The following is a 57,671-nucleotide window of genomic DNA, read 5'->3' as shown; positions in this document are numbered from 1 at the left end:
CATCGGCGCCCCCGAGGGCCTGACCGACGCCTACCTCGACGCCCTTGAGCGGCAGGCCGACGCCGTGCGCAAGGCACTCGGCGACAGTGAACCGGCGCGGTTCGCGACAGCCGCCTTCGGCGGAGGCACCCCCACCTTCCTCACCGCGTCCGAGCTGGAACGCCTGTGCGACATCGCCGAGCAGGGCACGGGCGCCGACCTTCGTGCGATCCCGCTGTCCGTCGAGGCCTCCCCGGCCACGGCCACCCCGGACCGGCTCGCGGTCCTGGCCGAGCGCGGCACCACCCGGCTGAGCCTCGGCATCCAGAGCTTCATCGACTCCGAAGCGAGGGCAGCCGTACGCCCGCAGCGTCGCTCCGATGTCGAGGCCGCGCTCGGCCGGATCCGCGACACGGCCATCCCGGTCCTCAACATCGACCTCATCTACGGCATCGACGGTCAGACCGAGCGGACCTGGCTGCGTTCCCTGGACGCGGCACTCGCCTGGCAGCCGGAGGAGCTGTATCTCTACCCGCTCTACGTGCGGCCCCTGACCGGGCTCGACCGCCACCGCGCGTCCGCTCAGGGCCCCGATCCGGCCTGGGACGCGCAGCGGCTGAGCCTGTACCGCGCGGGCCGGGACCACCTCCTCGCCCGCGGCTACACCCAGCAGTCGATGCGGATGTTCCGCCGCACCGACGCCCCGCCGCAGGGCGCCGACGACTACGCCTGCCAGAGCGACGGAATGATCGGCCTGGGCTGCGGCGCCCGCTCGTACACGGCCGACGTGCACTATTCCTTCGACTACGCCGTCGGCATGCACGAGATCCGCGGGATCATCGACGACTACGTCGCCACCACCGATTTCGCCCACGCCGAGGTCGGCTACCGCATGGACCCGCACGAGGCGCGCCGCCGGCACCTGCTGCAGTCGCTCCTCCAGACCGAGGGCCTGCCCGTCGACGACTACCGGGCCCGCTTCGGCACCACCCCCCTCGACGACTTCGGGCCCGAACTGCATCGCCTGGCCGACCGGGGCTGGCTGGCCGAGGCCGAGGCCGCGCACCTGCGGCTCACCCCGGAGGGGCTCGCCCACTCGGACGCCGTAGGACCCGACCTGTTCTCCCCCGCCGTCCGCGCCGCCATGGCCGCCTACGAGAGGAAGTGACCGGCCCGCCATGGATCTGACCGTCCTCTACCGGGGCCCGCTCGCCTCCTGTGACTACGACTGCCCTTACTGCCCGTTCGCCAAGCGACGCGACTCCACCGCTCAACTGCGCGCCGACCGGGCCGCCCTGGAACGCTTCGCCGGCTGGGCAGCCGACAGCGACGACGAGTTGTCCCTGCTGTTCACCCCGTGGGGCGAGGGTCTGGTCCGCTCCTGGTACCGGCGCACCCTCGCCGAGTTGTCGCGCCTGCCGCACATCCGCCGCGTCGCCATCCAGACCAACCTCAGCTGCCGCACCGACTGGCTAGCCGACGCCGACCCGGAAACGCTGGCCCTGTGGTGCACGTACCACCCCGGCCAAACCCCGTACGACCGCTTCCTGGCCAAGTGCCGTGACCTGGCCGAGCGCGGGATCCGTTTCAGCGTCGGCGTAGTCGGACTGCCGGAACACCTGGAGGCGGCCCGCCGCCTGCGCGCCGAGCTGCCTCAACACGTGTATCTGTGGATCAACGCCGCCGAGGGCCACAGCTACCTGGACGCCGAGGCCGACGTCTGGACCGCGCTCGATCCCCTCTTCCCCTACAGCCGCCACCCGCACGCCAGCGCCGGCCTGCCCTGCCGCACCGGCGAGTCCGTGATCTCGGTCGACGGGGACGGCACCGTCCGACGCTGCCACTTCGTCCGAGCCGAACTCGGCAACCTCTACGACGACTCCTACCGCGCCGCCCTTCGCCCCCGTCCCTGCCCGCTGGCGGTCTGCGACTGCCACATCGGCTACGTCCACCTCGAAACCCTCCCGCTCTACGACGTCTTCGCCGGCGGAGTCCTGGAACGCATCCCGGCTCACCCGGGCAAGGCACAGGCCGTCCAGGCCGTGACCATCGCGCCCCGGAGCAGCCGGCCCACTACGTAAGATCACCGCATGCCTGCTGCCGAACGCATAACCCGGTCCATGCTCTCTCGTCGCCTCAAGCCGATATCCGCCCCCGAGCCGATGCCGCAACTGCCCCAGCGGATCTGGTCGGATGAGGACTGGGAGCGGATCCGGCGTGGCTACGCGGCGCAGGACATGGACGAGAAGTGGAACGTGTTCGTGGAGGGCGAGGTTGTCTTCCTGCACCGGAGCTGGACCGGTCGCGGAGTCTTCGAGGCGACCTTCGCGCCGGTGGCCGAAGGTGGCCGGCGGATCGCTGGTGCGGTCGTGGAACGCGATCCCAAGCACTACCGGAACTCGGACGACGACTACGACTGCCTCATGCTCGAGTTGGTGATCAGCGCCATCGTGCTGGGCGAACCGGCGCAAGAACTCCGCGCGAGAATGGTCGCGTTGACGCGCCGGGAGCCAGGGGCGGCCGATGCGCCCGCCGGGGTGATTCAGCACAGCGCGCTGGGACTGCGCTCGGATTCCTAGCCGGCCATTCACGACGGTCGGGCAGTCGCCCGGCAGCCCGTTCCCGACTACAACCTCTCTCCCGCCTGCATCCGTTCAGTGCGAACGCCCGCGGGCGGTTCACCACCGCATCCTTCGGTGCGCGCCCCCTGGACAGGTCCTTGTGGGCGTGCTGTCATGCCAGCGACGGGGAATTTATAACGTTGTATAGCCGGGCACCGCTCGTGCGTCCGAAGCCGGGACAACGTTGGCTGAGACAACGATGTCCCCTCCCTCACCGGCTCTCTTCCGGAAAGGCAGGTCATCCACATGTCCATCAGCAGACGGGCGTTGCTGGGCGCGGGCTCGTTCTCGCTGGGAGCCGTGGCTCTCGGCACCCCGTTCGCCGCAGTCGCGGCCGCGGCGGCCGCTCCCCCGGCCGAGACGCTCGTGCCCGACAAGTTCCACCGACTTCGGCCGGGCAGTGTCACCGCCCGTGGCTGGCTCGCCGGGCAGCTCCGGCTTCAACTCGACGGCCTGTGCGGCCGCTTCGAGACCGGCTCCCACTTCCTCGACTTCTCGGCGACCGGCTGGGTCCACCCCGAGCGCAATGCCTGGGAAGAGGTCCCCTACTGGCTGCGGGGCTACATTCCGCTGGCCATCGCCACGCGCGACCCGGGTGCGCTGGCCAGGTCGCGCGAATGGGTGGACGCCATCCTCGCCACGCAGCAGAGCGACGGGTTCTTCGGGCCGCGCGCCCTGCGCACCTCCCTCAACGGCGGCCCCGACTTCTGGCCCTTCCTGCCCCTGCTGCAGGCACTGCGCAGCCACGAGGAGTACACCGGCGACCAGCGCGTGGTGCCCTTCCTGGTCCGCTTCCTCCGCTTCATGAACGCCCAGGGACCGGGCGCCTTCAACACCAGCTGGGTGTCCTATCGCTGGGGCGACGGCCTCGACATCGCCGTGTGGCTCTACCGCCGTACGGGTGAAGCGTTTTTGCTCGACCTCGCGGCAAAGATGCACACCCACGGAGCCGACTGGACCGGCGCCACGCCGAGCCGGCACAACGTGAACATCGCCCAGGGCTTCCGTGAGCCCGCCCAGTACGCGCAGCTGACCGAGTCCGCCGACCTCACCCGGGCGACGTACCGGGCCTACGACGCCGTCATGGCCGAGTACGGCAGGTTCCCCGGCGGCGGGATGGCCGGGGACGAGAACTACCGGCCGGGTTTCACGGACCCCCGCCAGGGCTTCGAGACCTGCGGCATCGTCGAATTCATGGCCAGCCACGAACTGCTGACGCGGATAACCGGCGATCCCGTGTGGGCGGACCGCTGCGAGGACCTGGCGTTCAACATGCTCCCCGCGTCCCTCGACCCGCGCGGCGCATCCATCCACTACATCACCAGCGCCAACAGCATCGACCTCGACAACCGGACCAAGACGCAGGGACAGTTCCAGAACGGGTTCGCCATGCAGGCCTTCCAGGCCGGCGTCGACCAGTACCGCTGCTGCCCCCACAACTACGGCATGGGCTGGCCGTACTTCACCGAGGAGCTCTGGCTGGGCACCCCCGACGGCGGACTCGCCGCCGCGCTCTACGCGCCCAACACGGTCCGTACCCAGGTCGCCGACGGCACGACCGTGACCGTCACCGAGACCACCGACTACCCCTTCGGGGACACGGTCACCCTCACCGTCTCCACGCCCCGCCCGGTGCGATTCCCCCTGCACCTGCGTATCCCCGGCTGGTGCCGCGGCCCCGAGCTCCGCGTGAACGGCGCCACGGTCGCCGCCTCGGACGGTCCTTCGTGGGGACGCGTGGAACGCGCCTGGCGTGAGGGCGACGTCGTCCGCGTCCGCTTCCCGCAGCAGACCCGGCTGCGCACCTGGCCCGGCCAGCACGGTGCCGTGAGCGTCGAAAGAGGGCCGCTCACGTACTCCCTGGACATCGGGGAGCGCTACGACCGCATCGGCGGCACCGACACCTTCCCCGCCTACGAGGTCCACGCCACGACCCCGTGGAACTACGGCCTGGCCCCGGACACTCGGCTCGACTTCACCCGGACCGGTTCCGCGGTACCGGACCAGCCCTTCACTCCTCAGGCCTCGCCCGTACGGATCTCGGCGCAGGCCCGGCGCATACCGGAGTGGATCGCGGACGACGAACACGTCGTCGCCCCGCTCCAGGACAGCCCGGCCCGCAGCTCCGCAGCCGTGGAGACCGTCACCCTCATCCCCTCGGGGGCGGCCCGGCTCCGTATCACCTCCTTCCCCACGGCAGCCCCCGAGGGCAGGCAGTGGACCCCGGAACCGCCCTTCCGCCGTCTCGCGAACCAGAACAGCGGCAAAGTCCTCGCCGTGGACGGGATGTCGACGGACAACAGCGCCCGTGTCGTGCAGTTCGCCGACACCGGTACCGGCGACCACGCCTGGCAGCTCATCGACAAGGGCGACGGCTGGTGCCTGATCCGCAACGGTCACAGCGGAAAGGTCCTCGGCGTCGACCGCATGTCCACGGAGAACAGCGCCATCGTCGTGCAGTTCGAGGACAACGGAACCGCCGATCACCTCTGGAAGCTGGTCGACAACGGCGACGGCTGGTACCGCGTCCTCAACAAGAACAGCAACAAAGTGCTGGGCGTGGACCGCATGTCGACCGCCGACAGCGCACAAGTGGTCCAGTTCGACGACAACGGCACGGCCGATCACCTGTGGCGTTTCCTGTGAGAACGGGAGCGGCCGTCACCTGCCGCGGACATCACCTGCCGCAGTCGCCCCAGGCTTCGGACAGGGCTTCGGGGATTTGCGGGATGTCGCCGCAGCCGTGCGCCCCGCGGGGGAATCCGTCGCTGGCGAGGTACCTCCAGCCGCCCCCGGACGTACTGCTGAAGTACTTGGTGACACTGCCCTCGTCCTGCATGCCGACCAGTTCCTCCTGGGTGGCAGCGGAGGTTGCCTCGAAGCGGGTGGCGGCATAGCGGACGCCGCCGCACTCTCCGTAGAAGAACTGGCCCGGGACAGGACGAACATGGACGAAACGGGGAAAGGCCCGCTGATACGCCCCCGTGACGGCAGCCTTCACCTCGCCGCCTGCGGCCAGGTTGCGGCAGCCGGGTCGTTCCGGGGTCCCGCGAAGGGTCGCCGCGGAGGTGGAGGCTGCAGCGGCCCCGGCCGGGGCAGCAGAGGTGAGCGCCGGGGTGGGTGTGGTGCTGGTCGGCCGCGAGGGAGTTGCCGTGGGTGTGGCGGTGGCAGCTCCCTGCGACGGTGTGCCGGCGGGCACGGAGGCGCTCCCTGAAGGGCTGGAGGACGAAGGAGCGCCCGAGCCGACACGGGAACCCGATGAATCCTGGCACCCGGTCACCAACAGGATGCCGCCCATCACCACTGCCACCGACGTACCTCTGAGACCGGGCACGGCATGTCCTCTCTACTGATCACGATTCGTTCCTAGACACGTGCGCCGACTCCGAGGTTGTGGGCGATGCCGTGCGGAACGGTCTCAATTCCATAACCACACGATCGCGCTGCACGAACGGACCGGAGGGAAGGGTGTGTATCCCTCGGTCGGTGCAGGACGGCTTTAGCCTTGGCTCATCCACGGCCCCTGCCGAGATGGCCGGTCCGGGTTTCCGGATCGCGAGGTGAACGAGGAGTCCCATGGGTCTGCCCGGTATTCAGTCCTCGTCGCTGCAGACGATCGGCGGGACACCGCTGGTACGCCTGAGTCGTGTCGTACCCGACGGGGCGGCTGACGTCCTGGTCAAGGTGGAGGGGGGCAACCCCACCGGCAGCTACAAGGACCGGATGGCACTGGCCATGATCGAGGGTGCGGAACGCCGTGGTGCCCTGCGCCCCGGGCAGCGCGTCGTGGAGTTCACCGGTGGCAGTACGGGGTCCTCGTTGGCCTTCGTCTGTGCCGTGAAGGAGTACCCGCTGTCGATCGTCACCTCGGACGCGTTCGCACCGGAGAAGCTGCGCACGATGCGGGCATTCGGTGCGGAGGTGACCGTGGTGCCCAGCGACGGGGGCCAGATCACGCCCGACCTCTTCGTGCGGATGCGCGAGGAGGTCGACCGGGTCGTCGAGCGCGAGGGCGCCTTCTGGACCGACCAGTTCCACAATGTCGATGCCCTCACCGGCTATGCGGTCCTCGGTCGCGAGATCCTTCAGCAGACCGGTGGCGATGGTGGGGCAGTGGACGTCTTCTGCGCCGGCGTCGGCACGGCCGGAATGTTCGCGGGCGTCTCGGCAGCGTTGCGCGAGGGTGGTCGTCCGGTACGCGCCGTCGCCCTTGAGCCGACCTCTTCACCGATGCTGACCGCCGGCAAGGCCGGACCGCACCGGGTGGAGGGGATCGCCACCGGGATCGTCCCACCGCTCCTCACGCCGGGCTCGTACGACGAAGCCCGCGCCATCGACGAGGCGGAGGCCCGCCGGCTGGCCTTGCCGCTCGCTCGGCAGGAAGGCATCTTCACCGGAACCTCCGGCGCGCTCAACGTCACCGGCGCGCTTCACCTGGCCCGCGAGCTCGGAGAAGGACACGTCGTGGTGACGGTCGCCCCGGACACCGGGCTCAAGTACCTCACCGGCGATCTGTTCGTCGACTGACGTCTCGCCCCGGCGCGGCACGATTGCGCGGCTGTCCCCAATGGAGGGCGCAATCGCACGGCAGATCAGTCGGTGCCGGACTCGGTCAGCCATGCGACGAAGGGTGCGCCAGCGACGGGCTGATGGGTGTCGCGCGGGCCGACGAGACAGACCTCCTCGAAGATGCTCTGGGCGCGCGGTCCGTTACGGCGGCGAAGGAGCCCGCTGCGCCGCAGGTGAGGTCGAGGTCGGCGGGCGTCCCGGTGTGGGTGGCGACGACGGCGTTCCGTCGCGGCAGTCGCAGTCCGTGCACGGTGGCCGGTGCTCCCGTCGGCAGTGGTGCGTCCCCAGGGTTTGGCCCGCCCCGTCGAGCGCGGCCTCTCGGGTGATGCCGCCCTCCTGCATCCGTCAGGCCAGGAGGCGCTCGGCACCGTCGGAACGGATGAAGCCGGGGGCAACCGAATTGACCCGGACACCCTGCGCCTGCGGGGCGACCTCGTTCGCCGACCCTTTGCTGTAGGGGGCCGGCGCACCGTTGGCGGCGGCGTACGCCAGGGTCGACTCGTGCGGGGCCATCCGCTGGATCAGATCGGCCTGCACGAAGAGCCGATCGGCCGTCTCGGGTGGCGGGCAGGCGATGGTGACGACCCGCGCTCCGGTCGCGCGCAGCCGGTGGGCCGTCGCCAGCCCGGTTCCCTGGCTCCCGCCCGCCACCACGGCGAGACGTCCGTCGAGATCATTGCTGTTCACGCACGCCACCGTGGACCCTCTCCCGGGAGAGAGACTCAAGTCCGGACGCGACCGTGTCCTGACCCGGGCAGCCGGGCCAGGACACGGGGTACTCAGCCGCGCAGTGTCGTCGCCTTGCTGTTGTACGCCTGCGCGGTCAGCACAGGGTGCCGTGACGAGCATGCCTCCGCCGGCCAGGACAGCGTGACCTGGCGGGACTCGCCGGGCAGCAGCCACAGGTAGTTGTCGCTGTACAGCGTCGGCAGCACCCGGCGGCCGTGCGCCCCCTCCAGCAGGGACAGCCTGACCATGGCCGCCACCGCCGATCCGCGGTTGTGGATCGTCGCCGTCAGTTCGTGACGGTCACCGGAGCGCGACACCTTGGTGATGTCGCCGGTCAGCTTCACCCGCCTGGCCTTGTTCAGGGTCCGCAGGGCCGAGGTGTCGCGGTAGCGCCAGTAGGTGTTCCGTGACACCTCCCTGCCCCTGTCGTCCGTCAGCGTGAGCCGCAGCAGGTGCAGGTCCGGCAGGTCGTTCGTCCACTCCGCGGTGAAGGCCTTCGCGGTGGCCGCCCGGTCGACATCCAGCCGGGCCTTCCTGGTCGTGCCGAGCTGCCGGCCGGTCAGGTCGAACAGGCGGGCGGTGACGGTGGCTCCGCGCAGGTCGGTCGAGGTGTGGTTGACCGCGAGCACCTGCCACTTCACCGGATCGGCCTGCACGTGCAGGGGCTCACAGGCCGAACGGGCGCCGTAGTAGGTGCCGTTGACGTCGAAGTCGTAGTCGTACGTCTGCCAGACCGTGCTGTGCCAGGCCGGGTGGGACATCCACAGCAGGAGGCCGGAGGCGTTGTCCCACAGGTTCTGGTTCCACGCCTCGAACATGGCCCGGGTGTTCTCGTAGTTGACGAACTGCGCCTTGCGGGCGAAGTCGTCGAGGTCTCCGGAATCGCCGAGGCGCGCTGCGATGGCCGCCTTGTAGTTCTGCGGCGCCTGGTTCCCGCGCTCGCTCCAGTCGTGGTGGTACCAGGCGCCCCCGATCGGCCACGCCGGCTCGTCACCCGTCATGTTGCGGACGCTCGCCGCGGTGGAGACCACGGGCATGCCGATCTCGGTGTGGAAGCCGAAGTCCTTGCTGCCGTACGTCATGGGGTCGAAGTACTTCTCCGGCTCCACCCACCCGTAGGGGCCGCCGCCCGTGACGATCCCTCCGGCCGAGTTGTTCTGGTAGAGCAGGCCGGGTACCTGGTCCTGCACCGCCTCGCGCATGCCCTTGTCGATGGCGGCCGGGGGGTTGCCCTCGTTGGCGCCGCACCAGACGGCCACGCTCGGGTGGATGCGGTAGCGCAGCACGGTGTCACGGGCGAGCGAGATGAACGCCTCGCGCTCCGGCGGGTCCATGCCCCACGCGTTGGGGAAGTCGTTCCACACCAGGATGCCGTGCCGGTCGCAGGCGGCGAAGAACTCCTCCCGGTCGCTGCTGCCGACCCAGTTGCGGATCATGGTGAAGTTCATGTCGCGGTGCATGCGCACGGCCGCGTCCATCCGTTCCGCCGGCATGCGGCGCAGCAGTTCGTCCCAGCCCCAGTTGCCGCCGCGGGCCAGCACGCGCACTCCGTTGACACTGATCTTCAGCGGGTCGGGGGTGTTGGACACGGACTTGACGTCGGTCCAGTTCTCGCCGTCTTCGGACACCTGGATGACGTACGTCTTCGGGTACGCGCTCTCCCAGACGACGGCGACGCGGTCGAACGTCCGCGAGGAGCCGAGGTCGACCTGGATCCACTGGTGGTCCTCGTAGGCCGAGGACCAGCGGGTGCCGCGGTCGCCGTCGGTGGCGTGGGACGCGGGGTGCTCGGATTCCTCGGTGGAGGCGGTGGCCTTCTGACGCAGGGCGAGATCGGTGCCCGGGTCACTCTGGTCGATGACGCTGAAGGACCACAGGGAGTTGCCCCAACTGGTGTTGCGCAGACCGCAGTTGAGGCGGACATGGCGTCCGGTGCGCCGGTCGAAGTCCTCGACCTGGAGGCTGGCGTTGCCGTCGCTGAACGGCAACGGCACCGCGCCGTTGTCCACGGACTCCACGTCCGTCCAGTCGGAGCCGTTCGCCGAGACCTGGACCACGAAGGTCTTCGCGTAGGCCTGCTCCCAGGTGAGGTCGACGCGGTCGAAGGACTGAGGGGAGCCCAGGTCCACGCGTATCCACTGGTCGTCCTCGAAGGCGGAGGACCAGCGGGTGCCGGCGTCGCCGTCGGTGACGTTGGCCGCGCCGTGGTCGTCCTGGTCGGTGCTGGATGCCTCGGCGGCGGCGTGCAGCGCGAGGTCGACGCCCGGCCTGGCACTGTCGCCGACGGCGAGGGTCCACAGGGAGCTGCCCCAGGAGGTCGCGCGGGTCATGCAGCGGATGCGGACGTGCTGGGCCTGCTGCCGGTCGAAGGTCACGGTCTGCGTGTAGGCGTCGCCGGACGCGGTGAACGGCAGTGGTGTGTCGTACTCGTAGCCGAACTGGCGGATGCCGAAGCGGGTGGTGCGCCGGTCGCTCTCCTGTCCGTCGACCGACGCCGTGAGCGTGAGGCCGTGCAGATGGGGTTCGCCCAGCCCGTTGGGCCACCACAGCTTCGGGTTGCGCAGCCTCAGCTGCCGGAAGGTGTCGGGGGCGAGGACGACGTCGACGCTCTCGCCCGCCTTCACCGTGACCGTCTTGGACACCCGTACGCCGTCGAAGGCCGCGGTGACCGTCGCTCGGCGGTCGGTGTCGTCGGCGTTGCGGACCGGTACGACGACGGTGACCTCGGCGACCGACACGTCGGGCAGCTTCGGCAGGACCGTGTCCACGCGCGGGTCGCCGATGACGACGTGCCCCGTCGATCGCAGCCGCACGTGGTTCCAGATGCCGGCCGCACGGTCTCGTACGGCGGGCATCCAGTCCCAGCCCGAGGAGGCCAGGTACGTCGGTGAGTTGAGGTTCATCTGCTGCGCGCCGGCGTCGACCCATGCCTCGCCCTCGGGGCCCTTGTCCCCCGGGCTGCCGGGAATCGGCATCGGCGTGATCCGCACGGCGAGCGCGTTCTCGTCGTGTGCGTCGAGGTGGCGGGTGACGTCGAAGGCGGAGCGGGCGAACGGATAGGTCAGGTCGCCGACCTGCTTGCCGTTGAGCCACACGTCGGCCTTGTGGTTGATGCCGTCGAACTCCAGCCAGACGTGCCGGCCGGCGCCGGTGCGCAACCCCTTCGGCAGCGCGAAGTCCCGCTTGTACCACCACGAGTGGCGTGACAGGGCCTCCGGGATGTGGAGGTTGTTCAGGCCGGACACCGGGTCGGGCAGTTTGCCCTGTTCCACGAGCGAGCCGAGCACCGTGCCGGGAACCGTCGCGGGCAGCCAGTCACTGGTGTCCACGGAGGTCTTCGACAGAGCGGCGCCGTCCGCGCCGGCCCAGTCGTCCAGGGTCAGCCGCCAGCCCGACTCCACAGGGACGGTCCCGTCGTCCGCGACCCTGAGTTTCGGCGCCTTGCCGGGGCGGGGGCCCCAGTCGGTCCAGCCGGTGGCCGAGGGACGCTGTCCCTTGGCGGTGCCGTACACCTCGAAGCCGTTGAGGCCGAGGGGCAGCGGGCTGGATCGCTTCTGCGAGGTCATGCGCACCCAGCGGGCCCGAGTGGGACGCGGAAGCTGGACGTTCACCACGCCGCCGGTGCCTGCCGTGGTGCGGTACACCGTGGTCCACGACTTGTTGTCGACAGAGGTCTCCACCGCGAAGACCAGCGAGTAGCTCGACTGGATCTCCTTTCCGGTGGTGCCGCTGTGCACATTGCCGGAGGTGGGGGGCGTGTACACCGGGTCGGAGGCATCGGCCTCGAAGGTCAGACGGATGTGGGTGACCTCGCAGGTCTCCTGGAGGTCGACGGCGATCCACTGCGGGTCGCCTCCCCCGGCGCGCCAGCCGCTGCCTTTGACGCCCGGCGAGGCGAGGCGGTCGACGACGAACGAGCCGGGCGTGGCGGCGTAGGCGGTGGAGGAGACCGAGACGGGTCGGTAGAGGGCCAACTCGCCGGGTGTGGCGGGTGCGGCCGGTGCGCCGGTGGGGGCGGCAGCAGCATTCGGCCCGGGAAGCACGGAGCTGAGGCCGAACCCGGCCAGCAACGTGGTCCCCGAGGTGACTACGGTCCGCCGCGACGGAAGGCGCGACGGGCCCGACAGATCTGTCATGAGTGTGACGTCCCATCAAAAAGCGCAAGCCGAACCGGCTCCGCACGCCCCGCGCCGAACCGGATGACAACGTTGCCAAAGGCTGTGTCGCTCAGGGATTTCTGTCAACCCCTGGGGCGGGGTCGGTTCGCAGGCAGATGGGTGGCGGTTCGCAGGGCATGGCTGAAGCGAACGGCCGGATTCGAGGGCGTGTTTGTTCACCGGGGCTCGGCGAAGCCGACGATCGCTTGGGGATGCTTCCCGGATTAGGCCTCCTGGCCATGGCGTGGCCCCAGCGCCGCCCGCGCCACCTCTGGCTGCACGCAAGGGGTCACCGGCTCATTGCCCCCAGGCGGGCGAAAGACCTCCGCCGGCCGCCGCTCGTGCCGCCACGCACACTGCGGGGCGGGCCTGAGCGCATAGCCATCCACGCTCGACATCTTGCAAATGCAATGATGAAAGAAGCCCTCGAACAGCGACCGCGCAGGGCGGCGTTCAGACCGGCGATCTTGCGCGTACCGGTCGCGTCTCCGGCACCGCGATGACAGTGCCGGAGATCGCTTCTCGCCGTGTGCCCGACTCCGATGCGCTCAGCGTGCGGCTACGGCCTCGGTTCCTTCCGACTCGTCCGCGCCCCCGGGGACGGTGTTCCTGGGTCCACGGAAGGCGACGTAGACGAACAAGGCGCCCATCACGGCGACGCCTGCCCACATGGCCTGCCGCCAGCCGTCGACGAAGGACTGCTGGGCGGCGTGGAGCAGGTCCTGCGTGTGCGGGCCGGCACTGCCCGCTGCTTCGACGGCGTTGGCTATGCCCTCCCGGGCAGTGTCCGCGGTTCCCCGGGGTATGCCGTTCAGCCGGCCGTCGATGGCGCTGCGGTAGCCGCCGGCCAGCAGTGCGCCGAGCAGGGCGACGCCGAGGGCCGTGCCGAACTCGCGGGTGACGTCGTTGAGGGCGGAGGCGACACCCTGCTTCTCACGCGGCAGCGAGGCGGTGATGGCTTCCGTGGACGGCGTCATCGACAGGCCCATGCCGAGACCCATGGCCAGCATGCCGGGCAGGATGGTCGGGTAGCCGCCGTCGACGGACACGGACACGGCCATGAGCGCCAGGCCGGCACCGGCCAGCGCGATGCCCACGGCCATGGTCGAACGGGAGCCGGCACGTGCGGCGAGCTTGGGGGCAAGGCCGGAGGCCATCATCATCATGACGGCCATGGGCATCAGCGCCACCGTGGACAGCAGTCCCGACCAGCCGAGCACGGCCTGGAAAAACGGGAAGAGGACCACGGCGATGCCCGCTTGGACGCCGAAGACCACCAGAAGAGTGATCGAGCCGCCGGCCAGGCCGCGCTCCCGGAACAGGCGCACGTCCAGCAGCGCGGCGTCGCGGCGGTGCAACTCCCAGGCCACGAACCCGATGGCGGCGATGAGGCCGCCGGCGAGGCTGGACAGTGTCGCGGGGGCGGTCCAGCCGCGTTCGGGTCCCTCCTGAAGGACGAAGATCAAGCCGATCACGGCGACGGTGGAGACCAGCGCGCCGGTGGTGTCGAAGGGATGAGCCGAGTCCTCGCGGGAGTTGGGCACCGACCTCAGCGTCATGACCAGGGCCACGAGGACCAGGACCACCGGCAGGACGAACATCCACCGCCAGTCGGCGACGTCGACGAGGAGCGCGGAGAGGAACATGCCCAGGATGCCGCCGCCTCCGGCGACGCCGGTCCACACGCCGATCGCCCTGCCACGCTGTTCTTCCGGGAAGGTGGAGGTGATGACGGCGAGGGTGATTGGCATGATCATCGCGGCGCCGATCCCACCGGCCACGCGCGCGGCGAGCATGACCTCGGCCGACGGGGCCAGGCCCGCGGCAATGCTTGCGACGCCGAAGACACTCAGCCCGGCGATGAGCATGGGCTTGCGGCCCAGGCGGTCGCCGACGGCGCCGAGCGGCAGCAGTAGCGCGGCCAGGGCGAGGGTGTAGATGTTGATGATCCACAGCACCGTGTTCTGCGAGGCGCCGAACTCCACGGCCATGTGAGTCTGCGCGACGTTCAGCCCGGACACCGAGGCGATGACGGCCATCAGCGCAACAGAGACGGCGATCAGGATCGTGCGCAGTTGACGCGCGTCGGGTACGCCGCCGCTGTCGGCTTCGGCGGCCTGTACGGGCTGGTTCGTACTCATGGATTCCTCTCGAAGGGCGTGCTGAGTCAGCGCCGGAGCACGGCCGGTCGCTGGGGGAAGGGGGTGGTGGGGTGAAGGGGTGGTGGGGTGAAGGGGTGGTCGGGTGGCGGGGTGACGGGTGATCGGGTGATCGGGTGATCGGGTGGTGGGGTGGCCGGCAGGACGCTGATGTCGTCGCCGACCGAGGCGCCTACATAGGCGCTGAGGTGGGTGTCGTCAGCCGGTCACCCACACGCCGGGCACCTCGGCGGTGTCGGTCCTGCCGGAAGCGAAACGGCGGCCCGTGCGGACGGGGAGACGGGCGATCGGGCAGTCGGTCAGTCGGTCAGTCGGTCAGTCGGGCGATCGCGTACGCAGAGGTAGTCACACCACGACCTCCCGTCCTTGCCTCATGCGTGGCCCCGAACGCTCCGGCCCCTCTCCACAGGACGCTAAGCGCGGCTTGCCGTGAAGGCATACAATCTTGCTCATGGCGCAAGAAGACGGTGAGCTGGACAGCCTCGTACGCAAACGCATCCGCGCGCTGCGAGTGGCGCAGGGCTGGTCCCTTGAGGAACTGGCCACTCGCGCCCACCTCAGCCAGTCCTCGCTGAGCCGCATCGAGAACGGCCGGCGCCGTCTCGCACTGGATCAGCTGGTCACTCTCGCCCGTGCTCTGGACACCACGCTGGATCAGCTCGTGGAGACGGCGACCGACGACGTCGTCACCAGTCCGATGATCGACAGCACCCACAGCCTGATGCGCTGGCCCGTGAAGGGTGACCCCGGGATGAGTGTGGTGCGCCAGCGTATGACCGAACCACCACCCGACAACCCGGCGCGCATGCGCGCCCACCCGGGGCGCGAATGGCTGGTGGTCCTGTCCGGCACCGCGGTGCTCATGCTCGGCCACCGCCGGTTCCGCGTCGAGACCAACCAGGCCGCCGAGTTCCCCACGATGATGCCGCACGCGATCGGCGCCGAAGGGGGCCCGTGCGAGATCCTGGGCATTTTCGACCGCGACGCACGCCGCGGCCACCAGCGCGAGGCCGGCGACATCGAGGCTCAGGGCACCGGTGGGTGAATACGCGGGCGCGTGACGGCGGCTTCTGGCGCGTCGGGCAACACATCCGGTCGTCGCCTTGCGTAAACCGGAAGCATTCGTGCCGCTGACGCATGGCCGCCCTACGGTGAAGGCATGAATCAAGCACACCCGCAGCCCCTCCACGGCAGCCACCACAGGCACCCTCAGAAGCACGACACCGATGGTCAGGCGGAGATCCTCGACCTGGACGCGGAGGTCCTCGCCGAGCACACGGCGTCCATCACCGCATGGCTGCCGCTCAAGACCGCCCCGCGCCGGATAGTGGACCTGGGCTGCGGCACCGGCGCGGGCACCTTCGCCCTCCTCGACCGCTTCCCGGCCGCACAAGTCACCGCTGTCGACGCGTCGACCGGATATCTCCAGCACCTGCACGCGAAGGCGCGCGCCCGCGGACTGGAGGAGCGCGTACGCACCGTGCGGGCCGACCTGGACGACTCCGCGTGGCCCGACCTCGACTCACCGGACCTGGTGTGGGCGTCGGCCTCGATGCACCACATCGGTGACCCCGATCGCGCACTGCGCAACGTCCATGACGCGCTCGCGCCCGGCGGTCTGTTCGCCGTCGTGGAGCTGGCCGGCTTCCCGCGCTTCCTGCCCGAGGGTGCCCCGGAGGACCGGCCCGGCCTGGAAGAGCGCTGCCATGCCGCGACCGACCGTTTCCAGGCCGAGCACATGCCCCACCGCGGAGCCGACTGGGGCCCGATGCTGACCGCCGCCGGCTTCACGGTCGAGGGCAAACGCACCATCGCCGTGAACATCGAGGGCTCCCGCAACGGAGCGATCGGCCGCTACGCCCTCAGCGGCCTGCAACGCGTACGCAGCGCCGCCGCCACCGAGCTCTCCCCCGAGGACCTCACCGCGCTGGACGGACTCCTCGACACGGGAAGCCCACACAGCGTCCTGCGCCGCGACGACCTTGCACTGCGCACGGAACGCATCATCTGGGCCGCACGCCGCACCTGATCACCGGGCGCCCCGGCCGCCTGCCGGCGTGCCACAACCTGGCCGCTTCCAGGCTCATCAGGGTGCCGAAGGCTGAGCTCGTCGGACGGCGCAGGCGAGGAATTCGAGGGCGAAGGGCACCGCGGGGCTCAGGATGGCGAGCCCTGGCCTGGTCCACGCTGCCGGCCAGGTGAGATGGGTCGACAGGGTGGGCGCGGCGATGAGCATGCCGAGTACGCCGGCGACCGGCATGGAGACGGCCAGGCCTTTGAGGCCGGCGAGCTGGTCGCCGACGCGCTGGGTCAGCAGGATGTAGGCGGCCCAACAGGCAGCTGCGGCAGGGCGTATCCGACGCCTGCCGGGTCAAGGTTCCCGTGCCCAGGGTTGGGTCAGCGGCACAACATCGATGGCAGCCGCGACAGTCCGTGTCTCGCGGAGTGCCAACCTGTTCCCGCAGCCCGAGCAGCCCTGGATCTCCCGTTCCATCAGGGTCCGTCCCTCCGCCGGTCCTGCCCAGGGCGGCGGCGCGGTCAATAGGTTAGTGCGTCCTCGGCGGTGCCGAAGAAGCTGGTCACCTGGCCGTCGTTGACCGTGACGGGGCCATCGTTGATCGGCACCGTCGCAGGGCTCTCGGAGGGTGTCAACGCGATCTCCACCTTGTCGGCGGTCCTGCCGCCCTCGGTGTCGGCGCGCGAGAACAAGATCCCGGCGTACGCAGACCCGCCGGACTTCAGGATCCAGTCCTTGCCCTCGGGTCCCGCGTGCTCCGCGGCCCCGTCGAGCCCCGGAATCGTGATCACCAGTTCGTTCGCCGGCAGCAGACAGGAGTCGCTTCCCTTGTTCGTCGCCTTCAGCAAGGCATGGTTGACGGGCTTGGAGGCGACGGTGACGTTGTAACTCAAGTCGCTCGTCTCGCACATGCCCACGCCTCCGTCCTGGCCGTCGTCGGCCGCGGGCGCCGATGCCTGCGGGGTGCTGCCGCCGGTGTCGGCGGAGTCGCCGTCAGCCTTGCCGCCCTCGCTCGGGGCGGACGTGGAGGGCCTGGCGGGTTCCTTGCCGGCGCCGCCGGCGGACGGGCTCGATGCCGCACTCGGAGCGGCCGAGTCCTTCTCCCCGTCACCGTTGCATGCCGTCAGTGCCATGGCGCCGAGCGAGAGAGCGGCCAGGACCATGGTGGAACGGCGTGAACGAGCTGTATAAGCCATGAGAAATCCCCCGAGAGTCGGAATGTTCCGGTGATCATGCCGCATGAGGGCGTTGCTTCCGCCTGATCACATCGAGCGGGAGCCGTTTGCGAACACGCTTGTGACACTGCGACAGCGCACTCAGCTCAGGGACACCGAAAGCAGGCGTTCCCACTCCCTCGCCGCCCGCCCCGGGCCGGGGGCGTGCGGGCTCAGCCGGCCATTCCCACCCGGGCCGAACCCTCCCTACGCGTCAGGGACCCCCGTGCGAAATCCGGGTTCGCAATATCGAGAACCCACCCCGGAAGCGGCGCAGCCGCCCGGGGCGAGCAGGCACGGAGAGAACAGCCTCGCGGACCAGCGCCACCGAGGCGCCGCGCCGCAGCTCGGCCTCCCCCGCGCCCCGCTCCACCGCCGCATTCGCACGCCCCCGCGACAAAACCATGTCCAAAGGGTTGCCCAGAGATTGCACCGCCACTTAAATCAAAGCGTGAACTAAGCAGCCGTACTGCTGTGTTGCCCTCCGGCATGCCTTGGCACACAAGCGATGCGGATCGCCGCGGCACCATCGCGGCGGTCCGCTCGCGCTGCAGGAAGCAGGCTCGTCCGAATCCCGCACCGCTCCCGCAGAAAGCTGACGCATGAGACTCATGAATGTCGCCGGACGCCTCAGACGCAGAGCGCTGGGTGTCTCGCTGATCGCCACCGCGGCGCTCATCACCCTCCCCGCCCAACTACCCGCCGCGGCAGCCGAAACGCCACTGTCGCAGGGCAAGAACGTCACGTCCTCCTCGAACGAGAACGCCGCGACGCCGGCTGCCGATGCCGTCGACGGCGACCGGGGCACCCGGTGGTCCTCGGCCGCGAGCGACAACCAGTGGCTGCAGGTGGACCTCGGCGCCACGGTGTCCGTCACCCGGGTCGAACTCGACTGGGAGGCCGCCTACGGCAAGGACTACAAGATCCAGTTCTCGCAGGACGGCACCGGCTGGAACGACGCCAAGACCGTGACGGGCGGCGACGGCGCCGTCGACAGCGTCGACGTGTCGGGGCATGCCCGCTATGTACGGATGCAAGGGCTCAGCCGGGCCACGCCATGGGGCTACTCCTTGTGGGAGTTCCAGGTCTTCGGCACCACCGGCGGTACCCAGCCCGCGTCCTGCGACACGGCCGATGCCTCCCGCGGCAAGCCCTCCTCCGCCTCCTCGGTCGAGAACGCGGGCACACCTGCCTCGGCCGCGTTCGACGGTGACACCGGCACCCGCTGGTCGAGCCAGGCCTCGGACCCGCAGTGGCTCCAGGTCGACCTCGGATCGGTGCGCGAGGTGTGCAAGGTCGACCTGAACTGGGAGGCCGCGTACGCCAAGGACTTCCGGATCCAGACCTCCGGCAACGGGCAGGACTGGAGCACCCTCAAGGAGGTCACCGGCGCGACCGGCGGCCGGGCGTCCTACGAGGTCGACGGCTCGGGCCGCTATGTGCGCATCCTGGGCACGGCCCGCGCGACCGGCTACGGCTACTCCCTCTGGGAGGTCGCCGTGCACACCGAGTCCGGCGGCAGCGGCCCCGTCCAGGGCGGTGGTGACCTGGGCCCGAACGTCATCGTCGTGGACCCCTCCACACCGAACCTCCAGCAGAAGTTCGACGAAGTCTTCGCGCAGCAGGAGACGAGCCAGTTCGGCAGCGGCCGCTACCAGTTCCTGATGAAGCCGGGCACCTACAACAACATCAACGCCCAACTGGGCTTCTACACCTCGGTGTCGGGGCTCGGCCTGAATCCCGACGATGTCCAGGTCAACGGTGACATCACCGTCGACGCGGGCTGGTTCAACGGAAACGCCACCCAGAACTTCTGGCGGTCGGCGGAGAACCTGGCCATCACCCCGGCCAACGGCACCGACCGCTGGGCGGTCGCCCAGGCGGCGCCGTTCAGGCGGGTCCACGTCAAGGGCGGGCTCAACCTCGCCCCCAACGGCTACGGCTGGGCCTCCGGCGGATACATCGCCGATTCTAAGATCGACGGCACCGTCGGCCCGTACAGCCAGCAGCAGTGGTACACCCGCGACAGCTCCGTCGGCGGCTGGACCAACGGCGTGTGGAACATGACGTTCACCGGTGTCGAGGGGGCGCCCGCGACCAACTTCGCCACGGGGCCGTACACCACGTTCGACACCACCCCGATCTCCCGGGAGAAGCCGTTCCTCTACCTGGACGGCAGCACGTACAAGGTCTTCGTGCCGGCCAAGCGCACCAACTCGCGCGGCGTGTCCTGGCCGGCGAACACCGGAGGCACGTCCCTGCCGCTGGACCAGTTCTACGTGGTCAAGCCCGGTGCGACGGCCGCCACCATCAACGCGGCGCTGGACCAGGGCCTCAACCTGCTGTTCACGCCCGGTATCCACCACATCGACCAGACCATCGAGGTGGACCGCGCCGACACCGTCGTCCTCGGGCTGGGCCTGGCCACGATCATCCCCGACGGGGGCGTCGACGCGATGCACGTGGCGGACGTCGACGGCGTACGGCTCGCCGGTTTCCTGATCGACGCCGGACCGGCCAACTCGGACACGCTGCTGCGGATCGGTGAGCCGGGCTCGTCCGCCGACCACTCCGCCAACCCCACCACCATGCAGGACGTGTTCGTCCGCATCGGCGGCGCGGGTCCGGGGCTCGCCACCAACTCGGTCGTCGTCAACAGCGACGACGTGCTCATCGACCACACCTGGATCTGGCGTGCCGACCATGGTGAGGGAGTCGGCTGGGACACCAACCGGGCCGACTACGGGCTGCGCGTCAACGGCGACGACGTCCTCACCACCGGTCTGTTCGTGGAGCACTTCAACAAGTACGACGTGTTCTGGAGCGGCGAGCGCGGCCGCACCATCTTCTTCCAGAACGAGAAGGCCTACGACGCCCCGAACGAGGCCGCCATCACCCATGACGGCATCGTCGGATACGCGGCCTACAAGGTCGCCGACACGGTGAACGAGCACGAGGCGTGGGCGCTGGGAAGCTACTGCAACTACACCTCGGACGACACCATCGTCCAGCACCACGGCTTCCAGGTGCCGGTCAAACCCGGCATCAGGATGCGCCACCTGATGGTGATCTCCCTCGGCGGCAAGGGTCAGTACCGCCACGTCATCAATGACACGGGAGCGCCGACGTCAGGGACGGACACCGTTCCGTCCAAGGTCACGCAGTTCCCCTGATCCAGGTCTGATCCCGCGGCGGCGGGAGGCCCCGGGGGCGTTTCCATCGCCCCCGGGGCCAGCCCATGGGTTGCTCGGCACCGCACCGTCATCTGCCGTCCGGGTGGGTCTTCAGGGGTAAACAGCGGCGGTGGCAAGCTGTCCGCGGGCCGCCCCGGCGTCGGTGGCGATAATTGGCCGCGTGAGCGGCCAAGACCCCAGCGAGACAAGTGAGACGCTGTCCAGCCAGACCCGGGCGCGCTGGCGGACGTTCGTGCAGACCGAGACGGGCAGCGCTGCTCTGTTGCTGGCAGCCGTGGCCGCGGCCCTGGTGTGGGTCAACGTCGATGCTCATTCCTACGAAGCGGTGTGGGGAGCGCACTTCACCATCGGCTTCGACACCCACCATCTCTCACTCGACCTGCATGAGTGGATCAACGCCGGGCTGATGAGTCTGTTCTTCTTCGTGGTCGGCCTGGAGGCGCGTCGCGAGTTCGACATGGGTGAACTGCGGGACCGCCGGTGGGTGCTGCTCAGCGCCGCGGCCGGCCTCGGCAGCATGGTCGTACCCGCGGCGATCTACATCGCGATCAACGCCGGTCGTGATTCGGTGCACGGCTGGGGTACGGCGATGTCGACCGACACCGCCTTCGCTCTGGGCATTCTGGCCGTGCTCGGCTCTCGGCTGCCGGCCTCCCTGCGGGCCTTCATGCTCTCGATCTCCGTGGTCGACGATCTGCTCGCGCTGCTGGTGATCGCGGTCTTCTACAGCGAGGGCATCCACCTGCCGGCCTTGCTGGTGGCTCTGGGCGTGCTGCTGCTCATCGCCGTCCTGCGGCTGGTGGGGATCCGTCGGAGCGCCCCGTGCGCCGTGCTGTCCGTGGTGGTGTGGGTCGCGCTGTACGAGGCCGGGATCGATCCCGTGGTGACGGGTCTGGCTGTCGGAGCCCTGGTCGTCGCCTACCCGGCGCCGCGGGGCGACCTCGAACGGGCCAGCCAGCTGTTCCGTCTCTTCCGCGAGCAGCCCACCCCGGAGTTGCAGCGCTCCGCGGTACAGGGCCTGGCCGCGGCCATCTCGCCCAATGAGCGGCTGGAGCAGAAGTTCCTGCCCTGGGTCAGCTACGGCATCGTGCCCCTGTTCGCGCTGGCCAACGCGGGCATCGAGCTGAGTGGCGACAAGCTGGAGAAAGCGTTCACCTCGCCCATCACGCTGGGCATCCTGTGCGGCTGCGCGGCGGGAAAGGTGATCGGGATCGTTGGCTCGATGGCGGGCGCACAGGTGCTGACGGGCGGTCGCCTGCGTCCCAACGTGGGCTGGGGTTCGGTCACCGCGGGCGGTGCCGTCGCCGGTGCGGCTTTCACCGTCTCCTTGTTGATCGCCTCCCACGCCTTCGAGGGCGAGGAACTGGATCAGGCGCGCATCGGTGTCCTCACCACTCTGGTCGCCGCGTTCGTCCTCAGCTGGGTGGTCTCGGGTGTCATCGGACTCCTGCCGCAGGCCCGCCGGGCACGGGCCCTGTTGGGTACGACCGACACGCTGACGGATCTCGCGGTGGCCGTCGACGTCCGCCACGACCGGATCCGCGGGCCCGAGGAGGGGGCGGTCACGGTCGTGGAGTACGGCGACTTCGAGTGCCCGTACTGCGGGCAGGCCGAGCCGGTCGTACGGGAACTCCTCGGTCACGAGCACGACGTCCGCTACGTGTGGCGGCACCTGCCGCTGTCGGATGTGCACCCCGACGCGGAGCTGGCGGCGGAGGCGTCGGAAGCGGCCGCGCGGCAGGGGAAGTTCTGGGAGATGCACGATCTGCTGCTCGAACGGCAGGACGCCCTCGGCATCGAGGACCTGCTGCGGTACGCGCGGGAACTCGGTCTGGACATGGTCCGGTTCCGAGACGACCTGGAGCAGCGCCGGGGCGCGCGGCGCGTCGCTGAGGACGTCGATTCAGCGGACCTGAGCAAAGTGTCGGGCACACCGACGTTCTTCATCAACGGTCGCCGCCACCAGGGTGCCTACGACATCGCGGCCCTGACGCGGGCGGTCGAGCAGGCCCGGCAGCGAGTGCTCGCCGCGCAGGCGGGACTGTCGAAGCCGACGAGTTGAGCAGGTCCGCCGGTTCGCTCGCCTCCCTCGCCCTTCGCGAACGCCCTAGCTGCCGGGGCATCGCGCCAGTCGTCGTCGAGGGTCAGTCCGACCAGGCTCCCTCCCCTCGGGCAAGTCCGCTCCTTGTGACAAGGCGGGAAGCCCGCCCGTCCGCGCGTGCGGTCGGCGGGGCCCGCTGAGGCATCGCGCTGGGAGCGGCATCCCGGTCCTGGCACTCACTCTCGGCGGACTGGTCGCACTGCCCGCACGCTGATGTACAACGTCTCACCCGGCCGGTCACCGGCGCGGCTGGATCCGGGCCTGCGGTGACGCCGGCGCGGTCAACCGCACCGACTGGGTGTACCCGCGGGTCTGCGACGGAACGTCCTGTGACGGTGCCGACCCCGCCACCGCGTCCGGCGACGACACCCCGGTCCCCTCCACCACCATCTTCGGCCGCGCTCCAGCGGATCACGTGACCCAGAACCGGTTGGTGCGCCAGGCCGCCCTTCAGCCCTCACGGATGGCGAGGACCTGGGCAACGAGTCTCCGAGGCAGCTTCGGCCCCGCACATGCACAGTCGATCAGCAGGTTCCGGTAGGTAGTGTTCGCGAGCTCCGGCGCCAGCGCGATCAGGGCCCTGAGGTCGTCCGACGAACCGGAAAGGCGTGCCCGGTACGCGGCGCCCGCCGCGCGCAGGGTGACTTCGTGAGGTTCGTGTCCCAGGCCCTGTTCGACGAGGCTCGCGGCCGCGGCGAAGTCTCCCTGCTCGGCACGCAAGTCCGCCAGGTCCAGGTGGAGGGACCAGTTGGCGGGGTCCAGGAGCAAGGCGCACTCATAGGCCTCAGCAGCCTGGTCCAGGTCGCCCATCGCGCGCCAGGTGGCCGCCCGTGCGACCGCGGTCCACATGACCCGCTCGACGCCGTCGGCGCGGTCGCACAGAGCGAAGGACAACTCGTATCGGCCGCAGGCCCGGGGCAGCCGGGCCATGGCCGCCAGCGACTCCGGTACGGGACTGCGTTCGGACACCACGTCGAGGGCACGGAACCAGGGCTCGAACCGGTGCCGCATCTCGTCGGAGTCCAGGTCGTGCCCGTGGTCCAACGTCCGCAGACACCCCTCGGCCAGCGCCTCGGCGCTCACCTCACCGAGAAAACGCGCGTCGCCGAACCAGGGTGCAGCGCCCCAGGCCACGTCGGGCCGCACACCCGTGACCGAGCCGAGGGTCATCACCGCGTTGTCCATGTCCCCTTCAAGGAACATGAAGTACGCCTGCGCCAGCACGGCGCTCAAGGACCCTTCCGCTTCGAGGCTCCCCTGCAGTTCCGGGCCTCGGTCCTGCCACAGCTCGGCTAGGACCGCATAGGGTTCCGGCGCGGCCGGCGCCGAGGCTATTGCCCCCACCAGTAGCTCCACGGCGCCCACCGGGCTTCCGCCGCAGTGCGCCATCACACGAGCGAGACTGACACCCGCCGCCGTTGACTGATTCGACATTGCCAGAGAATACCCGTGGCCAAAGGCTCCGCGATCACTTCCGCTTGGCCGACGGGGTCCATGGCAGCGTGACCGCTGCGGCGGTGAATCGTCTTCCTGACGGCATCGGGTCTTCCCGAAGTCGAGTACGGCGATGGACTCAGCGCCAGTCGTCGATCACGTAGGCGTCTGGGTGGTCGTAGCCACCCGCTCCGCAGTGGCAGACGGCCAGCCCGTCGAGGTCGGACTCGGCGCCATTGAGGGGGATGGTTTCACCGAGCCCCTGCGTCTGGATGGCCATGATCTCGCGCTCCAGGTTCAGGCCCTCGTATACGACCCCCGTCAATGCGCGACGGAGGCTCGGTGCGTCGGGCCGCTCAGCGGCGGTCAGCTCGCCGTACAGCACTCGGCCGGAGACGGCGGCACTGACGGCGGCACTGACCGCGACCTGCTTTCTTCCTGGCTGCCCAGGCGCCGAACGCGTCTGCGCGGACACCGATCCGGGAAAGCGGACACTGCAGACACCACGGACACCGATCCGGGAAACCAGCCGATGGCCCAGGCATTCGAGCTTGCCGGGGACGTCAGTAGGACAACCTCGCTGGGCCATCGGCGTCCAATGCGACTGATCGGCTCAGCAGCCACCGCAGTTGTAGTAGAGGACGTCCCAGTGGTTGCCCTCGTCGGCGTAGATGTTGCCCGAGCCGGAGCGCCACTGGGGAGCGCCGTCGCCGCGCAGGCCGATGTAGGTGAAGTTGTTCTTGATGTAGTTCCCGACACAGGTGTACTTGGCGAAGTCGAGCTTGTAGCCGTTCCAGTGCGAGTACGTGCCGGAGGCGTGTCCGGTCTCGGTGCCGCCCGTGATGTTCAGGGCACAGCCGCTGGCGCGCTTGAGTGTCTGTGCGCCTTGGGCGGTGGCCAGGTTGAGCTGCTCGAAGGACGTACAGGTGGAGTTGTTCCGGTTGGAGCAGTTCCCGGACGACGACCAGGTGATGCCGACCTGCTGGAACATGGAAGTCGCGGTGGCGTGACTGATCTTGGTGACGGCGAACGCTTCGCTGGCGGTGCCGACGACGACGGCGCCGGGGGCGATGATCAGGGCGAGAGCGGTCAGCACCGAGCGGAGCTTCAAGGTCTGGGTGACCATCATGGGGGACCTTCCTGCGGTGGGCCACGGATCCTGTGGGGCGGCTGTGCAGGTGGTGCAGGTGGTGCAGGTGGTGCAGGTGGTGCAGGAAGCATGGTGCCCGCGGTCTACGCGCGTTGGCCAGAGGACAAGGCGGAACGCGCCACCTCGCCCCAGGCCCCAGACCCCAGGCCCCAGGCCCCAGGTGGAACGCCTCGGCCGTCGACTGTCACGTACATGAACTTCTGCTGTGAATGTCCCGGTGAGTGTGGATGAAGACGAGCCTCTTGTGGCCCTGGAAGTGCTCTGCTTTCCTCCATTAGGAAACTTTCCTATCAATCACTCATGCGAACGAGGTTCATATGAGGGCATCACTTCTGAGGCTACGGAAGAGCGCGGTGGCCACCGCGCTCGGGAGCGCCCTGCTGCTCCTCCCAGGCGTCGCCCCCACGGGATCGGCGCACGCGGCCACCACCGATCAGCGGGCCGCGGCGGCTGCCAGCCCGGTCTCCGTCAACGGCCGGCTCAAGGTCTGCGGCACCAAGCTGTGCAACAGCCGCGGGAATCCCATCCAGTTACGCGGCATGAGCACCCACGGCACCCAGTGGTACCCGCACTGTCTGACCGGCGGTTCGCTCGACGCCCTGGCTGGCGACTGGAACGCCGACGTCCTGCGCGTCTCGACCTACGTGCAGGAGGGCGGCTACGAGACGAACCCCCGGCACTTCACCGACCTCGCGAACTCCCTGATCCAGCAGGCGACCGACCGCGGCATGTACGTGATCGTCGACTGGCACATGCTCACCCCCGGCGACCCCAACACCAACCTGAGCAAGGCCCGGCAGTTCTTCACCGACATCGCCAACCGCAACAAGGACAGGAACAACGTCCTCTACGAGATCGCGAACGAGCCCAGCGGTGTGAGCTGGTCGCGGATCAAGAGCTACGCGGAGCAGATCATCCCGACCATCCGCAACATCGACTCCGACGCGCCGGTGCTGGTCGGGACCCGCGCGTGGTCCTCGTTCGGCGTTTCCGAGGGCGCGGACGAGTCGGAGGTGGTGAACAACCCGGTCAGGGCCTCCAACATCATGTACACCTTCCACTTCTACGCGTACTCGCACCGCGACGAGTACCTGGCGACCCTCTCCCGCGCCGCCGACAGGCTCCCGGTGTTCGTCACCGAGTTCGGTACCCAGAACTACGCCGGCGAGGGCAGCAACGACTTCGCCATGTCGCAGCGGTACCTGGACCTCATGGCCGCCAAGAAGATCAGCTGGACGAACTGGAACTTCTCCGACGACAACCGCTCCGGAGCCGTCTTCAAGACCGGGACCTGCGACAGGTCCGGCCCCTGGACCGGCACCTCGCCGCTGAAGCCCGCCGGAGTGTGGATCCGCGACCGCGTCAGGTCGCAGGACGACTTCCCGACCGCGTGACCCCGACTCGAAGCGGTGCACGGCGAAGATGAACATGGAACATGATCGACCAGGTGGCCTGTGTGTCTCACACAGGCCACCTCTCGCAGTCATCCCTTGGCGGAGCTGGTGGGTGCCGCCTCCGGCAGGGCTTCCGCAGCGGACGACGTGATCACTTCGGAGCTCCCGGAGCCCCGGCCGCCCCGGTCCATGACGCCGCCGGTGAAGGCCAGGCCGAGGCCGGCCACGGCGAGTGCGGCTCCGACGAGGTTCGGTGAGGCCCAGCCCCAGCCCGCGGAGATGGCGAGTCCGCCGAGCCAGGCGCCGCCCGCGTTGGCCAGGTTGAAGGCGGAGTGATTGGAGGCCGCGGCCATCGTCGGAGCGTTCTTGGCCTTCGCCATCAGCAGCATCTGCACGGGCGTGGTGATCAGGGCCCCCATCGCGCCGATGAAGGTGATCGTGACCAGGGCCGGCACGGTGCTGTGGACGGTGAAGTAGAACGTCACCAGTCCGGCCGCGAGCAGTGCGAGTCCCGCGTAGAGAGTCGGGCGCAGTGCGCGGTCGGTGAGGGGGCCGGCGATCAGCGTGCCGGCCGTCATGCCGACGCCGTACAGCGCGAGGACCAGGGTGGTCGAGGTGTCGGAGATGCCCGTCAGATGCGTCAGCATCGGCACCAGGTAGCTGTAGACGGCGAAGAAGCCGCCGAACCCGACGACGGCCGTGGCCAGGCCGATCACGACCTGCCGGTTGCCCATGGCCCGCACCTCGTGCCGGATGCCGGCCTGCTGACCGCGCGGCTGGTGCGGAACGAACGCGGCCAGCGCGGCCAGCGCGACGACCCCGATGACGGCGACGGCGGCGTAGGCGGACCGCCAGCCCAGCTGCTGGCCGAGCGCGGTGCCGGCCGGGACACCGACGATGTTCGCGACGGTCAGGCCGAGGAACATCTTCGACACGGCACGTGCGGCCCGGTCGGGGGCGACCAGCCGGGAGGCGACGACGGCGCCGACGCCGAACAGCGCGCCGTGCGGAAGTCCCGCGAGGAACCGCGCCGCGAACAGCAGGCCGAAGTTCGGCGCGAGCGCGGATGCGATGTTGCCGACCACGAACAGTCCCGACAGCAGCAACAGCAGCCGCTTGTGCGGTACGCGGGCACAGATACCGGTCAGTACGGGGGCACCGACGACGACACCGAGCGCGTAGGCGGAGACGAGGTTGCCGGCCTGGGGTACCGACACCCCGACCCCGTCGGCGATCTGGGGCAGCAGCCCCATCGTGGCGAACTCGGTCGTGCCGATGCCGAAGGCGACGACAGCCAGGGCCAACAGAGCCAGAGGCATGGAGCGGTGGAACCTTTCGAAGACAGCGGTCCAGGGACGAGGGAGCAGAGAAGGCCGAGGTCGCAGGGACACCCGCGTCGGCCGGCCGCGTCGAGCACCGTTGCCCAGCGCGCCCCCACACAGGGCGAGCCCATGAACAGTGCAGCAGCGACGGGAAACCGCGCATTCCAAGATCGGGCCGCGCCTTGACGTGATCTACGTCATGCCCGATTCCGTGATGCCCGACGGGTATCACAGGCGCCGGAAGAGGTCTTGGACGGCGCGTCATGGTCGGGCGGAGGCTGTGAGGGCAAGGCAAGCCACCGACCACACAACAACACACACCGGAGACAGGACCATGAGGGTTTTCCTCACCGGCGGATCCGGATACATCGGCAAGGCGACGATCGGCGCGCTGCTCCGGCAGGAGCTTCACTTCGGGCGGGCGGCCGGGCGACTGCACATCGCCCAGCCGGTGCTGTCCCGGCAGATCCGCAGCCTGGAGGACGAGCTCGGTGCGGAGGTGTTCGACCGCAGCCGCCGCGGCACACTGCTCACTCCCGCCGGAAAGCAGCTGCTGGAGGACGCCGTCCCGCTGCTCGCCTCGGCTGAGGCTCTGGTCAGGCGGGTGACGTCCGCAGCTCAGGGCACGCAGTCGCTGACCGTCGGCTTCATGCCGGGCATCACCGTCAGCCCGGCCACGATCGCTTTCACCGCCCACCATCCCGACGTCAATGTGCGCCTGCTGCGCACCACTTGGGAGGACCAGGTCGCCGTGCTGCTGGACGGCTGGGCCGACATCGGCGTCGTACGGCTGCCCATCGACCGACAGGGCCTGGAGGTGCGCCCTCTCTTCCAGGAGCCCCGGGTCGTCATGGTCCCCGTGGGACACCGCTTGGCCGACCGGCGATCGGTGACGGTCAAGGATCTCGCTGCCGAGCATCTGCTCCAGGACCCGAGCGCCGTTCCCGAGTGGCGTGACGTGGCGCTGGAGCTGCAGGGCGGGGAGCGTCCCGAGGCCCCGGTGATTCAGCAGGTGGAGGAGAAGCTGGAACTGGTGGCCGCCGGAGCCGGGATCTGCGTGCTCCCGCTGTCCACGGCGAACTTCTACACCCGGACGGACGTGATCCCGCTGCCCGTGGACGACATCGGCCCCAACGAAGTGGCCCTGGCGTGGGTGGCGGCTCGCCGGTCCCGTTTCATCCGGGACTTCGCCGAGGCTGCGGCGGACACGCTGGCCCAGGCCCATGGCGGGACACGGAAACCCTCGGCCGGCAGGTGATGCATCAATCCGAATTGATGTAACGTCGGGATATGGCCTCCCATCCCCGGGACGTGACCGCAGCGCCGCCCGAGTTCCTCCGGCTGGCAGCGCATCCGCTGCGCTGGCGGCTGCTGACGATGCTCGCCGACGGTGATCATCGGGTTCGTGAGCTGGTGAAACGCGTCGGAGAGCCGCAGAATCTGGTGTCGTACCACCTGCGGCTGCTGCGCGACGGCGGTCTGGTCACGGCCAGACGCAGCAGCTTCGACGGCCGGGACAGCTACTACCGCCTCGACCTGGAACAGTGCGCTCAGGGGCTGGCGGCCAGCGGTGCGGCCCTGCATCCGGCGTTGCGCCGGGAGGCACCCGCACTCCCCCGGCGCCGGGTCGCCGGGACGCGATCCCACCGCCCGGCCGTGCTGTTCGTGTGCACCGGCAACAGCGCCCGCTCGCCGATCGCCGAAGCCCTGCTGCGCCACCACACCGCCGGCCGTGTGAGGACGGCCAGTGCGGGCACCGGACCCAAACCGCACCTGCACCCGCACGCGATCCGGGTGCTGCGCGAGTCGTTCGGCATCGACCTTTCCGGCGGCCGCACCCAGCACGTGGACGACCTGGCCGGCCGCCGCTTCGACCATGTGATCACCCTGTGCGACAAGGCTCGCGAGATCTGCCCGGAGTTCGGCGCGCGGCGGGTCCACTGGAGCATGGCCGACCCCGGTACGCCGGACCGCACCGGCCAGGTAGGGTACGCGGCCTTTGCGCACGCTGCGGCCGACATAGACACCCGGATCAGGTACTTGATGCCGGTCCTGAACATCCCCGAAACCGTTGCGAGGTCCGAGTCATGACTTCTCACGACGCATACGTCAGCGTCCGCTATCTCGTCGATGACGTACAGGCCGCCGCCGACTTCTACACCACCCACCTCGGGTTCACGCTGCACTCCAGCGCGGCACCCGCCTTCGCCGACGTGATCCGAGGCCGGCTGCGGCTGCTGCTGTCGGGCCCGGCGAGTTCCGGGGCCCGGGCCACCCCGAGGGAGGCCGCCGTCGCGGGCGGCAACCGCATCCACCTCACCTTCGACGACCTCGACGCCGAGATCGACCGGCTGCGGGGCGCCGGTCTGACCTTCCGCAGCGAGGTCGTCTCCGGTCCTGGAGGACGTCAGATTCTGCTGGCCGACCCGGCGGACAACCTCATCGAGCTGTTCCAGCCGGCCCGCCGGCCCTGACGGGGCGCCCGCCGCCCCGTCTTCGCCGGGGTGAGGTCGGCACGACGTCAGGAGCTGTTCGGGACGACCAGGCCCGACTCGTAGGCGACGACGACGAGTTGGGCGCGGTCGCGGGTGCGGAGCTTGGTCATCGCCCGGTTGACGTGCGTCTTCGCGGTCATCGGGCTGATCACCATGTGCTCGGCGATCTGGTCGTTGGACAGACCCTGTGCGACCAGGGCGACCGCCTCGCGTTCGCGGCCGGTCAGCTCCTCGAGTGGGGCGTCGGTGGCGGTGGAAAGGGGCTGGTTGACGTACCGGTGGATCAGCTTGCGGGTGATGGACGGGGCGAGCAGGGCGTCACCGCGGGCGGCGACCCGTACGGCGTGCAGGAGGTCCTCCGGCACGATGTCCTTCACCAGGAACCCGGCAGCGCCGGCGCGCAGGGCCTCGAAGACGTATTCGTCCATGCCGTAGTTGGTGAGGATGACGACGTGCACGCCGGTCAGGGCAGGGTCCGCGGCGATGCGGCGGGTCGTCTCGATGCCGTCCATGACCGGCATCCGGATGTCGATGAGCGCGACGTCGGGCTGACGTTCCTGGGCGAGCGCCAGCCCCTCCGCGCCATCGGTGGCTTCGGCCACCACCTGGATGTCGTCCTCGAGGTCGAGCAGCGCGCGGAAGCCGCTCCGGATGAGTGGCTGGTCGTCGACCAGCAGGACACGGATCATGATGCTCGTTCCACGGGGAGTTCCGCCTGGACGGTGAAGCCGTGCTCGGCGAGTGGTTCGGCGCGCAGTCGACCGCCGAGGGCGGTGACGCGTTCGCGCATGCCGAGCAGCCCGAGGCCGGGGGCCGGGGCGTCGTCGGGGGTGGCCTTGCCGTCGTCGTCGACCTGGACGGTCAGCCCGTCGGGCCGGTAGCGGATCCGGACCGTGGCGGTCGTGGCAGAGGCATGGCGGGCTGTGTTGGTCAGAGCTTCCTGGACGATCCGGTAGGCGGTCCGGCCCACCGCGGCCGGCAGGTCTTCCCGTTGGCCTTCGATCGTCAGTGTCGCGTCCAGGCCCATCGAGCGGGCACGCTCCACCAGCTCCGGTACGTGCTCCACGCTCTGCGGCGGCGCCGTGTCGTCGTCGCGCAGGGCCTCCAGCGTCGCTCGCAACTCTCGGGTCGCCTCCCGTCCGGCCGCCTGGATCGCCAGCAGGGACTCGGACACCTGCTCGCCGCGCCTGCGCGCCACATGGACGGCCACCTCGGACTGCACCTTGATGATCGAGATCTGGTGGGTGAGGGAGTCGTGCAGCTCGCGCGCGATGTGCAGCCGCTCCTCGTCGGCGCGGCGTCGCGCGGTCTCCTCCCGGGTGCGCTCGGCCTCCTCGGCCCGCCGCTCGGCCTGGCGAAGCGCCTCCCCGGCGGCGAACGCGGCGATCAGCCAGGCGATTTCGAGTACGTTCCGGGCCTGGGCGAACGCGTCGCGCGCCGGCCCGTCGCGGAAGACCAGGGCAGCGAGCGGGAGGACGACGAGCAGAGCCACGGACACCGCCGCGGTGAGAGCACGGTGCCCTGCCCGCACGGCGTCGTACACCGCGACCAGGTACGAGACCGCGAGCACTTCAAAACCGGTTGCCTCGTACCCGACGGCGCACAGGCCGGTGACGGCCAGCACGGCGATCGGGGCCCTGCGCCGCGCGAGCAGCGCCAGCCCGCTCACCACCAGCAGCACGGTGCCGAGCAGTGCGCGCTGCCCGGCCGGGTGCGGCCCGGACAGCCCGGTGCCCGTCAACAGTGCCGCGACACTGAGCGCGATCACCCAGTCCATGGCGACGGCCGGGACACGGAAACGCTCTGTGTCCATGAGCGCACATTAGCCCGGTCACCGCCTCGGACGCGTCCCGCCCATGGACGAGCCGCTCTCTACCGCGCTCGCGGTACCCGCCCGCCGGCTGCCGCATCCGCGGCAGTCGACTGCGGCGTGGGCGGCAGCCCGAAGAGACCGCACCTGCCGGACGACCGGCAGCCCGGTCGGCAGGCACGCTCAAGCCACAGCGGAACACCGAATTCAACGCACGTGAAGCATGAAGGAGGAGAGTGTCATGGATGCAGCAGATGCCCTGACGGTGGCCGCCGAGGGCGGAGTCATCGGCGACGGACGCACCGGGGCCAACCTGGCCCTCGGGGTGGGACTGATCGGCGTGGTCATCGGCCTGCTGGCCCTGGCCCGCGTCGCCGGCCGCATCAGCACCGGCAACGCGCGCACCGGCGGCGTGGCGGCCATGGCCGTGGGACTGATCGGCACGGCCCTCGCGGTGCTGCATCTGGCCACGTCCAGTGGTGGCCCCGGCACCGGCAACGGGATGGTGGGAGCCGTCGTCGCCATCCCCCTGGGTCTGGCTGCCTCGGCCCTCGGCCGGCGTGCCCTCACCCGCACCCGACACGCCGAACGGACCGCCGGCCGCTTGGAGCGCGAGCGAGAGCCGGGGAACGCCTGACGGGCCCGGGTCGGCGCCCGGCAGCGCGCAGCACGCCTCACCGGAGGGGGCGCACCGTGGGCTATGGACGTGCCCTGCACGTCGTGTCATGATCGCGATGGCGTCCGGCGTGGGACCGGAGCGCGTGGGAGTGACCGTGAATCCGTACATCGCCATCCCCCTTGCCCTGGTGATGCTGCTCATCGCCGCCTCCGGTGTCGCGGCGGTCACCGGCGCCTGGATGCTCCCCTGGAACCGGCGCCATGTCCGCTCCCCGCGTCTCCATGGCTGGGGTCAGCTGGTACTCGCCTTCGCACTGGGCTGGCAGTTGGTCTGCGGACTGCTCATCAGCGACTCCGGCACCCGCGCCTCGGGGACTCTGATCGGCAGCGGTCTTCTCCTGGCCGGGCTGATGGTCATGATGGTGGGTCAGCTCGCGGGTCGTGAGCGCAGGAGTGGCGGCGCTCCGTAGGTTCTTCTCTGCAGGTTCCTCTCTGCTTCTCCTCTCTTCCGTCGCTGTCCGCGCTCCTCGTGGCGCCGCCGATCACGGCCGCCGTCGCGAGAGCTCGTGGTCCTGGTCGGATCACGGGCGCACATCGACGTGGTCGCCGGTGGCCTTGGCGGGGCCGGTGGTGGTCGTGCCCGCGAAGTTCCAGCGCCAGTGGCCGGCTTTGGCCACCGGACGATGCCCGGTGGTTGGCGGCGAGTTCCAGCGACGGACACGCATCACCCCCTACGACTGCGAACCCGCCCGATCGTTGCCCCGGATATGAAGGGCACCTTGCGTGGACTGGAGGGGAGGTACGCAGTCGTGGGCTCGGCGGGCCCCTGTCCCTACTGGGCGTAGGTCTCGAACTCGGCCACCTTCGGAGTGCCGGTGGCGCCGGTGATCTCGAAGGTGATCTTCTTCAGCGAGGTCTGCGGGAAGGTGATGACGTCCGCACCGCTGCCGGTCGCGAGCACCGCACCCGTGTCCGCGTTCAGCAGCCGCCAGGAGCCGATGACTCCCGCGGAGCCGGCGGCTTCCCGGATGGCCACGCTCGACACCGCCGTCGCCGAACCCCACTTGATGGAGACCGACCCGGTCGAGCCGGACGGTGACCAGTACGTGCTCATGTCGCCGTCACGGACATTGCCGTAGCTGGTGCCGCCGGCCTTGCTGGAGCCGTCGGAGCCGGCACCGATGCTGAGGTTCGTGCCGCTGGGCTGCGTCGGGTCGGGCGTGGGAGTGGTGGGCGGGGTCGTGGGGGTCGTCGGCGTGGGCGTCGGTGTCTGTGCCGAGCAGTTGCCGTCGGACACCTTGAGGCCGGTGCCGGCGCCCGCGGTCCGGCTGACGACGTCGGGGACGCAGGCCGCGGCGTCGAGCGTGTAGGCGTAGGGGATGCTCACCGTGGTGTTGGACTGCGGGTTCGGACCGGCGGGGTAGTTGTCGGTTCCGGGGCTGGACCAGGTGACGTTGTCGAAGACGTTGCCGCTGACCTGCCAGTAGCCGCGCTGGTCCGTGTAGAAGGTGCCGAGGACGTCCTTGGAGTCCTCGAAGTAGTTGTTGTCCACCTTCGCCTTGGCGCCCGCCCGCGAGTTGATGCCGGATTCGTTCAGGCTCACATAGTGGTTGTTGTAGGCGTGGGCCGTCCCGCCGCGCAGGAGTGGGGCGCGGGAGTCGATGTTCTCGTAGCGGTTGTGGTGGAAGGTGACGTACCCGTTGGACAGGTCGCTCTCGCTGGATCCGATGAGGCCGCCCCGGCCGGAGTTGCGGAGAACGCTGTACGACAGCGTCACGTACTGCGTGTTGTCCTTCATGTCGAACAGGCCGTCGTAGCCCTCCGACTCACCGCCCGACGCCTCCAGGGTGGCGTGGTCGACCCAGACGTTGCGGACGTCGCTCTCCATGCCGATCGCGTCGCCGCCGTTGGATGTGGGTGAGCCCGACTTCTTCACGTTCCTGACGGTCACGTTCTGGATGATGATGTTGCTCGACTCGCGTATGTGGATGCCGAGTTGGTCGAATACGGCACCGCTTCCGACGCCGACGAGGGTGACGTTGCTGATCTGCTTCAGTTCGATGACGCCGGCGGCGGTGTTGCAGCTGTCCCCCGACACCTTCGCGGTGTTGGCGTGGTTGATGGTCCCCTCGACCTCGATGGTGATCGGCGTGTCGTCGGTGGCGCGGCCGCAGAGGGCCGCGTGGATCTGCGTACCCGTGGTGGCGCGGACCGTCTGTCCCCCGGCTCCGCCCGTGGTCCCGCCGTTCTGGGTCGCGTAGCCGGTGGCACTGCCGGTCGCGGCCGAGGCCTCCGACATCGACAGGGTCACGCCGACCGCGGCCGCAAGGGCCATCGCGGCCGACGCCGCGGAGATTCGCAGTGCGACTGGTCTTCTCATCTCGTCTCCTGGGTTCACCGAGGTACACCGTGGATGTGGTGACGCGTGGGTGTGCGACAGCCCCGGGCTCATGACATGCGGGGCTGGTGGCGCATGACGCTGGAGAAAGCGCTTTCTGGGTGGAGACCATAGGACCCGTTCGGCCAACCGACAAGACTGTTGGCCAGACTTGGTTCACATTCTCGAATGCCTGGAGGGAGGTTCGCGCCCCGGATGCGCTTGACCAGGTCCATGCACCCTCGAAGCCGAACCGAGGCCGGATAGCTGGCCTGGTGTATGAATATCAATCAACTACCTGAACACCAGCGCGGCTTCACCGACACTGGCTGGGTATTCCTCGTGCACGGCTATGGGAAGTTTTGGGGTGCATCGTTACCCTCCGCCCATGATTCCCACGGTGGTCTGGGGCACAGGCAACGTCGGGCGTGCGGCCATCCGGGCTGTCGCGGCGCATCCGATGCTCAGCCTTGTGGCCGTGCTGGTGTCGAGTCCCGCCAAGGTCGGCAAGGACGCCGGTGAACTCGGCGATCTCGGGCGGCGTCTCGGGGTGGTGGCGACGGACGATGTGGAGGCCGTTCTGTCGGCGGGCCCTCGCGCGGTCGTCTACGCGGCGTCCGGTGACGTCCGCCCGGACGGCGCGATCGAGGACATCGGCCGCGCGCTCCGGGCCGGAGCGGTGGTCGTCACACCGTCCGTGTACGGCATGTACGACTGCACGAACGCTCCCGACGAGATCCGCGACGTACTGGCCGAGGCCGCGCAGGCCGGGGGCGGTTCGCTGTTCGTGTCAGGGGTGGACCCCGGCTGGGCCAACGACGTGCTGCCACTGCTGGTCAGCGGACTGGCGTCCGAGATCGACGCCGTCCGGTGCCAGGAGATCTTCGACTACTCGACGTACGACCAGGAGGAAGCCGTTCGCGACCTGATCGGCATGGGACACCCGCAGGACTATCAGCCGTTGATGCTCGCCGAGGGCATTCCGACGATGATCTGGGGCGGACAGTTGCGGATGATGGCACGGGCCCTGGGCGTCGAACTGGACGGCATCGAGGAGACCTTGGAGCGTCGGCCCCTCGAAACCTCCGTCGTCACCGGCACGATGGGCGAGTTCGCGGCCGGCACGCAGGGGGCCGTACGGCTCGAGGTGCAGGGCGTGGTGGCGGGTGAGCCCCGGATCATCGTCGAGCACATCACCCGCATTCATGCCACCTGTGCCCCGGACTGGCCGTCACCGCCGGACGGCGGAGCGGGTGCGCATCGCGTGATCATCGAAGGGCGCCCCCGTATCGAGGTCTCGGTCGAGGCCGCGGACGAGGGAGAGAACAGAGCCGCCGGCGGCAACGCGACGGCGGCCGGCCGTCTGGTGAACGCCATCGACTGGCTCGTCGAGGCCGGACCAGGTCTCTACGACGCACTCGACGTCCCGCTGCGCCCCGCGGTGGGCAGACTGGGAAAGAAGTGATCATGCAGATCGACATCCCACCGGGCGCCGAGCCCATCCCCTACGTCTGGGGCGACCTGGTGCCCGAGATCGGCCACGCGGCCAGCAACTTCTCGCTGTCCGTCTATCAGTACACGAGCCTCGGGCTGCGCGAGTTCGAGGCGGCCCGTCTGCGCATCGCGCAGATCAACGGATGCCTCTTCTGCCTGGACTGGCGCACCGAACGCGACGGCGAGACGGTCGAGGAGGGGTTCCTGGACGCGGTCACGCAGTGGCGTACGACGGACGCCTTCGACGTGCGGACCCGGCTCGCGGCCGAGTACGCGGAGCGATACGCGGTCGACCACCACAACCTGGACGACGATTTCTGGGCACGGATGAAGGCGCACTACAGCCAGGCGGAGATCGTGGAATTGAGCATGAGCATCGGCTCATGGCTCGCGTTCGGCCGCCTCAACCACGTCCTGGGTCTCGACAGCGTGTGTGTACTGCCGTCGCCACAGGGTTCCCGATGAGGCGTGCCCAGAGCTGCGGGCCGGGGCGCATCGGCCACGGCCCACAGTTGTCCGCACCGCCCGCCGACGGGACGTGAGGGCGGTCAGAAGTCCTCGGCGATGACCTTCTCGATGTTACGCTCGGCGAGCGCGGTGATCGTGACGAAGGGATTGACGCTGACGTTGCCGGGAATCAGCGCACCGTCCATCACGTACAGGCCTGGATGGCCGTGCAGGCGGCCGTAGTTGTCAGTGGCCTTGTCGAGGACGGCTCCACCGAGCGGGTGGTACGTGAGGTGGTCGCCCCAGATCTTGTAGATGCCGAACAAGTCCGTGCGGTAGATGGTTCCCTCGGTGGCGTTGATCTTGTCGAAGATCGATTTCGCCATGGTGATCGATGGTTGTTTCCACGCGGTCTGCCAGTCCAGGTCCACCTTCCCCGTCGCCGCGTTCCAGGTGAACCGGCCGCGGTGCGGATTGTTGGTGATGGACAGGTAGAACGACGCCCAGGTCTCGATTCCGGTCGGCAGTGGCGCCACCTCGGCGAACGCCCCGCCGGCCGTCCAGTTGTCGATGCCCGCCGTCGGGATGGACGACTGGAGGGCTCCGGTCGGGTCCCAGAGGTGGTTGGCGCGGCCGCACATGACGTTGCCGTTCTCGCCCCATCCGTTGCCGACCTCGCCGTTGAGGCCGGGCAGCGCGCCCGTCGCCTTGAGGCGGACCAGAAGTTTGCTGGTGCCGACGCTGCCCGCGGCGAAGAACACCCGTTGCGCCCGTACGGTCTTGGTGGTGGTGACCGCTCCGCTCGTGTCGAGCTGCTCGATGGTGACGGTGTAGCCGCCGCCGGCCGGGGTCACCGAGGTGACCCTGTGCAGGGGCGAGATGGTGACCCGGCCGGTCGCGCGGGCCTGCGCGAGGTAGGTCTTCGGCAGGGACTTCTTGCCGTGGTTGTTGCCGTAGAGGATCTCGCCGGCGAGGGCCGACTTGGTCACCGCTCCCGTGGCCTCCTGCTTCATGTAGTCCCAGTCGTAGACGTTCGGGACGAACACGAAGCGGAAGTCGGAGCGTTGGGCGTGCTTGCGGCCGACGCGTGCGTACTTGTAGGCCTCCGTCGTCTCGAACCAGGCCGGGTCGATGGTGGCGACGCCGAGGGTGCTGTTCGCCCGTGGGTAGTAGACGTCGTACATCTCGTCGGCGTCGACCGACGGGAGCACTCCGGGGAAGCGGCTGCGCTCGGGGGTGACGGCCATGCCGCCGTTGACGAGGGAGCCGCCGCCGACTCCCCGTCCCTGGTAGACCACGATGCCGCCCATCTCCTCGGCGTCCAGGATGCCGGTGTACTTGGGCACGTCACGGTCGAGCGGGAAGCCGAGGAAGTTGCTCAGGGGCTGCTTGGTCCGGGTGCGAAGCCAGAATGACCGGTAGTCGGGGCTGGTGGTGTTGGCGAAGATCTTGCCGTCCGTTCCCGGGGTGTCCCAGGCCATGCCCATTTCCACCATGTGGACGTCGACCCCGGCCTGGGCCAGCCGAAGTGCGGTGACGGATCCTCCGTATCCGGTGCCTATGACGAGTGCGGTGACCTGTGCACCGGGTTCGATCACGTCCGCCTGTTGTGGCAGAGCGGCGGCGTTCGGAAGGTCGATTGCGCCGAGAGCCGCGGCGCCCAGAATAGAACCTGTTCCACCAATGAAGCGACGACGAGAAAGGCCTCTTCCTTCCTGCGTGCTGGGTGGTCTTGAGTCCATGTAGATCCCCTTCCATTCACACAATGGAAACGAGTTCTACTCACAAGCGTGAAATAAGTCACGCGAAACCTGCGGGTAACTTCACTACCGTCTCCGGATTACCCGCATCAGAAATGATGCGATATCTCATGCGCCTCTTCGGCATCAATTCGAGCTCGCGAACGGTGTGGGCGCAGGCCCGCGGCATGTCCCGATCGCGAAAAGTCCCAACTGGCGCACGGACAGGGCGCGTTGGGGCATAGGTTGGGTGTGGACGAGCCACGCCTCGACTCAAGGACGGACGCGACCCATGAACGATCCTGCGGCAGCTCCGGAGCCGGCGAATCCGAGGATCGACGCGTCGATTCCGCACTCCGCCCGCATCTGGAACTACTGGCTCGGCGGCAAGGACAACTACCGTGTCGACGAGGAGGCCGGCGACGCGTACACCGCGGTCTTCCCCGGCATCGTCACCATCGCCCGCTCCAGCCGTGCCTTCCTTCGCCGCAACATCACGTATCTCGTCTCCGAGGCCGGCATCCGGCAGTTCCTGGACATCGGGACCGGCCTCCCGACGGCCCAGAACACCCACGAGGTCGCCCAGCAACTCGCGCCCGAGGCACGGATCGTGTACGTAGACAACGACCCGATGGTCCTAGCCCACGCCCGCGCCCTGCTCTACTCCACCCGGGAGGGCGCGACCGCCTACGTCGACGCCGACGTCACCGACCCCGACCGCATCCTCGCGGCCGCCGCCGAGACCCTGGACTTCGGCCGGCCCACCGCGCTCATCCTCAGCAACATCCTGGGCCACATCGCAGACCACGATCAGGCCCGATCCATCGTCACCCGGCTGATGGACGCCCTGCCCGCGGGCAGCCACCTCTCCGTCAACGACGGGTCGCTCGGCATCGACCCGGTCTTCGAACAGGCGCAGGACGCCTACAACAGCAGCGGCGCCGTCCCGTACAACCTGCGCACCGTCGACGAGATCACCACGTTCTTCGACGGTCTGGACCTCGTCGATCCCGGCGTCGTCTCCGTGACGCAGTGGCGTCCGGAGACCGGTCCGTCCGCCCCGGAGGTCGTCGCCGAACATGGCGGACTGGCTCGGAAGGGGTAGAAGACGGACCGGGACGGACCACTCGGCCTCCCGCTCAGGTCTTCGGCACCGGCAACACCGCGAGCGGCACATGGTGCTGGCCCGCGTGGATGTCGCGGTCGAAGAGCGAGGCCTGGCTGACGGGGCGCGGGAAGGAGATCTTGACGACGTTCAACGAGGGGATCCGGAATATCCGGATGCCGGACTCGTCGACGTCGTACAGCCGGGCGACGGTGCGCTCATTGAGGAAGGACTCGTCCGCGGCGATGCGGTATCCGTGCGCGTCACGCATGAACAACTCCATCGTGACCCAGAAGGGGCCGGCGTTCTTGGACCGGATCTCGTGTGCGAGGTCCGCGAGAGTGGTCGGCGTCGTCTCAGTCACGTCGCGTGGCCTCCTCGAATTCGATGCGGAACATGTCGGTCGGGGTACGGCTGTCGACGACGTGATGGAGCACGAACTCGTACGCGGGACCACGCTCGATCTCGGCCGGCGAAGTGGCGAAAGCGAGGCTCGGCAGGTAGTTCATGTCGGGCGTAGGCAGGTGGAGCATCAGTGGATTGGCGATCTTCGCGACGGCTGTCGCGGTGGCCTGGTCCGGCGCGTTGACCAGAAGCATGACCCCGACCTCGCGGGGCGCGCCCTGCGCCGGGTCGAGGTCCCCCAGTACGGCGTTGTAGCCGTAGAGCCGGACGTCGAAGGCGTACTGGTCGTCGGTCAGGCCGATCGTCTGCTCCACTCGCTGCTGGATCATCGTGCGGAGGAGAGCTGCCCAGTCGTCGATGGCGGAGAGGATGTGCGGATCCCGGATTCCGGTGAAGGACATCGTCTCGTGGCCGGCGATCCGGGCGCCTTCGAGCTTGATGGTGTGCTGGTCGGCGACGTGGAATCGGGAACCCTCGACGCGCACGGTGGTCTCGTCGACCGCGGTGTACATGGCGTCACTTACGTCCAGAGTGCCGTCGGGCTCACGCATCCGGAACGGATCCGCGGTCTCGTAGAGCATGTGCGCGGCGACGAGGTTCGGTGTGCAGGCGGCGGTCGTGGCCAGCGGTTCGATGGAGAACCCGTTGGCGTCGATGGTGGCGAGCACGCCGCCGGATCGCGGGTCGGTGGTGCACTGCCCTCCGCATTCGATGATCTTGGCGGCGTGCCACGACGGCCCGGCCGGCATCCCCTGTGTCGGTGACGTGGCCGAACAGGATGCCCTTCTGCCCGGTGGCCTTCGCGAGCGCCGTGCCGGCGTCGAGCAGGGCCTCCGGGGAGCCCATCGGCGCCAGTTCACCGGAGGCGTCCAGGAGACCGGCCTGGTCGGCGGCGTCCTTGTCGTAGAACACGATGAAGGGGTGGACGTCGAGCGGAATGGCGTAGACGGTCCCGTCGTGCTGCGTCCGGGCCCAGACGGCCGACGCGAAGTCCTTCCGGCTGACGCCGAATTCGGCGAGGAGGTCCAGGTCGAAGGGGTCGAGCAGGCCGCCGGGCGCATAGCCGGCCAGCCGCGAGAGGTGCATGATCGCCACGTCGGAGGCGCGGCCGCCGGCGGCCGACATGGCCAGCTTGGTGTAGTACGACGGGCCCCAGTCCAGGATCGTCCGCTCCACCTCGAAGCCCTGCGGGCCCTTGGAGACGGCCTTGATCATGTCGTCCATCAGCATGCCGTCGCCGCCCTGGAACAGGTCCCAGACACTCAGCGCCCTGGCGTCGGCGGCGGCCGGGGACGCGCAGCCGGACAGCGGGCCGGCGGCGAGCAGCGCACCCGCGGCGGCCGTGGCGTTGCGCAGCAGCCGGCGGCGGGTGAGATCAGGTGCCGCACCGGGTGCGGGCACTGGCGGTGAGGCAGTGAGGCGGGTGAACATCGCGGACCTTCCGACGGCCGGACACGCATGCCGGACCGGCGGTGGAGCACGCATGGGGATCGTGGTCCACCGCCCGGGTCAGGCGGGGGCGCACCGGTCGAGCCGATGCGATGGCTAGTTTTTACATCGATGTACATTGGCTGTAAAGAGCCAGGAGGCGGGGCTGGAACTCGAGGGCCCGTCAGGCCGGGAGAACGTGCTTGCGATCCGCCTTCCGATGCGCGACCTGCCGAGACATAAACTCGGCAGCTCCGAGGGGCAGGGAGGTTCCGGTGGCACGACCAAGGATCAAGGACGTCGCGCGGCTCGCGGGCGTGTCGGAGAAGACGGTCTCCAACGTCATCAACGACTACACCCACGTCTCCGACCGGACCAGAAGCGCCGTCCGCGATGCCATCGAGGAGCTCGGCTACAAGGTGAACCTGGCCGGCCGCCATCTGCGCCAGGGCCGCACCGGCATCATCGCCCTCGTCATCCCCGAACTGGACGTCCCGTACTTCGCCGAGCTCGCCCGGCACGTCATCCGCGAGGCGGAGCGGCGCTCCCTGACGGTGCTGATCCACCAGACCGGCGCGGACCGCGACCACGAATTGGCGGCGCTGACCGGGTTCGGCTCCAGCTTCGTCGACGGAGTCATCCTCAGCCCGCTCGCCCTGACCCCCGACGACCTGCGCGACCGTGCGGGGTCCCCGCCCACCGTGCTGATCGGCGAACTGCTGGAGGAGGGCGCCGACCACGTCGCCATCGACAACGAGAAGGCCGCACGGGAGGCGACCGAGCATCTGCTCGCCCTCGGCCGCCGCTCCATCCTGGTCATCGGCGGAAGCAACGACGCGGGTCCGGGCACGGCCGAGGCCCGTACCCGAGGCCACCGCGCGGCGCTCGCGGAAGCGGGCATCGCCCACGACCCGGCCGCCCTCCTGCCCGTAGAGTCCTTCCGGATGCCCGACGGTGCCGAGGCGGTGGCCCGGGCGCTGAGCGAGGGCGCCCGGCCCGACGCGCTGCTGTGCCTCAACGACCAGTTGGCCCTCGGCGCGCTGCGCACACTTCACGAGCACGGCATCCGGGTTCCCGAGGAGGTCGCCGTCGTCGGCTTCGACGACGTCGAGGCCGGACGGTTCAGCGTCCCCACCCTCAGCACCGTCGCCCCCGACAAGGCCGCGGTCGCCCAGGTCGCGGTCGAACTCCTGCAACGCCGGATGGACGAGGCCACGGGATCCGCCCCGCCGGACGCCTCCTCGACCGGCGTGCGATCGCCTCAGGATCTTGTGGTGGCACATCGGCTGGTACTGCGCGAAAGCACAGAAGGCGTCACCGGGCCGCTGCCACCGCGCTCTTTGCCGGAGACGTCCTGATCGGCCGCGGCCACGTCAGGACCCGCCTGTCGCACTCCCGCTCCGGGTGCCGCGCTGCCCCGGTGCGGGGCAGAGCCGCTTGTCCTCTCCCCGGCCGGCCGGTCCAGCGGGCGCGGCGCGAAGTCGCCGTCCGGAGTGGCGTTCAGGCGAGAAAGGGCTCGGCCCAGTTCGCGAACCGCTCCCCCAACTCCGCCTGCGCTGCCGCTGGGACGGCCGACGGATCCTCGGCCACGGGCAGCCCGAAGTGCCGGTCGAGCCAGGCCACGTACTCGTCGTGGCGGTCGGAGTGCGGCTCGTCCTCGGGGCGGTAGTAGTAGGCCTCGTCCCAGTCGACGCTGATCTCCGCGTCGAAGCCGAGAAGTTGGAACAGCTCCCGCACATCACGGGCGACGACGTGCCGGCCGCCCTCGTCACCGAAGACGACCACGGGCAGGGTGGCGGCATCGGTACGGTCGTCGAGCCGCCAGAGCGCGTAGAAGGAGCCGCCGCCGGTGGCCTGCGCGAAGGGAATCAGCCGGCCGGTGAACTCGGGGGCGTCCGACCAGCCCGCCACCAGGCCGGACATGTCGCCGTACTCCGTCAGCTCGAAGCCGTCGGCGTAGTACTCGTATCCGACCCCGTCCTGGAATTCCTTGAGCAGGTTGAGTTCTGCGACCGGCGAGTATTCCGTGGGCACCGCGTCTCCTGGTGATGAATCCGGGCGTGTGCATTCGGTCGGCACTCGGACGTGTCCTCGCCTCCCGAACGGCATCCTCACATCCCGCACTGACAACGCCGACCGCGGCCGAGCCCGGCGTACCGGGCGCTCAGAGCCCGCACCCGCGGTGGCGTGCTCCCCCCGCCCCCGCCCCGCCCCTCCGTTCGGACCACCGCCGGAGCCTGTTCCGGTGATTTACGCCGGACTCGCGCACGACGCACGGGCCGCCGCGGGTACGCCGTCTGCGCAGATCACGGCCTCACGATCCATGAGGAGAGCAGCGATGTACGCAGTGGTCCGGCGGTACGAAGAGGTGACCGATCCGGCTGAGGCGGGACGCCGGGTGAACGAGGAGTTCGTGCCGCTCCTGCCCCAGGTCCCGGGTTTCGTGGCCTATTACTGGGTCGATGCCGGGGGCGGCGTGATGGTGTCGACGGGTGTCTTTGAGGACCGGTCCGGCGCCGAGGAGTCGACGGCCAGGGCGAGGGACTTCGTACGCGAGCGCCTCGCGGAGCTGCTCCCCCACCCGCCCCAGGTGACGGCGGGCGAGGTGGTGGCCCATTCGTAGAGGTTCTGCTCGACGTTGGCGTCGCCGGCCCAGCCGGACCACACGCACCAGCGCTGTCCGTTGACGATGAAGAGGGTTCCGTCGATGGCCCACTTGCCGTCCGGCAGGGCCAGTCGGGTCTCGCCGGTGCGGCCGCTGTCCGGGGCCGCCGAGCTGATGACGTACATCCGGTGGGCCGGCCCGCGGCCCGCCGAGAAGTAGAGGTAGTAGCGGCCGCCGTCCCGCACGATCTCGGATGCCCAGACCTCGCCGAGGTTGCGCGTGTCGGACCAGACCTGCCGGGCGGGTGCCGACGCCAGGGCGTCCGTCGACACGGCCTGTCGGACGACGATGCCGCCGCCTGCCGACTGCACCGAGACGTAAGTGCCCCCGACGCGGAGCACGCTCGGGTCCGCTGCTCGCAGGCTCGTCCGTCCCACCCGGGCGGGATCGGCAGTCGGCAGTCGGCAGTCGTGAGTCGTCAGTCGTCAGTCGTCAGTCGTCAGGGACAGTACGGCGGCGAGCACACCGGCCAGCAGCGCGGCCGCGGCGCCGGTGACCCGGCGCGGGAGTCTCCTGGTCACCTCGATGCCCCGCTTTCCATCGATGGAACAGCTCCCCAGCAGGATGATTACGAGTCACGAGCATGTCAATGCTGGTGAGGCCCGCGCGCCACAAGTCGTATGCGGCATAAGCCCCGTGAGGGTGAATGATCGAGTGGTGCGCGAGGTCTGGACAGCGGTCGAGGGCCGTGCTGTCATTTCGGCGTCGCAAAATTTCCAACGTTGAAAGAAACGCCCGACCCCGTCCGTACCGGTCTTCCGTCACTCCCGCGGCCTGGTCTTTCCAGCCGACCGGTCCCGGCCCGCGGCACCCGTGCAAGGAAAGGTTCGATGACAAGACAACACACCCGCACACGGATCAGACTCTGGGCGCTGCTGACCACGGCCGCTCTCATCGTTCCCCCGAGCGGTCTGGCCGCCACCGCGTCGGCAGCGGAGCCGACCGGCAGCGCCTCGGCGCTCGCCACCGAAGCAGCCGACGTCGAGGTGCACGGCCTGAAGGGCGAGTACTTCTCCATGTCGGCCCCCGGCGCACGGGACTTCGCCGAACTCGGTGGCACACTGCTCGACCCGCAGATCAACTTCTCCGGCCTGACCAGCACCTTCCAGGAGCTGAACGGCAGGACGGAGCACACGACCGCCCGCTGGACGGGCCAGATCGAGGCACCGGCCACCGGCGACTACACCTTCTACGCCATCGGCGACAACGGATTCCGCCTCTACATCGACGGCGAGCCGGTCATCGACCACTGGGAGCCGGACTGGGACAAGGAACAGACCAGCGCCGCGATCCGGCTGGCCGCGGGCGAGAAGCACGACTTCCGCCTGGAGATGTTCCAGGACTTCGGCGGCGCCAACATGTTCCTGCGCTGGGCCGGCCCGGGCCTGTCCAAGCAGCTCGTGCCGATGTCGGCGTTCACTCCGCCCGAGGGCTTCGAGGTCTACCCGGTGGAGACGTCCGTAGCCGCCGACGGCCGCCGCCTGCGGGCCCGTTTCGAAGGCAGGGTCGGTGACATCGGGGCGGTCAAGGACCACCTGAAGGTCGAGGCCGACACCACGGCCATGCCCCTGAAGTCGGTCAGGGTCGACCCCCGGGACCGCAACTCCCTGCTCGTGACGCTCGCCGAACCCATCCAGCAGAACCAGCAGGTGCGCGTCACCTACGACGGTGAGGGCGGTCTGACCTCGGGCGGCGAGACCGTGCCGAAGGTCATCCGCTACGCCGACAACGCCTCCACCCACCGGCTCACCACCAAGTGGGGCGACAAGGTCGACAAGCGCAACCCGCTGCCGGAGTACCCGCGTCCGCAGCAGGTGCGCTCCAAGTGGAAGAACCTCAACGGCCCCTGGCAGTTCAGCGGCGCCGAGGCCGGCGAACAGCCGGTGTTCGGCAAGGACCTCGACGAGAAGATCGTCGTGCCGTACCCGGTGGAGTCGCAGCTCTCCGGTCTTGAGCGGCACGAGGACCACATGTTCTACCGCAGGCTGGTGAACGTCCCCAAGGGCTGGCACGTCGGCAAGGACGGCAAGGGCAACCGGCTGAAGCTGAACTTCGGCGCCGTGGACTACCAGGCCCGCGTCTTCGTCAACGGCACGAAGGTCGCCGAACACACCGGTGGCTACGACGCGTTCAGCGCCGACATCACCGACGCGCTGAAGGGCACCGGGCCGCAGGAGGTCGTGGTCGCGGTCACCGACACCGGGGGCGCCGACCAGCCGATGGGCAAGCAGTCCACCAACCCGGGCGGCATCTTCTACACCCAGTCGTCGGGCATCTGGCAGACCGTCTGGATGGAGCCGGTCGCGAACGCGGCGATCGATAACGTTGTCTCCACGCCGGACATCGACACCAGCAGCCTCGCGGTGACGGTGGAGTCGGGCAAGGCGTCCGCCGGGGCCCGCGTCGAGGCCGTCGCCCGCGACAAGCGCGGCCACGTCGTCGGCAAGGTCAGCGGGCCGGCCAACAAGCAGCTGCGGCTGCCGGTCGCGAAGCAGCACCTGTGGAGCCCGGACGACCCCTACCTCTACGACCTCGACGTCAAGCTCACCGACGGCAGGTCCACGGACAAGGTCGGCAGCTACTTCGGTATGCGCAAGATAGGCATCGCGAAGGTCGGCGGTTTCCAGAAGCTGGTGCTCAACGGCAAGCCGGTCTTCTCGCTGGCCACCCTCGACCAGGGTTTCTGGCCCGACGGCCTGTACACGGCGCCGAGCGACGAGGCCCTCGCGTTCGATCTGAAGGCGCACAAGGAACTCGGCTTCAACGCCGTGCGCAAGCACATCAAGGTGGAGCCCGCGCGCTGGTTCTACCACGCCGACCAGCTCGGCCTGCTGGTCTGGCAGGACTTCGTCTCCGGCAACATCACCAACGAGACCGGGCAGCGCGCCTTCGTCGACCAGGGCCGGGAGATGATGCGCGAGCACCACAACGCGCCGTCCGTGATCGGCTGGATCGTCTTCAACGAGGGCTGGGGCGAGTGGGACCGCACGGAGACCGGCAAGATCGCCGAGTCCGTGAAGGAGGCCGACCCGTCGCGTGTCGTCAACGCCCACAGCGGTGTCAACTGCTGCAATTCCAAGGGTGATTCGGGCAAGGGCGACATCATCGACCACCACGACTACAACAACGAGGACCCGCCGTTCCCCGACGACAAGCGTGCGGCGCTGGACGGTGAGCACGGCGGCTTCACCCTGCGCACCCCCGGGCACATGTGGCCCGGCGCCCCGACGGTGATCTACAGCGGTGTCAACGACAAGGAGGCGCTGACCCGCAAGTACGTCGAGAACACCGAGAAGTTCTATCTCGACCAGGCCGGAGCCGAGCTGTCCGGTTCGATCTACACCCAGATCTCCGATCTGGAGAACGAGCTCAACGGCCTGTACACCTACGACCGTCGGGAGATCAAGGTCGATCCGGTCCGGGTCCGCGACATCAACCGCAAGGTCGTCGCCGCCGGTGCCGCGGCGGGCGAGCGGCAGCCGCTCAGGGGCGGCGGGCACTGGGCCCTCGACGAGGGCACCGGGACCACGGCGAAGGACGACGGCCCGAACTCCAAGCCCTTGACACTGTCCACGGGCACCTCCTGGACGCCCGGCGTCAGCGGCAGCGCGCTGAAGTTCGACGGCAACGGCCAGTACGCCGAAACGGACGGACCGGTGCTCGACACCACCGGAAGCTACTCGGTGTCCGCATGGGTCCGGCTCGACGAGCTCCCCGGCAACTACGCCACCGCGGTCAGCCAGGACACTCGGCGCCAGACCAGCCCGTTCTATCTCCAGTACGGGCAGGGCGCGTTCGCCTTCAGCACCCCGGGCGAGAACCGTGCCCGCCTGGTCACCACCCCTGAGGAGGGCCGCTGGTACCACTTGGTCGGCGTCCGCGACAGCACCGACAACACCATCAAGCTCTACGTCGACGGAAAGCCGGCGGCGACCGCCACCGGCGGCGCGGCCTACCCCAGCACCGGTTCCCTGTCAGTCGGCCGCGCCCAGTGGGGCGGCAACGACGTCGACTTCTGGAACGGCGCGGTCGACGAGGTCCACGCCTACGACAAGGCCCTCACCGACGAGGAGGTGAGCACCCTCTACACGCAGGAGAAGCCGTAGCACCGACGCCGACGACCGGGCCCCGGCGGGATGGCTCCCCCGCCGGGGCCCAGTCGTTCTGCTACTCCGCCGTTACGGCGCCCAAGGCGCCTCCACCGCCCAGGTGGTGTCCTCCCTGAAGAGGGACGGGTTGTCCCAGGTGTGGGTGCCGCCCGGGGTGGCGAGCCACATTTCGGCGTTGTAGTGGCGCAGGTACTGCTCCGGGTAGTTGTACGCGGAGAGGCGTACGCCGCCGTTGGCGCCCGGGACGGGGCAGAAGGTGGCGTCGGCCCGGTACAGGTCGCCGCTGCCGGGTTCCTTGTAGAGGCGGTACTCGCGGTGGCGCAGGTACTCGCCGGGGTAGTTGCGCGACTCGAAGCTGTAGCAGGAGCTGCTGGCGAGGCCGGGGACGATCTTCCAGGTGGCGTCGTTCTTCAGCAGCGCGTCGCTGCCGCTGCCCACGACCTCCGTGAAGGCCGCCGCGTCCTTGTGACGGACGTATCGGTCGGTGTAGCCCGGTGTCGTCACGCGCAGGGACTTGTACTGGCCCGTGGGCAGGGTGATGGGGGCCGTCGAGCCGCGGGAGGCGCTGATCAGGGCCTGGTTGGCGGCGCGAACCCGGGCCTCGTCGACCTTGACCACCTGGCGGTCGTAGGTGAGCAGGCCGTTGACCTCGTTCTCGACGTCGGTGATCTCGGTGTAGACCGACGCGGAGAGCCCGCGGGCCATGCGTACCTCGCGGATGGCGTCGATGAGGCCCACGAAACGGTTGTTGAGGTGGGCGAGGTCGGGCTGGTCCTCATAGCTGAAGCCGCCGCCGGGATACCACTCGTGGCCGGCGACCTTGAGGCCCAGCCCGCCGAACTCGCCGAGGACGGCGGCGCGGGTGGCGCTGGGCACGGTGGTGCCGGGGCCGACGTAGACGTGGTGGTCGACGACGTCGCCGTTGCCGCCGTCGACGGCGCCGCAGCAGTTGACGCCGCTCATGTTGTCGACCAGGCGGGAGGGGTCGTGGGCCTTCACCTTGTCGGCGAGCCGGGCCTGGTCGTACTGGCCCCATCCCTCGTTCTGGTTGACCCACATGACCAGGGACGGTGAGCTGCGGTGCTGGTCGATGATGCGGTCGTACTCGGCCTCCCACTGGGTGCGGGCGGCGGCGTCGGGGGTGCGTTCCATGGACGGCATGTCCTGCCACACCAGCAGTCCGAGCCGGTCGGCCCAGTAGAACCAGCGCTGCGGTTCGACCTTGATGTGCTTGCGGACCATGTTGAACCCGAGGTCCTTGTGCTTCTGGAGGTCGTGCCGCAGGGCGGCGTCGGTGGGTGCGGTGTAGATGCCGTCCGGCCAGTAACCCTGGTCCAGAGTGCCCGTCTGGAAGACGAACTTGCCGTTGAGGACCGGCCGCAGGACGCCGTCGACGCGGGCGATGCCGATGGAGCGCATGCCGGTGTAGCTGCCGACCGAGTCGACGGTCGTGCCGCCGGAGAGGAGGTCGGCCTTCACGTCGTAGAGGAAGGGGTCCTCCGGGGTCCACAGGTGCGGGTTCGGGACGGGCACGGTGAACTCGGTGCCGACCGGTCCGGTGGCGGTGCCGATGGTGGTGCCGCCGGTGGAGACGGTGACCCGGGCCTGGTGGCCGTTCGTTCCGGTGCCGCGGACGGTGACCTTGAGGCGGTTGTTCGCCAGGTCCGGCACCATGTCGAGGCGGCTGACGTACGCGGAGGCCGTGGGTTCGAGCCACACGGTCTGCCAGATGCCGGATGCCGCGGTGTAGAGGATGCCGCCGCCGGGGTGCGGGGCCACGTCGCGGATCCGCTGCTTGCCGATGGCCTGGGTGCCGGTCTCGGTCGGGTCCCAGACGGAGACCACGATCGTGTTGGTGCCGCCGGCCAGGAGGTCGGTGACGTCGTAGGAGAAGGCGTCGAAGCCGCCGCTGTGGGGGGCGCCGGCCTGCCGGCCGTTGACCCATACCGTCGTACGCCAGTCGCCGGCGCCGAAGTTGAGCTGGACGCGGCGGCCGTTCCAGTTCGGCGGGACGGTGAAGGTGCGCTTGTACCAGAGCCTGTCGTTCCGGGTGATCTTGCGCTGGATGCCGGAGAGCGCGGACTCGGCGGCGAACGGGACCCGGATCTGCTCGCTGAAGGTGGCGGGCTGTCCGGCGTCCGCCGAGGTGACGGCGAAGTCCCAGATGCCGTTGAGGTTGGCCCAGTCGGGGCGGGTGAGCTGGGGGCGGGTGAGCTGGGGGCGGGGGTATTCCGGGAGGGGGTTGTCGATGGGGACCTGGTTGGTCCACGGGGTGGTCATGGGGGACGGCTTGGGTGTCCAGGCCCGGGGTGCGGCGGCCGCGGGACCGGTGGCCGTCAGTGCCGTGCCGCCGGCCAGGGTGAGCGCGGCGAGCGCGGTGGTCGCCCACCGCGCTCGTCGTCTCAGCCAGTCCAACGGCTGTCGGCCTGCGGGTACTCGACGCATCGTGCCTCCTTGAATCGTGGGGTGGGAGACGTGCGCGTGCAGGCGGCGGCCGGAGGGGAGTCCGGCCGCCTGGAGCCGGTCCCGGCGGCCGGGCCGTGGGGGCTCGGCCGCCGGGTCCGGGGTGTGTCACATCAGTTGCCGTCTGCGGCCCAGCCAGGTCTGGGCGATGACGACGACCGCCAGGAAGGCGCCGCTGACGACCTGCTGGTAGGAGGAGTCGAGGGAGCCGATCTGGTTGATGACGTTCTGGATGACCTTCAGGAGCAGTACGCCGACCAGGGAGCCGCTGACGTAGCCGAGTCCTCCGGTCAGCAGGGTTCCGCCGATCACCACGGCGGAGATGGCCTCCAGTTCCATGCCGCCTCCGAGGATGGTCACGCCGGAGGCGAGCCAGGCGGCGTTGAGCGCGCCGGCCAGGCCGGCGAGAAGCCCGGACAGCGTGTAGACGAGGATCTTGGTGCGGGCCACGGGGGCGCCCATCAGGGCCGCCGCGTCCTCGTTGCCGCCGACCGCGTACACGTGCTGTCCGAAGCGGGTTCGGCGCAGCACGACGGCTCCCGCGACGAACAGGGCCAGGGTGATCCACACCGGGTTGCCGAGGCCCAGGGTGGTGCCCTGGCCGAGTTCGGCGAGGAAGGAGCCCTTGCCGATCAGGAAGGTGTCCGCGCCCTCGTCGGTGATGGCGAGCAGCAGTCCGCGCGCGCCCAGCATCGCGGCGAGCGTGACGATGAACGGGGCAAGTCGGGAGCGGGCGACCAGCAGACCGTTGACGACGCCGATCAGTCCGCACACCGCCAGCGGCAGCAGCAGGGCCACCAGGGTGCCGTGGCGCGACCCCCAGGCCGCCAGGACGCCGCCGAGGGCGAACAGCGAGCCGACGGACAGGTCGATGCCGCCGGTGATGATCACGAAGGTCATGCCGAGGGCGACGACGGCCAGGAAGGCCGAACTGGTCGCCATGTTGCCGATGTTGTCGCCGGTGGCGAAGGTGTCGAAGGAGAACGACGCCACCAGGGAGACGAGCACCAGCACGGCCAGCGCGCCGTGCTGCTGGATCAGGGCGCTCAGGCGCTCGGAGCGCGCGGAGCCGACCGGCTCGCTCTCCCCCGTCGGTTCGTTGCTCGCGGTGGTCACGGGCGCGTCCGCTTTCGTGACGGTCATCGCTTCCCCCGTCCCCGTGCCGCGTAGACGGCGGCGACGATCACTATGGCCTGGGCGATCTGAGTCCAGGAGGGCGGCAGATCGTGCTTGATGAGGGTGGCGGTGAGCAGTTGGATGAGGACGGCTCCGGCCACGGTGCCGGCGATGTTGACCCGGCCGCCGGTCAGCGGGGTGCCGCCGACGACGACGGCAGTGATGGCCGAGAGCTCCATCAGGTTGCCGAGCGAGGTCGGGTCACTGGCCTGGAGGCGGGCGGTCGCAAGGACGCCTGCCACGGCGGCGAGCAGCGCGCACACGACGTACACGACGATCAGCACGCGACGAACCGGGAGACCGGCGAGCCGGGCGGCGGGCCGGCTGTCGCCGATGGCGAGGAGCTGGCGTCCGAAGGTGGTGCGGCGCACCACGAAGGCCACCAGGAGGGCCAGGACGGCGGCGATCAGGATCAGGTACGGGATGCCGAGGATGTCGCCGGAGCCCAGGGAGGCCAGGGCGGGGTTGCGCAGGTCCTCCAGCTGGGGCAGCAGCACGAGTGCGAGGCCCCGGCCGCCGACCATGAGGGCCAGCGTGGCGACGATGGGCTGCACTCCGACGAGCGCGACCAGCGCGCCGTTCGCCAGTCCGACGCCGGCGGCGAAGAGGGCGACGACGAGCAGGGCGGGCAGCAGTCCGTAGCCGAGGTAGAGCGCGGTGACGGAGGCCGCCAGCGCCATCACGGCACCGACCGACAGGTCGACACCCTCCGTGCCGATGACCAGAGCCATGCCGAGGGCGACGATGATGACGGGGGCGACCTGGACGGCCTGGGTGCGGAAGTTCTCCGCGGAGAGGAAGTGCGGGGTGATGACGGTGTTGACGACGAGCAGCGCCGCGACGCCCGCGTAGACGCCGTAGGTCTGGAGCCACTGGAGCACGCGGGCCTTGTCCAGCGGGGCGGTGCGCAGGGTGGCCTCAGCCATCGGTGGCCACCTCCTTGGCCAGGTGCTCCACCTGGGCGTCCCCGGCGATGGCGCGCATCAGCTTGTCCTCGGTGACGTCGTCCCCGGTCAGTTCGCCGACGACGGCACCGTCCTTCAGTACGACCACGCGGTCGGACCCTTCGATCAGTTCCTCCAGGTCGGAGGAGATGAGCAGGACGCCCAGGCCGTCGGCGGCCAGTTCGTCCACGAGTTTCTGCACCTCGGCCTTGGCGCCGACGTCGATGCCGCGGGTGGGCTCGTCGAGCAGCAGCACCTTGGGGTTCATGGCGAGCCAGCGGGCGAGCAGCACCTTCTGCTGGTTGCCGCCGGACAGTTCACCGACCTTCTGGTGCGGTGAGGAGGCCTTGATGCGCAGCCGCTTGATGAAGGTGTCGACGACGCCGTCGACGCGGGCCTCGGAGACGAGGCCGAAGCGGGACAGCCGCGGCAGGACGGCGAGGGCGATGTTCTCCCGGACCGACAGTCCGGGGACGATGCCCTCGCTCTTGCGGTCCTCCGGCAGCAGGCTGACGCCCGCCCGGATGGCAGCGGGAGCGGAGCCGCCGCGCAGCGGGACGCCGGCCACGGTGACGCGGCCCGAACGGACCGGCAGGGCGCCGGAGATGGCCTTCGCCGTCTCCGTCCGTCCGGAGCCGAGCAGCCCGCCCAGGCCGACGACCTCGCCGGGCCGGATGCTCAGGGACACTCCGTGCAGCTTGTGCGGCACCGTCAGTTCCTCGGCGTCCAGCACCGGTTGGGAGTCGGTCGCCTCGTGGTCGCCGGTGAACTTGGTGACGCCTTCCTCGCGGACCTCGCCGAGGTCCCGGCCGAGCATCGTGGACACCAGGGCGAGGCGGTCGAGGTCGGCCAACCGGCCGTGGTGGACGCGCCGGCCGTCGCGGAGCACGGTGACCGTGCTGCACACCGCGTAGAGCTCGTCCAGGCGGTGGCTGACGTAGACGACGGCGATGCCGGCGTCGCGCAGCCGCCGGATCACCGAGAACAGGGTCTCGACCTCGCGCGGTTCGAGAGAGGAGGTCGGCTCGTCCATGATGACGATGCGGGCGTCGGTGGCCACGGCACGCGCCAGGGCCACCATCTGCTGGGCGCCGACTCCGAGGGTGCGCAGCGGGCGGCGGACGTCGACGCGGACGCCGTATCCGCGCAGGGTCTCCTCGGCCTCGCGGTTCATGCGTGCGATGTCCAGTACGCCGAAGCGGTTGCGCGGTTCGCGGCCCAGGAAGAGGTTGCGGGCCACGCTGAGCAGCGGGATCAGGTTGACCTCTTGGTAGATGGTCGAGATGCCCGCCTTCTGCGCCTCCAGGGGTGTGGCGAAGGAGACCTTGCCGCCCTGGAAGGTGATCTCGCCGGCGTCGGGGCGGTACACGCCGGTGAGGAGCTTGATGAGGGTCGACTTGCCGGCGCCGTTCTCGCCGATCAGGGCGTGGACCTCGCCGGCGTGCAGGGTGAGGTCCACGTCGTCCAGGGCCCGGACGCCGGGGAAGGTCTTGCTCAGTCCGCGGACGGCGAGGACTTCGGCGGGGGGTGCCACCTGTGCCTCCAGGAAGTGTGGTGCGGAACGTGGTGAAGGGAAGGCGAGGGGGGCACGGTCGTCCGTGCCCCCCGGGTGGGTCAGTACGCCTTGCTGATCTCCGTCTTCGCGTTGTCCGCGTCGTAGGCGCTGTCCTGGATGATGACGTCCTGCGGGACTTCCTCGCCCTTGGTGAAGGTGTCCAGGGTCTGGAACGCCAGCGGGCCGAACCGGGGGTTGGACTCGATGACGCCGCTGATCCAGCCGTCCACGATGCCCTGGACGGCGTTGCGGGTGCCGTCGACGGTCACGATCTTGACGTCACCGGCCTTCTTGCCGGCGCCCTTGAGCGCGGCCACCGCGCCGAGGCCCATCTCGTCGTTCTCGGCGTAGATCCCCTTGATGCCGGGCTTCGACTGGATGAGCTGCTCGGTGACCTGCTGGCCCTTCTCACGGGCGAAGTCGCCGGTCTGCTCGAACACGACCTTCAACTCCGGCGCCTCCTCGGCGATCCGCTCCTTGAAGCCCTTGGTGCGCTCGGTGGTGACGTTGTTGCCGGCCGAGCCGAGGAGGATGGCGACCTCGCCCTTGCCGCCGGTCGCCTCGATCATCTGGTCGGCGGCCCGTCTGCCCTGCTCGACGAAGTCCGAGGCGATGAAGGAGACGTAGTCCTTGCAGGCGGTGGCGTTGATCTTGCGGTCGATCGTGACGATCGGGACCTTCTTGGCGGCCGCGGCCTGGAGCACCGGGTCCCAGCCGTCGGAGTTGAGCGGAGCGATCACCAGCAGGTCGGCGCCCTTGGCGAGCAGGTCCTGGACGTCGCTGATCTGCTTGGAGAACTGCGACTGGGCGTTGGCGGTGAGCAGCTTGACGCCGCGCTTCTTCGCCTCGTCCTTGATGGACTGGGTCTCGGCGATGCGGAAGGGGTTGGCCTCCTTCTCCGACTGGGAGAAGCCCACGGTCGCGTTCTGCAGATCCAGCTTCTCGGCGCCGTAGGCGTCGATGGCGCAGGTCTTGCTGCCCGGCTCCGGTGTGACGACCTTCTGCTCGGCGCCCGCGGCGGCCGGCGACCGAGTGTCCTTCGAGGCATCGTCCTCCGACTTCGCGCATGCGCCGGCGGTCAAGGCCACCGCGGCGGCCAGGGCCACGACCCCGGGGCGGGTGAGGAGACGAGGACGGTGAGTGGTGCGCTGCATGGTGACCCCGATCCGGGCGATGCTGAAAGGGAACTGAGGAGCTGACGCACAAGCAGAAACAGCGCATCTCCCCTGGCGGGCAACGTTGTCGGGCCCGCCGCAAGGAGGTTTTTACATCGTTGGAAGGACGCTGTAAACCCCCTGTGCGCACACCTGTGTGCATCGTGAGGAGGCCGGGGTGGAGGGCAAGCGCTTGCTCCACGAGCGGTCCCCACCGTGCGGTCAACTCCCCTGCGCCCCTCGGGACCTGGGGCGACCAGGCTCTTCGCCGCCCTCCACGGGGAGGCCCGCCGGCGGGTCCGTGAGCGCTGTGTGGTGCACCCGGCGCAACGCGCGGAAGTACCGCCGAGGGCGAGGCGACCGAACCCCCTCCGGCGGCACGGCGAATGACCCCGTCGCGTCGGTCGGCCGACTGACGGGGTTCGCGGCCTGATTGCCTACAGGCTGGTCAGCCTCAGGTCGGTCCGTCCTTCGCCGCGCCGCGCCCGAGAGTGCTCTCCCGCTCGACCAGGCGGTAGTCCGCCCAGACACGGCGGGGCTCGGGAGCCTCACCGCCCAGCCGGGCCAGCACCGACTCCACGGCGAGCCGGCCGATGGCCGTCTTGTCCGGCGACACGGAGGTGAGCGTCACCGCGCCGAAGTGCCCCTCGACCACGTCGTCGAAGCCGACGACCGCGATGTCCTCGGGGACGCGCAGTCCCCGCTCGTGCAGGACGCGCATCGCACCGATGGCCATCGGGTCGTTGTAGGCGAAGATCGCGTCGGGGTGCCGGCCGGCATCGAGGATCCGGGTCATGGCCGCAGCGCCGTCCGCATGCCCCCAGCCGTCGGTGGCGGCCACGAGCCCGTCGTCGGCCGGCAGTCCGGCGGCGGTGAGTTCCTCGCGCCAGCCGCGTACGCGCAGTTGTGCGGGCTCGCTGCGGCCGCGCCGGTCGCCGATGAACGCCACCTCCCGGCGCCCGAGGCCGACCAGGTGCCGGACCGCTGCGCGGGCCGCGGCGACGTTGTCGATGGCGATGTGGTCGTACGGCAGGTCGTAGTCCCGCTCCCCGAGCAGCACCAGCGGCACGTTCTCCGCCCGGTCGCGCAGGTCCTCGGTCTCCAGCTCGATGGGGCTGAGGATGAGTCCGTCGATGACGCGTGCCCGGAAGCCCTGGCTGACCAGGAGCTCCTGTTCACGGCGTCCGCCGGTGTGGTCCAGCAGCACGATGTAGTCGTGGGCGGCGGCCGCGTCGATGACGGCGGCGGCGAGTTCGGCGAAGTAGGGGTTGCCGAGCTCCGGCAGTGCGAGCGCGATCATGCCCGTGCGCCCCTTGCGCAGGTGCCGGGCGGCCAGGTTGGGCTGGTAGCCGAGCGCGTCGATGGACCGCTGGACGCGCTCGCGCATGGCGGGGGTGACGTGCTGGTAGTTGTTCACCACGTTGGAGACGGTCTTGATGGAGACCCCCGCGTGGGCGGCGACGTCCTTGAGGCTGACCCGCACGGCATTCCTTTCGAAACGGCCCGACTCGGGTGGTCGGTGCGGGTACGGCGTCGTCACCGTGAGCCTGGCGCCGAGTCGCAGGGCTTGACTTTTACAACGTTATACATCCGTCATCGGCGCGCTGACAAGGCGTTGTGCCGACACGCGGGGCCCTCGGACAGACA

The 57,671-nt window shown here is 69.5% G+C and carries 42 protein-coding genes and 2 pseudogenes (1 of these 44 running past the window's edge); 20 read left to right on the top strand and 24 right to left on the bottom strand.

Annotated features, from left to right (window positions below; genetic code table 11):
• From AC3ETA_RS34000 to AC3ETA_RS33985, 4 genes are all read left to right on the top strand, one after another.
• Positions 1 to 1,147 carry the 3' portion of an STM4012 family radical SAM protein gene (locus AC3ETA_RS34000; protein ID WP_432196743.1) on the top strand. Its footprint begins 194 nt before the window's first position, so the window shows 1,147 of its 1,341 coding nt (coding positions 195–1,341); the start codon falls outside the window, past its left edge; its stop codon occupies positions 1,145 to 1,147.
• 10 nt (positions 1,148 to 1,157) lie between these two features.
• Positions 1,158 to 2,060, top strand: a complete 903-nt coding sequence (locus AC3ETA_RS33995; protein WP_432196742.1) for an STM4011 family radical SAM protein — start codon at positions 1,158 to 1,160, stop codon at positions 2,058 to 2,060.
• Between the two features lie 81 nt (positions 2,061 to 2,141).
• Positions 2,142 to 2,558: a hypothetical protein gene (locus AC3ETA_RS33990; RefSeq protein ID WP_432196771.1), complete on the top strand. Its 417-nt coding sequence runs from the start codon at positions 2,142 to 2,144 to the stop codon at positions 2,556 to 2,558.
• Positions 2,559 to 2,846: 288 nt separating this feature from the next.
• Positions 2,847 to 5,246: a beta-L-arabinofuranosidase domain-containing protein gene (locus AC3ETA_RS33985; RefSeq protein ID WP_432196741.1), complete on the top strand. Its 2,400-nt coding sequence runs from the start codon at positions 2,847 to 2,849 to the stop codon at positions 5,244 to 5,246.
• A 31-nt stretch (positions 5,247 to 5,277) separates the two neighbouring features.
• Here AC3ETA_RS33985 and AC3ETA_RS33980 read toward each other — a convergent pair whose 3' ends face one another.
• On the bottom strand, positions 5,278 to 5,799 hold the full coding sequence (locus tag AC3ETA_RS33980; RefSeq protein WP_432196740.1) for a hypothetical protein: 522 nt from the start codon (positions 5,797 to 5,799) through the stop codon (positions 5,278 to 5,280).
• A 377-nt stretch (positions 5,800 to 6,176) separates the two neighbouring features.
• On the opposite strand from AC3ETA_RS33980, the gene AC3ETA_RS33975 reads away from it, so the two are divergent.
• Positions 6,177 to 7,127 carry a PLP-dependent cysteine synthase family protein gene (locus AC3ETA_RS33975; RefSeq protein ID WP_432196739.1) on the top strand — a complete coding sequence of 317 codons (951 nt, stop codon included), beginning with the start codon at positions 6,177 to 6,179 and terminating at the stop codon, positions 7,125 to 7,127.
• Positions 7,128 to 7,514: 387 nt separating this feature from the next.
• Here the strand turns inward: AC3ETA_RS33975 and AC3ETA_RS33970 are convergent, their stop codons facing one another.
• From AC3ETA_RS33970 to AC3ETA_RS33960, 3 genes are all read right to left on the bottom strand, one after another.
• A complete protein-coding gene (locus tag AC3ETA_RS33970) occupies positions 7,515 to 7,856 on the bottom strand; it encodes an SDR family oxidoreductase (protein WP_432196738.1) in 342 nt (113 codons plus the stop codon).
• A 92-nt stretch (positions 7,857 to 7,948) separates the two neighbouring features.
• Positions 7,949 to 12,034: a discoidin domain-containing protein gene (locus AC3ETA_RS33965; protein WP_432196737.1), complete on the bottom strand. Its 4,086-nt coding sequence runs from the start codon at positions 12,032 to 12,034 to the stop codon at positions 7,949 to 7,951.
• Between the two features lie 569 nt (positions 12,035 to 12,603).
• Entirely contained in the window at positions 12,604 to 14,196 is a 1,593-nt protein-coding gene (locus tag AC3ETA_RS33960; RefSeq protein ID WP_432196736.1) for an MFS transporter, read from the bottom strand.
• A 469-nt stretch (positions 14,197 to 14,665) separates the two neighbouring features.
• On the opposite strand from AC3ETA_RS33960, the gene AC3ETA_RS33955 reads away from it, so the two are divergent.
• Together AC3ETA_RS33955 and AC3ETA_RS33950 are read left to right on the top strand one after the other, a co-directional pair.
• Positions 14,666 to 15,259, top strand: coding sequence for a helix-turn-helix domain-containing protein (locus AC3ETA_RS33955; RefSeq protein ID WP_432196735.1), 594 nt, complete (start codon positions 14,666 to 14,668; stop codon positions 15,257 to 15,259).
• Between the two features lie 114 nt (positions 15,260 to 15,373).
• A complete protein-coding gene (locus AC3ETA_RS33950) occupies positions 15,374 to 16,243 on the top strand; it encodes a class I SAM-dependent methyltransferase (protein ID WP_432196734.1) in 870 nt (289 codons plus the stop codon).
• 509 nt (positions 16,244 to 16,752) lie between these two features.
• Here AC3ETA_RS33950 and AC3ETA_RS33945 read toward each other — a convergent pair.
• Positions 16,753 to 17,394: a DUF4232 domain-containing protein gene (locus AC3ETA_RS33945; protein ID WP_432196733.1), complete on the bottom strand. Its 642-nt coding sequence runs from the start codon at positions 17,392 to 17,394 to the stop codon at positions 16,753 to 16,755.
• Positions 17,395 to 18,047: 653 nt separating this feature from the next.
• Between AC3ETA_RS33945 and AC3ETA_RS33940 the strand changes: the two genes are divergently transcribed.
• Positions 18,048 to 20,618, top strand: a complete 2,571-nt coding sequence (locus AC3ETA_RS33940; protein ID WP_432196732.1) for a discoidin domain-containing protein — start codon at positions 18,048 to 18,050, stop codon at positions 20,616 to 20,618.
• 181 nt (positions 20,619 to 20,799) lie between these two features.
• The gene (locus AC3ETA_RS33935; RefSeq protein ID WP_432196731.1) at positions 20,800 to 22,701 is read left to right on the top strand and encodes a Na+/H+ antiporter NhaA; all 1,902 of its coding nucleotides are present in this window, start codon (positions 20,800 to 20,802) and stop codon (positions 22,699 to 22,701) included.
• Between the two features lie 489 nt (positions 22,702 to 23,190).
• On the opposite strand, the gene AC3ETA_RS33930 is transcribed toward AC3ETA_RS33935, so the two are convergent.
• From AC3ETA_RS33930 to AC3ETA_RS33920, 3 genes are all read right to left on the bottom strand, one after another.
• Positions 23,191 to 24,129: a tetratricopeptide repeat protein gene (locus tag AC3ETA_RS33930; protein ID WP_432196770.1), complete on the bottom strand. Its 939-nt coding sequence runs from the start codon at positions 24,127 to 24,129 to the stop codon at positions 23,191 to 23,193.
• A 184-nt stretch (positions 24,130 to 24,313) separates the two neighbouring features.
• Positions 24,314 to 24,499 carry a hypothetical protein gene (locus tag AC3ETA_RS33925; RefSeq protein ID WP_432196730.1) on the bottom strand — a complete coding sequence of 62 codons (186 nt, stop codon included), beginning with the start codon at positions 24,497 to 24,499 and terminating at the stop codon, positions 24,314 to 24,316.
• Between the two features lie 288 nt (positions 24,500 to 24,787).
• Complete coding sequence (locus AC3ETA_RS33920) at positions 24,788 to 25,303, bottom strand: hypothetical protein (RefSeq protein ID WP_432196729.1); 516 nt, start codon at positions 25,301 to 25,303, stop codon at positions 24,788 to 24,790.
• Positions 25,304 to 25,641: 338 nt separating this feature from the next.
• On the opposite strand from AC3ETA_RS33920, the gene AC3ETA_RS33915 reads away from it, so the two are divergent.
• Positions 25,642 to 26,718, top strand: a complete 1,077-nt coding sequence (locus tag AC3ETA_RS33915; RefSeq protein WP_432196728.1) for a glycoside hydrolase family 5 protein — start codon at positions 25,642 to 25,644, stop codon at positions 26,716 to 26,718.
• A gap of 89 nt (positions 26,719 to 26,807) precedes the next feature.
• Here the strand turns inward: AC3ETA_RS33915 and AC3ETA_RS33910 are convergent, their stop codons facing one another.
• Positions 26,808 to 28,037: an MFS transporter gene (locus tag AC3ETA_RS33910; RefSeq protein ID WP_432196727.1), complete on the bottom strand. Its 1,230-nt coding sequence runs from the start codon at positions 28,035 to 28,037 to the stop codon at positions 26,808 to 26,810.
• A 337-nt stretch (positions 28,038 to 28,374) separates the two neighbouring features.
• Between AC3ETA_RS33910 and AC3ETA_RS33905 the strand changes: the two genes are divergently transcribed.
• From AC3ETA_RS33905 to AC3ETA_RS33895, 3 genes are read left to right on the top strand one after another with little or no spacing between them, the layout of a single operon-like run.
• Complete coding sequence (locus AC3ETA_RS33905) at positions 28,375 to 29,298, top strand: LysR family transcriptional regulator (protein ID WP_432196726.1); 924 nt, start codon at positions 28,375 to 28,377, stop codon at positions 29,296 to 29,298.
• 32 nt (positions 29,299 to 29,330) lie between these two features.
• Positions 29,331 to 30,131, top strand: coding sequence for a metalloregulator ArsR/SmtB family transcription factor (locus tag AC3ETA_RS33900; RefSeq protein ID WP_432196725.1), 801 nt, complete (start codon positions 29,331 to 29,333; stop codon positions 30,129 to 30,131).
• Positions 30,128 to 30,514: a VOC family protein gene (locus AC3ETA_RS33895; RefSeq protein ID WP_432196724.1), complete on the top strand. Its 387-nt coding sequence runs from the start codon at positions 30,128 to 30,130 to the stop codon at positions 30,512 to 30,514. The genes AC3ETA_RS33900 and AC3ETA_RS33895 overlap by 4 nt, the downstream gene beginning before the upstream one ends.
• A gap of 47 nt (positions 30,515 to 30,561) precedes the next feature.
• Here AC3ETA_RS33895 and AC3ETA_RS33890 read toward each other — a convergent pair whose 3' ends face one another.
• Positions 30,562 to 31,224: a response regulator gene (locus AC3ETA_RS33890; protein ID WP_432196723.1), complete on the bottom strand. Its 663-nt coding sequence runs from the start codon at positions 31,222 to 31,224 to the stop codon at positions 30,562 to 30,564.
• Positions 31,221 to 32,348, bottom strand: a complete 1,128-nt coding sequence (locus tag AC3ETA_RS33885; protein ID WP_432196722.1) for a sensor histidine kinase — start codon at positions 32,346 to 32,348, stop codon at positions 31,221 to 31,223. The genes AC3ETA_RS33890 and AC3ETA_RS33885 overlap by 4 nt, the downstream gene beginning before the upstream one ends.
• A 238-nt stretch (positions 32,349 to 32,586) precedes the next feature.
• Between AC3ETA_RS33885 and AC3ETA_RS33880 the strand changes: the two genes are divergently transcribed.
• Both AC3ETA_RS33880 and AC3ETA_RS33875 read left to right on the top strand, forming a co-directional pair.
• Complete coding sequence (locus tag AC3ETA_RS33880; protein WP_432196721.1) at positions 32,587 to 32,982, top strand: DUF6223 family protein; 396 nt, start codon at positions 32,587 to 32,589, stop codon at positions 32,980 to 32,982.
• Between the two features lie 97 nt (positions 32,983 to 33,079).
• Positions 33,080 to 33,433 carry a hypothetical protein gene (locus AC3ETA_RS33875; protein ID WP_432196720.1) on the top strand — a complete coding sequence of 118 codons (354 nt, stop codon included), beginning with the start codon at positions 33,080 to 33,082 and terminating at the stop codon, positions 33,431 to 33,433.
• A gap of 362 nt (positions 33,434 to 33,795) precedes the next feature.
• Here AC3ETA_RS33875 and AC3ETA_RS33870 read toward each other — a convergent pair whose 3' ends face one another.
• The gene (locus AC3ETA_RS33870; RefSeq protein WP_432196719.1) at positions 33,796 to 35,343 is read right to left on the bottom strand and encodes a pectate lyase family protein; all 1,548 of its coding nucleotides are present in this window, start codon (positions 35,341 to 35,343) and stop codon (positions 33,796 to 33,798) included.
• Positions 35,344 to 35,728: 385 nt separating this feature from the next.
• Between AC3ETA_RS33870 and AC3ETA_RS33865 the strand changes: the two genes are divergently transcribed.
• Together AC3ETA_RS33865 and AC3ETA_RS33860 are read left to right on the top strand one after the other, a co-directional pair.
• Entirely contained in the window at positions 35,729 to 36,805 is a 1,077-nt protein-coding gene (locus tag AC3ETA_RS33865) for an NAD(P)H-dependent amine dehydrogenase family protein (protein WP_432196718.1), read from the top strand.
• A gap of 2 nt (positions 36,806 to 36,807) precedes the next feature.
• Positions 36,808 to 37,299 (top strand): carboxymuconolactone decarboxylase family protein, encoded by a 492-nt coding sequence (locus tag AC3ETA_RS33860; protein WP_432196717.1) that lies wholly within the window; start codon positions 36,808 to 36,810, stop codon positions 37,297 to 37,299.
• Between the two features lie 83 nt (positions 37,300 to 37,382).
• Here the strand turns inward: AC3ETA_RS33860 and AC3ETA_RS33855 are convergent, their stop codons facing one another.
• Positions 37,383 to 39,023 carry a GMC oxidoreductase gene (locus AC3ETA_RS33855; RefSeq protein WP_432196716.1) on the bottom strand — a complete coding sequence of 547 codons (1,641 nt, stop codon included), beginning with the start codon at positions 39,021 to 39,023 and terminating at the stop codon, positions 37,383 to 37,385.
• Positions 39,024 to 39,312: 289 nt separating this feature from the next.
• On the opposite strand from AC3ETA_RS33855, the gene AC3ETA_RS33850 reads away from it, so the two are divergent.
• Complete coding sequence (locus AC3ETA_RS33850; RefSeq protein WP_432196715.1) at positions 39,313 to 40,125, top strand: SAM-dependent methyltransferase; 813 nt, start codon at positions 39,313 to 39,315, stop codon at positions 40,123 to 40,125.
• Positions 40,126 to 40,159: 34 nt separating this feature from the next.
• On the opposite strand, the gene AC3ETA_RS33845 is transcribed toward AC3ETA_RS33850, so the two are convergent.
• The 3 genes and pseudogenes from AC3ETA_RS33845 to AC3ETA_RS33835 all read right to left on the bottom strand — a co-directional run.
• Entirely contained in the window at positions 40,160 to 40,489 is a 330-nt protein-coding gene (locus tag AC3ETA_RS33845; protein ID WP_432196714.1) for a DUF4387 domain-containing protein, read from the bottom strand.
• Positions 40,482 to 41,279: an acyclic terpene utilization AtuA family protein gene (locus AC3ETA_RS33840; protein ID WP_432196713.1), complete on the bottom strand. Its 798-nt coding sequence runs from the start codon at positions 41,277 to 41,279 to the stop codon at positions 40,482 to 40,484. Before AC3ETA_RS33840 ends, AC3ETA_RS33845 begins: the two co-directional genes overlap by 8 nt.
• Positions 41,257 to 41,961 (bottom strand): annotated as a pseudogene (locus AC3ETA_RS33835) (ABC transporter substrate-binding protein); the annotation flags it as partial. The pseudogene AC3ETA_RS33835 and the gene AC3ETA_RS33840, both read right to left, overlap by 23 nt.
• 272 nt (positions 41,962 to 42,233) lie before the next feature.
• Here AC3ETA_RS33835 and AC3ETA_RS33830 point away from each other — a divergent pair.
• Positions 42,234 to 43,316, top strand: coding sequence for a LacI family DNA-binding transcriptional regulator (locus AC3ETA_RS33830; protein ID WP_432196712.1), 1,083 nt, complete (start codon positions 42,234 to 42,236; stop codon positions 43,314 to 43,316).
• Between the two features lie 142 nt (positions 43,317 to 43,458).
• Here the strand turns inward: AC3ETA_RS33830 and AC3ETA_RS33825 are convergent, their stop codons facing one another.
• Complete coding sequence (locus AC3ETA_RS33825) at positions 43,459 to 43,992, bottom strand: hypothetical protein (RefSeq protein ID WP_432196711.1); 534 nt, start codon at positions 43,990 to 43,992, stop codon at positions 43,459 to 43,461.
• A gap of 549 nt (positions 43,993 to 44,541) precedes the next feature.
• Positions 44,542 to 45,045, bottom strand: a pseudogene (locus AC3ETA_RS33820) (family 43 glycosylhydrolase); the annotation flags it as partial.
• A gap of 408 nt (positions 45,046 to 45,453) precedes the next feature.
• Between AC3ETA_RS33820 and AC3ETA_RS33815 the strand changes: the two are divergent.
• Entirely contained in the window at positions 45,454 to 48,729 is a 3,276-nt protein-coding gene (locus AC3ETA_RS33815; RefSeq protein ID WP_432196710.1) for a LamG-like jellyroll fold domain-containing protein, read from the top strand.
• Positions 48,730 to 48,801: 72 nt separating this feature from the next.
• Here the strand turns inward: AC3ETA_RS33815 and AC3ETA_RS33810 are convergent, their stop codons facing one another.
• From AC3ETA_RS33810 to AC3ETA_RS33785, 6 genes are all read right to left on the bottom strand, one after another.
• A complete protein-coding gene (locus AC3ETA_RS33810) occupies positions 48,802 to 51,177 on the bottom strand; it encodes an AbfB domain-containing protein (protein ID WP_432196709.1) in 2,376 nt (791 codons plus the stop codon).
• 126 nt (positions 51,178 to 51,303) lie between these two features.
• Positions 51,304 to 52,338, bottom strand: a complete 1,035-nt coding sequence (locus tag AC3ETA_RS33805; protein ID WP_432196708.1) for an ABC transporter permease — start codon at positions 52,336 to 52,338, stop codon at positions 51,304 to 51,306.
• Positions 52,335 to 53,297, bottom strand: a complete 963-nt coding sequence (locus tag AC3ETA_RS33800) for an ABC transporter permease (protein ID WP_432196707.1) — start codon at positions 53,295 to 53,297, stop codon at positions 52,335 to 52,337. Before AC3ETA_RS33800 ends, AC3ETA_RS33805 begins: the two co-directional genes overlap by 4 nt.
• Positions 53,290 to 54,849, bottom strand: a complete 1,560-nt coding sequence (locus tag AC3ETA_RS33795; RefSeq protein WP_432196706.1) for a sugar ABC transporter ATP-binding protein — start codon at positions 54,847 to 54,849, stop codon at positions 53,290 to 53,292. The genes AC3ETA_RS33800 and AC3ETA_RS33795 overlap by 8 nt, the downstream gene beginning before the upstream one ends.
• 80 nt (positions 54,850 to 54,929) lie before the next feature.
• Positions 54,930 to 56,024, bottom strand: a complete 1,095-nt coding sequence (locus AC3ETA_RS33790) for an ABC transporter substrate-binding protein (RefSeq protein ID WP_432196705.1) — start codon at positions 56,022 to 56,024, stop codon at positions 54,930 to 54,932.
• A gap of 454 nt (positions 56,025 to 56,478) precedes the next feature.
• Positions 56,479 to 57,507 carry a LacI family DNA-binding transcriptional regulator gene (locus AC3ETA_RS33785; protein ID WP_432196704.1) on the bottom strand — a complete coding sequence of 343 codons (1,029 nt, stop codon included), beginning with the start codon at positions 57,505 to 57,507 and terminating at the stop codon, positions 56,479 to 56,481.
• Positions 57,508 to 57,671: the final 164 nt, after the last annotated feature.

Source organism: Streptomyces sp. bgisy027 (assembly GCF_057710365.1).
This window is presented reverse-complemented; position numbering and strand designations above follow the sequence as displayed.

Coding starts and splice junctions, on each gene's coding strand:
- AC3ETA_RS33995 (WP_432196742.1), top strand. CDS start 1,158: ATGGATCTGACCGTCCTCTACCGGGGCCCGCTCGCCTCCTGTGACTAC.
- AC3ETA_RS33990 (WP_432196771.1), top strand. CDS start 2,142: ATGCCGCAACTGCCCCAGCGGATCTGGTCGGATGAGGACTGGGAGCGG.
- AC3ETA_RS33985 (WP_432196741.1), top strand. CDS start 2,847: ATGTCCATCAGCAGACGGGCGTTGCTGGGCGCGGGCTCGTTCTCGCTG.
- AC3ETA_RS33975 (WP_432196739.1), top strand. CDS start 6,177: ATGGGTCTGCCCGGTATTCAGTCCTCGTCGCTGCAGACGATCGGCGGG.
- AC3ETA_RS33965 (WP_432196737.1), bottom strand. CDS start 12,034: ATGACAGATCTGTCGGGCCCGTCGCGCCTTCCGTCGCGGCGGACCGTA.
- AC3ETA_RS33960 (WP_432196736.1), bottom strand. CDS start 14,196: ATGAGTACGAACCAGCCCGTACAGGCCGCCGAAGCCGACAGCGGCGGC.
- AC3ETA_RS33955 (WP_432196735.1), top strand. CDS start 14,666: ATGGCGCAAGAAGACGGTGAGCTGGACAGCCTCGTACGCAAACGCATC.
- AC3ETA_RS33950 (WP_432196734.1), top strand. CDS start 15,374: ATGAATCAAGCACACCCGCAGCCCCTCCACGGCAGCCACCACAGGCAC.
- AC3ETA_RS33945 (WP_432196733.1), bottom strand. CDS start 17,394: ATGGTCCTGGCCGCTCTCTCGCTCGGCGCCATGGCACTGACGGCATGC.
- AC3ETA_RS33940 (WP_432196732.1), top strand. CDS start 18,048: ATGAGACTCATGAATGTCGCCGGACGCCTCAGACGCAGAGCGCTGGGT.
- AC3ETA_RS33930 (WP_432196770.1), bottom strand. CDS start 24,129: ATGGCGCACTGCGGCGGAAGCCCGGTGGGCGCCGTGGAGCTACTGGTG.
- AC3ETA_RS33920 (WP_432196729.1), bottom strand. CDS start 25,303: ATGATGGTCACCCAGACCTTGAAGCTCCGCTCGGTGCTGACCGCTCTC.
- AC3ETA_RS33915 (WP_432196728.1), top strand. CDS start 25,642: ATGAGGGCATCACTTCTGAGGCTACGGAAGAGCGCGGTGGCCACCGCG.
- AC3ETA_RS33910 (WP_432196727.1), bottom strand. CDS start 28,037: ATGCCTCTGGCTCTGTTGGCCCTGGCTGTCGTCGCCTTCGGCATCGGC.
- AC3ETA_RS33905 (WP_432196726.1), top strand. CDS start 28,375: ATGAGGGTTTTCCTCACCGGCGGATCCGGATACATCGGCAAGGCGACG.
- AC3ETA_RS33900 (WP_432196725.1), top strand. CDS start 29,331: ATGGCCTCCCATCCCCGGGACGTGACCGCAGCGCCGCCCGAGTTCCTC.
- AC3ETA_RS33895 (WP_432196724.1), top strand. CDS start 30,128: ATGACTTCTCACGACGCATACGTCAGCGTCCGCTATCTCGTCGATGAC.
- AC3ETA_RS33890 (WP_432196723.1), bottom strand. CDS start 31,224: ATGATCCGTGTCCTGCTGGTCGACGACCAGCCACTCATCCGGAGCGGC.
- AC3ETA_RS33885 (WP_432196722.1), bottom strand. CDS start 32,348: ATGGACACAGAGCGTTTCCGTGTCCCGGCCGTCGCCATGGACTGGGTG.
- AC3ETA_RS33880 (WP_432196721.1), top strand. CDS start 32,587: ATGGATGCAGCAGATGCCCTGACGGTGGCCGCCGAGGGCGGAGTCATC.
- AC3ETA_RS33875 (WP_432196720.1), top strand. CDS start 33,080: ATGGCGTCCGGCGTGGGACCGGAGCGCGTGGGAGTGACCGTGAATCCG.
- AC3ETA_RS33870 (WP_432196719.1), bottom strand. CDS start 35,343: ATGAGAAGACCAGTCGCACTGCGAATCTCCGCGGCGTCGGCCGCGATG.
- AC3ETA_RS33865 (WP_432196718.1), top strand. CDS start 35,729: ATGATTCCCACGGTGGTCTGGGGCACAGGCAACGTCGGGCGTGCGGCC.
- AC3ETA_RS33860 (WP_432196717.1), top strand. CDS start 36,808: ATGCAGATCGACATCCCACCGGGCGCCGAGCCCATCCCCTACGTCTGG.
- AC3ETA_RS33855 (WP_432196716.1), bottom strand. CDS start 39,023: ATGGACTCAAGACCACCCAGCACGCAGGAAGGAAGAGGCCTTTCTCGT.
- AC3ETA_RS33850 (WP_432196715.1), top strand. CDS start 39,313: ATGAACGATCCTGCGGCAGCTCCGGAGCCGGCGAATCCGAGGATCGAC.
- AC3ETA_RS33840 (WP_432196713.1), bottom strand. CDS start 41,279: ATGCCGGCCGGGCCGTCGTGGCACGCCGCCAAGATCATCGAATGCGGA.
- AC3ETA_RS33815 (WP_432196710.1), top strand. CDS start 45,454: ATGACAAGACAACACACCCGCACACGGATCAGACTCTGGGCGCTGCTG.
- AC3ETA_RS33810 (WP_432196709.1), bottom strand. CDS start 51,177: ATGCGTCGAGTACCCGCAGGCCGACAGCCGTTGGACTGGCTGAGACGA.
- AC3ETA_RS33805 (WP_432196708.1), bottom strand. CDS start 52,338: ATGACCGTCACGAAAGCGGACGCGCCCGTGACCACCGCGAGCAACGAA.
- AC3ETA_RS33800 (WP_432196707.1), bottom strand. CDS start 53,297: ATGGCTGAGGCCACCCTGCGCACCGCCCCGCTGGACAAGGCCCGCGTG.
- AC3ETA_RS33790 (WP_432196705.1), bottom strand. CDS start 56,024: ATGCAGCGCACCACTCACCGTCCTCGTCTCCTCACCCGCCCCGGGGTC.